A 57,353-nucleotide genomic window follows, 5' to 3' on the forward strand; every position below is an offset into this window, starting at 1 on the left:
GCCGGAGCGGCCGGAGCGGCCGGAGCGGCCGGAGCGGCCGGAGCGGCCGGAGCGGCCGGAGCGGCCGGAGCGGCCGGAGCGGCCGGAGCAGCCGGATGAGCTTTCACAACCCGAAGATGCCCTGGTCGGAGCTGGAGCAGGTGCTCTCCGGCCGGGCCAGCGGCAACCAGGCCGGCGGCGGGCGGCCGCGCGCCGAGCGGCACCTGCACGTGGTGGACCCGCTGGCCGTGGACGCCGACGGGGGAGACTCCCCGGCCTGGAGCCGCCGCCGCGAGCAGTACCAGCCACCGGAGCTGACCCGTCCCGACGGCGTGGTGCCCTACGCGGAGCTGCACGCGCACACCAACTTCAGCTTCCTCGACGGTGCCAGCCACCCCGAGGAACTGGCCGAGGAGGCGGCCCGCCTGGGGCTCACCGCGCTCGCCGTCACCGACCACGACGGCTTCTACGGGGTGGTCCGTTTCGCCGAGGCGGCCCGCACGCTGGGTCTGCCGACCATCTTCGGCGCGGAGCTGTCCCTCGGGCTGCCCGGCCCGCAGAACGGCGAACCCGACCCGCACGGCGCGCACCTGCTGGTGCTCGCGCACGGCCACGAGGGGTACGCCCGGCTGGCCACCACCATCGCCCGCGCCCAGCTACGCGGCGGGGAGAAGGGCCGCCCGGTCTACGGGGACCTGGAGGAGGTCGCCGCCGAGCTACGCGACCACGTGCTGGTGCTGACCGGCTGCCGCAAGGGGCACGTGCCGGGGGCGCTGCTCACCGAGGGGGTGGACGCGGCGGCCCGCGAGTTGGACCGGCTGACCGCACTCTTCGGCGCGGAGACGGTGGCGGTGGAGCTGACCGACCACGGGCATCCCGTCGACGCCGACCGCAACGACGCGCTCGCCGAGCTGGCGGCGGCGGCCGGGCTGCCGACGGTGGCCAGCAACAACGTGCACTACGCCAGCCCCGGCCGGCGTCGGCTGGCCACCACTGTCGCTGCCGTCCGGGCCCGGCGCAGCCTGGACGAGATCGACGGCTGGCTGCCCGCGGCGGCCACCGCCCACCTGCGCAGCGGCGCGGAGATGGCGGCCCGGTTCGCCGCGTACCCGGGTGCGGTGGCCCGCGCAGCGGAGTTCGGCGCCGAGTTGGCCTTCGACCTCCAGCTCGTCGCGCCGCAGCTGCCGGCGTACCCGGTGCCGCCGGGGCACACCGAGATGAGCTGGCTGCGCAAGCTGACCGCCGACGGGGCACGGGAGCGCTACGGGCCGCCGCAGGCGCACCCGACGGCGTACGCGCAGCTCGACCACGAACTCAACATGATCGAGGAGTTGGGGTTCCCCGGCTACTTCCTGGTGGTCTACGACATCGTCTCGTTCTGCCGCGAGCAGGACATCTACTGCCAGGGCCGGGGTTCGGCGGCCAACTCGGCGGTCTGCTACGCGCTGCGGATCACCAATGTGGACGCCGTGCGGCACCGGCTGCTCTTCGAACGCTTTCTCGCCCCGGAGCGGGACGGCCCACCGGACATCGACGTGGACATCGAGTCCGACCGCCGGGAGGAGGTGATCCAGCACGTCTACACCCGCTACGGCCGGGAGCACGCCGCCCAGGTCGCCAACGTCATCTCCTACCGGCCCCGCTCGGCGGTACGGGACGTGGCCAAGGCGTTCGGCTTCTCGCCGGGGCAGCAGGACGCCTGGAGCAAGCAGATCGACAGGTGGGGCTCGGTCGCCACCGTGGACGTCGAGGACATTCCCGAGCAGGTGGTGGAGTACGCCAACGAGTTGCAGACGTTCCCCCGGCACCTGGGCATCCACTCCGGCGGCATGGTGATCTGCGACCGGCCGGTGATCGAGGTGTGTCCGGTGGAGTGGGGGCGGATGCCCGGGCGCAGCGTGCTGCAGTGGGACAAGGACGACTGCGCGGCGGTCGGTCTGGTCAAGTTCGACCTGCTCGGCCTCGGCATGCTGTCGGCGCTGCACTACGGCTACGACATGATCGGGTCCAGGCTGGACCTGGGTGACATGACGTTGGACGACCCGGAGGTCTACGACATGCTCTGCCGGGCCGACTCGGTCGGGGTGTTCCAGGTGGAGAGCCGCGCCCAGATGGCCACCCTGCCCCGGCTCAAGCCCCGCGAGTTCTACGACCTGGTGGTCGAGGTGGCGCTGATCCGGCCCGGCCCGATCCAGGGCGGCTCGGTGCACCCGTTCATCAGGCGCAAGAACGGTCAGGAGCCGGTGACGTTCGCGCACCCGTTGATGCGCAACGCGCTGGAGAAGACCCTGGGCGTGCCGCTGTTCCAGGAGCAGTTGATGCAGCTCGCCATCGACCTGGCCGGCTTCGACGCGGCCGAGGCCGACCAGTTGCGCCGGGCGATGGGCGCGAAACGGTCGGTCGAGCGGATGACCCGCATCGCGGACCGGCTCTACGCCGGGATGGCCGAGCGGGGCATCACCGGCGAGCTGGCCGACGACGTCTACCGCAAGCTCACCGCGTTCGCCAGCTACGGCTTCCCGGAGAGCCACGCGATGAGCTTCGCCTACCTGGTCTACGCCAGCTCCTGGCTCAAGCGCTACCACCCGGCGCCGTTCCTGGCCGCCCTGCTCAACGCCCAGCCGATGGGTTTCTACTCCCCGCAGACCCTCGTCGACGACGCCCGTCGGCACGGGGTGGAGGTCCGCCGCCCGGACATCAACGCCAGCGGCGCGCAGGCGGTGCTGGAGTCCACCCCGGAGACCCGGTGGGGCAGCGGGCCGGGGGAGCCGCCACACGCCTGGGGGCTGGGCGGTCCGGCCGTCCGGCTCGGCCTGTCCAGCGTGCGTACCCTCGGGTCCGACGTGGCCGAACGGATCGAGGCCGAGCGGGCGGTCGGCGGGGCGTACCGGGACATGCCCGATCTGGCCCGGCGGGTCGGTCTCACCGCCGCGCAGCTGGAGGCCCTGGCCACCGCGGACGCCTTCGCCTGTTTCGGGCTGACCCGGCGGGAGGCGCTGTGGGCCGCCGGCGCGGCGGCCCAGGACCGACCGGGCCGGCTGCCCGGCACGGTCAGCGGCGCGGCGGCGCCCACGCTGCCCGGGATGGAGGCGGTCGACCGGCTGGTCGCCGACGTGTGGGCCACCGGCTTGTCGCCGGAGAGCCATCCGGCCCGGTTCATCAGGGGGCAGCTCGACGTGCTCGGCGCGGTGCCGATCGCCCGGCTCGGTCGGGTGGAGCCCGGGCAGCGGATCCGGGTCGGCGGCATCGTCACCCACCGGCAACGCCCGGCGACCGCGGGCGGTGTGACCTTCCTCAACCTGGAGGACGAGACCGGAATGCTCAACGTCACCTGCTCGCCGGGGCTGTGGCAGCGCTACCGGCGGGTGGCCCGGACCAGCGCCGCGCTCGTGGTGCGGGGGCGGTTGCAGCGGCACGAGGGGGTGACCAACCTGGTCGCCGACCGGCTGGACGCGATCGAGCCGCCGGTCAGTCCCGCGTCCCGTGACTTCCGCTGACCAGTGATCCACATTACGGTTTCTGACGCCTCCGAGCGGGAGACTCGTGTCGAACGGGCAGAGCGGCCCGTGATCCATGAGGGGGAATGACAAGTGATGGGGAACCACACGTACACCGGCGGTGGAATCGCCAACGCCCGACGGACCCGGCTGGGCGCCGGCTGGATGCCGTCGCACCTCACCGGCCCCCGCGAGTACGAGGTGACCAACGGTCCGGTGGCCAACGAGCGCCGGTCCCGGGCCGAGGACGCTGTCGAGGGCACCGAGTCCTGACCACTAGGCTCGACCGGGTGGAGCAGACCCGAGGCCGGTTCGCCGGGCCGCCGCTGACCGCCCGTACCGCCGTGATCTGGTCGGTGCTCCGCGCCGAGCTGGACCGGCGCGGCGACACCGAGCTGACCGTGCTGGACGTGGGTGGCGGCACAGGCGGGTTCGCCGTCCCGCTGGCCCGCGCCGGGCACCGCGTCACGGTGGTCGACGCCAGCCCCGACGCGTTGGCCGCGCTCACCCGCCGGGCCGCCGAGGCCGGGGTGGCCGACCGGATCGACGCCGTGCAGGGCGACGGCGACGCCCTCGCCGGTCTGGTCGAGCCGGCCGGCGTCGACCTGGTGCTCTGCCACGCCGTCCTGGAGGTCGTCGACGATCCGACGCCGGTGGTGACCGCGCTGGCCACCGCGCTGCGTCCCGGCGGCGCGGCAAGTGTGCTGGTGGCCGGCCGGGCCGCCGCCGTGCTGGGCCGGGCCATGAACGGTCACCTCGACGTCGCGACCGCCCTGGCCGCCGACCCGGCCGGCACCGCCGGGCCGCGCGACACCCTGCGCCGGCGCTACGACGCCCCGGGCGCCGCCGCGCTGCTCACCGCCGCCGGGCTGGTGGTCGAGGAGATCCACGGGGTACGCGTGCTGGCCGACCTGCTGCCGGCTGCGGTAGCCGACGGGCAGTCCGCCGCGCTGGTCGAGTTGGAACGCGAACTCGCCGCCCGGCCGCCGTACCGGGACCTGGCCGCCCAGCTGCACCTGTTCGCCCGCCGGCCGGCATGACCGCACCGCTGACGGTCCTCGGGCCGGGCCACGGCGCGGGTCGTCTCGCCGACGTGCTGCCCAGCGCGCTCGCCGTGCTGGGCGTGCCCGGCTCGGCGGATCCGCTCGGGCTGGTCCCCGCGCTGGCCGGGGTCCGTCGGGTCGCCGTGCTGCTGGTCGACGGGCTCGGCTGGTACCAGGTGCCGACCGCCGCCCCGTACGCGCCGACACTCGCCGGACTCGCCGCGACGGCGGGCCGTCCGCTGATCGCCGGCTTCCCGTCCACCACCCCGACCAGCCTGGTGTCGCTGGGCACCGGCGTCTCGCCGGGCGCGCACGGGGTGCTCGGCTTCACCGTCCGGGTGCCCGGCACGGACCGGGTGCTCACCCACACCGACTGGGCCGGGGATCCGCCGCCGCTGAGCTGGCAGCCGGTGCCCACCCAGTTGGAGCGCGCCCGCGCCGCCGGCGTGACGACGACAGTGGTGAGCCGACCGGAGTTCGGCGGTAGCGGGTTGACCCTGGCCGCCAACCGGGGCGGTGACTTCCGGGGTGCCGCCGGCGGGGACGAGGTGGCCGGCACCATGCTGGCGGCGCTGGCCGCCGGCGCCGGACCGACCCTGGTCTCCGGCTACCACGCCGACCTGGACCGGCACGGTCACCTCAGCGGCGTCGACTCGGCGCCCTGGCGGATCGCCGCGGGTGAGGTGGACGCCCTGGTCGCCCGGCTGGTCGACGGGCTGCCGTCGGACGCGGCGCTGCTGGTCACCGCCGACCACGGCCAGCTCGACATTCCCGCCGGACACCGCTTCGACCTGGACACCGATCCCCGGCTGCGCGACGGGATCCGGGTGGTCGCCGGGGAGGCCCGAGTCCGCTACCTGCACACCGCGCCGGGCGCGGTGCACGACGTGGTGGCCGCCTGGTCGGCGGTGCTCGGCGACGCCGCCCGGGTACGCACCCGCGACGAGGTGGTGGCCACCGGCTGGTTCGGGCCGGTGCCCGAGGAGCACCTCGGGCGGATCGGCGACGTGGTGGTGATCTGCAACGACACGTACGCGGTGATGGCCAGCCGCACCGAGCGGCCGATGGCGTCGAAGCTGGTGGCCTACCACGGGTCGGACACGGCCGCCGAGCTGACCGTGCCGTTGGTGGTCGTCCGGGGCTGAGGGCGTACGCCTGGTCGCTGGTGTTGTCGTACCCGAGGGTTAACCTGCCGGGATGGGCCGCAGCCAGTCGTTGCCCCGGGGTGGTGATCCACGCTTCGGGCCGGACGCCGACGACTCCGCAAGCCCGATCCTGCACGTCGACATGGACGCCTTCTTCGCCGCCGTGGAGGTGCGCCGCCGTCCCGAGCTGCGCGGCAAACCGGTGATCGTCGGCGGCATCGGGCCGCGTGGCGTGGTCAGCTCGGCCAGCTACGAGGCCCGCCGCTACGGCGTGCGCAGCGCGATGCCGACCAGTCAGGCCCGGGCGCGCTGCCCGCACGCCGTCTACCTGGCACCGGACTTCGCCGCCTACACGGCCGCGTCCCGGGCGGTGATGCAGATCTTCCGGGACATCACGCCGCTGGTCGAGCCGCTCTCGCTCGACGAGGCGTTCCTCGACGTGACCGGCGCCCGCCGACTGTTCGGTTCCCCGGCCACGATCGCCCGGCTGATCCGCCGCCGGGTCGTCGACGAGCAGGCACTGACCTGCTCGGTCGGGGTGGCGCCGAGCAAGTTCGTGGCCAAGCTCGGCTCCACCCGCGCCAAACCGGACGGCCTGCTGGTCGTGCCCCCGGGGCAGGTCCTCGACTTCCTGCACCCGCTGCCGGTGGACGCGCTCTGGGGGGTGGGGGAGCGGGCCGCGGAGACCCTGCGCCGGCTCGGCCTGGCCACCGTCGGCGACCTGGCCGAGGCCTCACCCGGGATGCTCCGCCGGGCGGTCGGCGCGGCGTCGGCCGCCCACCTGCACGAGCTGGCCTGGGGCCGGGACCCGCGCCGGGTCAGCCCCGAGCAGGTCGACAAGTCCATCGGCGCGGAGGTGACCTTCGACGTCGACGTGGCCGACCCGCTGGAGATCCGTCGCGCCCTGCTCGCCCTCAGCGCGAAGGTCGGCGTACGGCTGCGGGGCTCCGGGCAGGTGGGCCGCACCGTCACCCTCAAGATCCGGATGGCCGACTTCCGCACCGTCAACCGCTCCCGCACCCTCGGCGTGCCCACCGACACCGCGCGCGAGATGTTCGACACGGTGTGGGCGCTCTACACCACGCTGGACCCGGGCGAGCGGATCCGCCTCGTCGGTGTCCGGGTGGAGGGCCTCACTCCCGCGCAGGGCGCACCCCGGCAGCTCACCCTCGGCGCGCCCGAGCGCGGATGGCGCGAGGCGGAAGCTGCCGCGGACGCCGCCGCTGCCCGATTCGGGCGGTCCGTCATAGGTCCGGCCAGTCTGATGGGCGACCGTGCGCCCCGTCGAAACGAAAATCCACCCCACCCGTAGGTCGTCCCGCTTTCCGACGCGCGACCCCCCTCGTAGACTTGCGGGTAAGCAGCCGGTTGGCTGCCACGGTCTGTCGGCCCGAGTGGGCCCGACCAACGTGACCGGGGAGGAGTGCCGTGCCGCTCTCGGAGCACGAGCAGCGGCTGTTCGAGCAGATCGAGCGGTCGCTTGCCGAGGACCCCAAATTCGCCTCGGCCGTGCGCGCCAGCGATCCGCGCTTCCATGCGCGGCGTCGCCTGCTCGTCGCCGCCGGCGTCATGATCGCTGGTTTGGCTCTACTGGTCTATGGCGCGGTGATCAAGACTCCACCCCTGGCGGTGGCGGGCTTCGTCGTCATGCTGGCCTCGGCCGCGTTCGCGGTGCAGTCGCACCGTCGGGCGCAGTCACCCGACCTGCACGTGGTGGGCGGCACGACGAGTCGTCGTCGTCCCCGCGGCGGTGGCCGGTCCGGTCGCCGGCCGTCACTCCTGGACCGTATGGAGGACAGGTGGCGGCAGCGCCCGGAGGGGCACCGCTGAGCCCGTCCCGCCGCTGAGGCGGGTCGCACACCGCGACGAGCGGGTCGCCGGACAGGCTCCGGCGACCGCCGTCGCATCCGTGCGTCCGCGTCCGTACGCGGCATTCTCGCCCCGCCGGAACGCGCAGTGATCAGGTGAGCCGGCCGGGGCGGCGGTCGGATGCCGCCGCCCCGGGGCGGCGGTCGGATGCCGCCGCCCCGGGGCGGTCGTTGCTCAGCGGGCCGTTCGGTCGGCCAGCAGACGACGCGGGTTCCAGCGCAGCAGGCGGTACCGGGCTCGGCCGGTCAGCGCCACCATCCGGCTGGAGTTGTCCGCCAGGGCCGTGCGCCAGCGCAGCAGCACCGACGGCGGCAGCAGCGCGGCGAACACCCTCGTCCGGCGGTCCGCCCGGGCGGCGAGTGCCCCCCGGACGGCGCGCAGCGCCGGCAGCAGGCGTTCCCCGGTCAGCGGATCCCGGGCGTACCGGGCCCGCTCCTCGGCCCGGCCCAGCAACCGCGCCGCGCCGACCGCGTCGACGTCGTCGGCGAGGGTCTCCCGGACCAGCCGGTCCGCGGTGGCCCGGGGAGTCTCGGTCTGGTCCACCCGGACCTTGAAGTCCACCAACGTGTCGAGCAGCTCCGCCCACGCGGCGTGCGCGTCCGCGCGAGCCTGGTTGACGTCCGCCACGACCACCACCCGTGCCTCCGACGCGCTGGCGCCGTCGCCGGCTGCGGGGGAGGCCACCGTGGCGCCCACCGCCCGGCCGCTGCGCCGACGCCGCAGCGCCAGCCGGCGCAGCGCGGGCACCGCGAGCAGCGCCAACAGCGCCAACAGACCCGCCGTCCACCACGGCCAGACCGGAGGCTCCTCGGTCGGGGTCTGCCCGCCCACGGACAGGCCGGTGTCGGTGTCCCGGTCGGCGTTGTCCGGGCCGGCCGGACCGGCCGTCGCGTCTGGACCCTCGGGAGTGTCCGCGGTGCCGGCGCCCGGTGTGGTCGGCTCCGGCGCGTCCGTGTCCGGGGCCCACGAGGACCGGGTGGAGCCCGGCACCCCGTACGACGGGGTGGCGTCGAACGGCACCCAGCCGATGCCGTCGAAGTAGACCTCGGTCCAGGCGTGCAGGTTGAGGTTCGTCAGGGTGTACGTGTCGCCGTCGCGCTTACTGCCGTTGGTGAAGCCGAACGCCACCCGGGCCGGGATGCCGGCCGTACGCACCAGCCAGGCCATCGCCGCCGCGTACTGCTGGCAGTAGCCGACCTTGTTGGTCAGGAAGTTGACGATGTCCTGGCCGCTGCTGCCGCTCTGGGTGCTGAGCCGGTAGCTGAACCCGTTGTCCGCGGAGAAGTGCTGGTAGATCGCCAACACCCGGTCGTAGTCGGTGCGCTTGCCCTGGACCAGCCCCTTGACCAGCTCTTCCACCTCGGGCACCGAGCCGGGGGTGGCGGTCAGCTGCCGGCGTACCGGGTGGTCGGCGGGCAGCGGCTGCGCGGCCCGCAGCACGGCGGGCGTGTACGTGGAGCGGATGTAGTCGAACGAGTACTTGCGGCCCCGGGAACTCTCCCGGTTGGAGAAGACGACCTGCTGGTTGGGGTCGTACAGCCAGTTGCCGCTCAGGTCCTCGGTGCGGGTCGGCTCGGCGTACACCGGCATCAGGGACATGCTCAGGCTCTTGGTCACCTCGACGGTCGCCCGGTACGGGGTCTGCTGCACCCCTGGACCGGCCCGCTCGGTCGGATCCGGCAGGTCCCGGTTGACCGCTCGACCGCTCGGGGTGCGCGCCTGGAAGCCGTTCGGGCGCAGCTCGTCGGCGACCGCGTAGCGCAGGTAGAACGGGTTGGGCTCGGAGGTGGTCACCTTGACCAGGTCGGCCACTTCGGAATCGTTGAGCTGACCGGCCAGCGCGGCGAACAGGTCGATCCGTCCCGAGGCGCCACCGGAACCCGACCGGCCGTTGCCGGTGCCGTTCCCCGTCCCCTCGGTGAGGGTGTCCAGCAGGCCGCCGGTCATACCCGGCACGGCCAGCGGCAACGCGACAGCCAACGCCACACCGACCGCCGCGAGCCGTCGGCCGGCCGACGCCAACGGGGACGCCTCCCACACGTCGACGTCGCGCCCGTCACCGGTGAACCGGCGGCCGAACCGGCGTACCCGGCCGACGTTGTCGGTCACCAGCAGCCAGAGGTAACCGGCGGCGCCCACCACGAACGGCGTCGCGGGGACGCTGTCCACGTAGACGGCGACCGGCACCGAGTAGATGGCGAGCATCGGCAGCCCGGCCAGCGCGGGCCGGTGCAGCCCCACCGCCAGGACGTCGACGAGCACGGCCACCCCGCCGACGCCGAGCACCGTGATGAACAGCAGCGGGTCGGTGTCGGGGACCTCGACGCCGTACGAGCGCATGTCCTGCGCGGAGCCGTTGATCAGGTCGGCGAAGTGGCTGATGGTGCCCGTCGAGGGCAGGAAGGCGAGCAGCTCCGAGCCGCTGGGGAACAGCCAGGTCAGGGCGAGCAGCAGGGCGGCCAGCATGCCCAGCACCTGCCCCCACAGGGGCGCCCGGACGAGCCGGGTCAGCGCGGCGACCCCGGCCACCACGGCGACCGCGATCGCCGACTGGATCAGCCACGTCCAGCTCTGGAAGATGGCCGACAGCGGCGCCGCGGCGAGCAGCGTGGCGGCGGCCGCCACCACGCCGACGTTCCGAGTGGCGATCATGAGGGGAACCTTCCGTTCATCGCACGCCGCCGGCGACCGTCTCGGCCAGCGCGGCGCGCAGGGCGAAGCCCTGGGAGCCCCGGCCCGCCTGCGGCCACAACGCCGGCAGTCGGCTGCCGTGGTCGACGCCCACCACCCGCCAGCCGCTCTGCAACAGGGCGAGCGCGGCAGCGCCGTGCGTGCGCTCCGCCTCGGCCCGCGCCTTCTCCGGCAGGCTGAGCCAGGTCGAGCTGTCCAACAGGAATCCGACGCAGGTGGCGCCGTTGCCCCGCAACCCGGCCAGCAACTCGGCCTCGGCCACGCTCACCGCGCCGAACAGCCCGATGATCAGGCCGCCGTCGGCGCGCTGCCGGACCCGCTGCACCAGCTCCGTCACGTCGGCGCGCTGGTCCAGTCGCACCTCGGCCAGGTGGTCGAGCAGCACCCCGTCGCCGCCGGCCTCGGAGGCGTCCACGTCCACCCCGGAGCCGGTGACCAGGCGCAACTTGTAGCCGGCCTGCCGAAGGTGCACGGCGATGCTCGCCGCGGCGGACACGGCCCACTCGAAACTCGCCGTCGGCCCGTCACCGCGGTGGCCGTACGCCCGGGTGTCCAGGACGACAGTCGCGCGGCTCTCCCACGGCTGCTCCTCGCGGCGCACCATCAGCTCGCCCGTGCGCGCCGTGGACTTCCAGTGCACCCGGCGCAGGTCGTCGCCGCGCCGATACTCCCGGGTCGCCGCGTCGTCCTCGCCGTGCACCGCCACCGACCGGGCCCGGCTGTCGCCGCTGCCCGCGTACTCCCCGGGGAGCCGGACCGACGGCAGGGGCGTGACCTGCGGGATGACCGTCAGGTGGTCGGTGCTGGGGAAGGCCCGGCTGAGTTCGCAGAGACCGAACGGGTCGGTCATCCGGACCACCAGCGGGCCCACGTCGTAGCGGCCCCGCACGTCGGCCCGAACCGTGTACGCCACGGAGCTGGCCTGGTGCGCGCCGAGGCGCTCGAGCACCACCCGGGGTCGGCTGCCCAGCGCGTAGGGCAGCCGGTCCTCCAGGAGCAGGGTGCCGGTGGGCAGGCGGGACAGGTTCTGCAGGCGCAGCACCACCCGGGAGTTGGCCCCGACCGGAACCCGGTGCGGGTCCAGTGAGCGGTTGCAGGCCAGCTTGTAGCGGCTGCGCCCCACGTAGGCGGCCGCCAGCAGCGGCAGGACGGCCAGCAGCACGGCCACCCGGAGCAGGTCCTTCTCGCCCAGGATGCCGGCCGAGAGCGCCGCCGCGATGGCGGCGGCGAGGAAGGAGCGCCCCCGGGTTGTCAGTCCGCGCAGCCCGGCACGCACGTCATGGCCTCCGCGGCTCGTAGGGGGCGCGGCCGTTGCCGCTGGCGGGACGCGTGTCGTACGGGTTGCGCTGCCGGTCGTGTGGCAGCGGCAGCCGGTGCACCAGCTCGGAGACGATCGCGTCGGTGGTGCGCCGGGCGAGCTGCGCGTCGGCCGTCGGGATGATCCGGTGCGCCAGCACGGGCACCGCCAGGGCCTGCAGGTCGTCCGGGAGGACGTAGTCGCGCCCCTCCAGGGCGGCGACCGCCCGGGCGGTGCGCAGCAGTTGCAGCGTGGCCCGGGGGGAGGCGCCCAGGCGCAGGTCGGGCGCCTCGCGGGTGGCGGTGACCAGGTCGATGGCGTACTGCTTGACCGCGTCGGCGACGTGCACCTGACGGACGGTGGCGATGAGCTGCCGGACGATGTCCGCGTCGGAGACCGGGCGCAGCTCGTGCAGCGGGTCGGTGGCACCGTGCCCGTCGAGCATGGCCAGCTCGGCGTTGGAATCCGGGTAACCCATCGCGATCCGGGCGGTGAACCGGTCGCGCTGCGCCTCGGGCAGCGGGTACGTCCCCTCCATCTCGATCGGGTTCTGGGTGGCGATGACCATGAACGGGGTCTGGAGCTGGTAGGTCACGCCGTCGACGGTGACCTGGTGTTCCTCCATGCACTCCAGCAACGCCGACTGGGTCTTCGGCGAGGCCCGGTTGATCTCGTCGCCCACGACCAGGTTGGCGAAGACGGCGCCCGGACGGAACTCGAAGTCGTGGGTCTCCTGGTTGTAGACGCTGACACCGGTGACGTCGCTGGGCAGCAGGTCGGGGGTGAACTGGATCCGGCGCACCGTGCAGTCGATGGACCGCGCGAGGGCCTTGGCCAGCTTGGTCTTGCCGACACCCGGGACGTCTTCGATCAGGAGGTGACCCTCGGCGAGCAGCACGGCCAGGGCGAGCCGCACGGTGGCGGTCTTACCCTCGATGACCTGCTCGATGTTGGCCACGATGGCCTCGCTGGCGGCGCGGAACTCGTCGTGCGGCAACAGGCCGCCCACCTCGTCCCAGGTCTGTTGTGTCACGGGCCTCCTCCTCGTCGCCGTCACGGCAGCTCTGAATAGAGCACCTGGACCCGCCGTTGGGTTCGCGACGTCGAGCCTCGTTTGCCGCAGGATTCTCACTGGCCTCTCAGGCTAACCATGTTTGTCGTTATCGCCGACCCCCGCAGGTAGTCCGTCGGTTACGCACCGATATTCGCCGGGTCGGGGGACGGGGTACGGCGTCGGTCGGGGAAACCGCCGGCGGGGTACACTGCCGGACATGGCCGGAGTCTTCCTGCTTCTTACCGGGCCGTGCTGATGCGCTGACGCGTGACAGCACGGCGGCCCCTCCTGCGCGAGGGGCTTTTTTGTGCCCGTCGCCGGTCCGGCCCGGCGACGCCGAGACGAAGCGAAGCGAAGCGAGGAGAGACGATGAGTGAGGCAGCCGCACCGGCGGGCGACATTCCACCGTTCCGGTACACCGCGGCCCTGGCCGACGAGATCGAGAACCGTTGGCAGGACATCTGGGCGCGCGAGGGCACCTTCCACGCACCGAACCCGACCGGCCCGCTGGCCGACCCGAGCCACCCCCGCGCCGGCGCGGAGAAGCTGTACGTACTGGACATGTTCCCCTACCCGTCGGGCGCCGGCCTGCACGTCGGTCACCCGCTGGGCTACATCGGCACCGACTCGTACGCCCGCTACCAGCGGATGGCCGGGCGCAACGTGCTGCACGCGATGGGCTTCGACGCGTTCGGCCTGCCCGCCGAGCAGTACGCGGTGCAGACCGGCACCCACCCGCGCACCACCACCGTGGCGAACATCGAGCGGTACAAGGCGCAGCTGCGCCGGCTGGGGCTGGCCCACGACGAGCGGCGCTCGGTGGCGACCATCGACACCGACTTCTACCGCTGGACCCAGTGGATCTTCCTGCAGATCTTCAACTCGTGGTACGACCGCGACGCCGGGCGGGCCCGCCCGATCGCCGAGCTGATCGCCGAGTTCGAGGGCGGCAACCGGTCCACCCCGGACGGTCGCGCCTGGGCCGAGCTGAGCGTCGCCGAACGCCGCGAGGTCGTCGACGACCACCGCCTGGCGTACGTCTCGGAGGCGCCGGTGAACTGGTGCCCAGGGCTGGGCACCGTGCTGGCGAACGAGGAGGTCACCGCCGACGGCCGCTCCGACCGGGGCAACTTCCCGGTCTTCAAGCGCAACCTGAAGCAGTGGAAGATGCGGATCACCGCGTACGGCGACCGGCTGCTGGACGACCTGGACAGCCTGGACTGGCCCGAGCCGATCAAGCACATGCAGCGCAACTGGATCGGCCGCTCCACCGGTGCGCACATCGACTTCCCGACCGCCCAGGACCCGGTGCGGGTGTTCACCACCCGACCGGACACCATCTTCGGCGCCACGTACATGGTGCTGGCACCCGAGCACGAGCTGGTCGACAAGCTGGTGCCGGCGGCCTGGCCGGACGGGACCAGGGACGCCTGGACCGGGGGGCACGCCAGCCCCCGGGCGGCCGTCGAGGCGTACCGCAAGGCGGCGGCGGCCAAGACCGACGTCGAGCGGCAGTCCGACACCAAGGAGAAGACAGGCGTCTTCATCGGCGCGTACGCCACGAACCCGGTCACCGACGGGCAGATCCCGATCTTCATCGCGGACTACGTGCTGGCCGGCTACGGCACCGGCGCGATCATGGCGGTGCCGGCGCAGGACGAGCGGGACTGGGAGTTCGCCGAGGTCTTCGAACTGCCCATCGTGCGCACCGTGCAGCCGGCGGAGGGCTTCGACGGCAAGGCGTACACCGGTGACGGCCCGGCCATCAACAGCGCCGCGCCCGAGCGCGGCCTGGACCTGGACGGCCTGGGGGTCGCCGACGCCAAGGCGGCGATCATCACCTGGCTGGAGGCGAACGGGCACGGCGCCGGCGCGGTGACCTACCGGCTGCGCGACTGGCTGTTCTCCCGGCAGCGCTACTGGGGTGAGCCGTTCCCGATCGTCTACGACTCCACCGGCGCGGCCATCGCCCTGCCGGAGGAGATGCTGCCCGTCGAACTGCCCGAGGTGGACGACTTCTCCCCGAAGACGTTCGACCCGGACGACGCGGGCTCCAACCCGGAGACCCCGCTGTCGCGGCGGCGCGACTGGGTCGAGGTGGAACTGGACCTGGGTGACGGGCCGCAGCGCTACACCCGCGAGACGAACGTGATGCCGCAGTGGGCCGGCTCCTGCTGGTACGAGCTGCGGTACCTGGACCCGACCAACAGCGACCGGTTCGTGGACGAGGAGAACGAGCGGTACTGGATGGGTCCGCGCGGCGAGGGCGACTGCGGGGGCACCGACCTGTACGTCGGCGGTGCCGAGCACGCCGTGCTGCACCTGCTGTACGCGCGGTTCTGGCACAAGGTGCTGTACGACCTGGGGCACGTGTCGTCGTTCGAGCCGTTCCGCAAGCTGTTCAACCAGGGCATGATCCAGGCGTACGCGTACACCGACTCGCGGGGCAGCTACGTGCAGGCCGAGGATGTCGTCGAGCGCGACGGCGCCTACTACCTGGGCGACCTGACGGTCAACCGCGAGTACGGCAAGATGGGCAAGTCGCTGAAGAACGTGGTGACGCCCGACGACATGTGCGCCGCGTACGGTGCGGACACCTTCCGGGTGTACGAGATGTCGATGGGTCCGCTGGAGGTGTCCCGCCCCTGGGAGACCCGGGCGGTGGTCGGCTCGTACCGGTTCCTGCAGCGGGTGTGGCGGACCGTGGTCGACGAGCAGACCGGCTCGCTGCGGATCACCGACGACCCGGCCGACGAGACGACCCGCCGGCTGCTGCACAAGGTGATCGACGGGGTCCGTGGCGACATGGACAACATCCGGTTCAACACGGCGATCGCCAAGCTGATCCAGCTGACCAACGGGCTGACCGGGCTGTCGGCGACGCCCCGCGAGGTGGCCGAGCCGCTGGTGCTGATGGTGGCGCCGTTCGCCCCGCACATCGCCGAGGAGCTGTGGCGGCGGATGGGTCACGACACCTCGCTGACGTACGCGGACTTCCCGACCGCCGACCCGGCGCTGCTGGTGGCCGACACGGTGACCTACCCGGTGCAGGTCAACGGCAAGGTCCGGGGCCGCGTCGAGGTCCCCGCCGACGCCCCGGAGGAGACCGTCCGCGCGGCGGCCCTGGACGCGGTGGCCGCCACGCTGGCCGGCAGGGAACCCCGCAAGGTCATCGTGGTCCCGGGTCGCCTGGTCTCGGTCGTCGCGTAACCCCGCCCGTCCCCGCGTCGATCATGGAGTGGTGGTGGCCGGTTCGTCCATCGCCGAGGGATCTGCCCCCACCACCACTCCATGATCGACCGCAGGGGGTCAGGCCAGGGCTGCTCTCACGGCGCGGTGGTGGGTTCGCAGCCAGTCGTGCCACAGGCGTACTCCGTCGACCACCCCCGTGGCGCGGAGCCGGCACATGACCGGATCGCCGCGGTCGGCGCCGGCGTCGATGCCCCGCCAGGTGCCCTCGACCTGGTCCAGCATCACGTCGATCAGCGCACCCCGGTCCAGCGCTGGCGACGGCGTCTCGTAGGCGTCGCAGAGGACGCGACACCGCCGACCCAGCTCGGTCGGATCGGCGCCCTCGCCCAGCGAAGCCCAGTGCCAACCGGCGAACGCCACGTCAGCGATCCGAGGGCCGGGCGCGGCGAGGTCCCAGTCCACGAAGGCCACCGGCAGGGGGCCGCCGGGGAAGTCCCGGTAGACCGTGTTCTTCGGGGACAGGTCGCCGTGGCAGACCGTCTCGGCGTCGCCGGCCAGCGCGGTCCCCGCACACGCGTCGTGCAGCCGTCGGATCAGCTCCGCCAGCCGTACCAGCGCCGGGTCGGCGAAGAACTCCTCGCCCTCCCGCTCCCGCCACGGCACCCGCCCCGGCACGTGACTGAGCACCTGCCGGCCGAGGGCATCGACACCCAGGTGGCGAGGGGCGAGGTCCGCGCCCACCGCGGCCAGGTGAGCCAGGAGCGCGCCGACGAAGTCCAGGTTGGCAGGCGCGGTACGCCGTACCGTGTCACCGATCCGGACCACCTCGGCGACGAATCCGCCGCCGAGCCGTTCCTCGGCGGGGCCGGTCGACCCGGTCACACCGGAATCCTGCGGCGGCTTCGCTCGGCGCGCCACCACTGGTGGACCAGTACCAGGCTGGCGATCAGGCCGAGGCTGGCGGGGGCGGCGGCGTACCAGTTGACGTGGCCGGGCGAGCTGACGGCCGCGCCGATCGCGGCGTACCCGAAGGCGGTGGGCGCGGAGGCGATGACGCTGCCGGTCAGGAACGGCAGGACGCGCGCGCCGGTCGTGCCGTAGCCGTAACTGACCAGCCCGAAGCCGGCGATCGGCAGCAGCCGGACGGTGACCACGCCGAACACGCTCTGCCGCGCGAACCACCGGTCGAGGCGGGCCAGCCGACCACGGACCCGTTCGGCGACGAACTCCCGGCCGAGCAGCCGGCCGACGGTGAACCCGACCGCCGCCGCCACCAACGCGGCGCCCAGGGCGTACGCGGCGCCCTCCAGAGGGCCGAAGATCGCGCCGGCGGCGAGGGTGATGAACGTGCGGGGGACCAGCGCGACGAGCAGCAACGCGCCGCCGAGGACCGCGGCCACCGGGGCGAGGGCGCCCAACCGGTCGGCCAGCAGCGGGAGCTGCTCCGGATCGGGTCGGGGCACCAGGAGCAGCAGCAGCCCGCAGGCGCCGATCAGCAGGACGAGCAGGGCGAACCGGGCGGCCGACGGCTGCCGCAGCAGCCGCCGGACGGCGCGGATCATGCCCGGGCGGCGGCCACTGCGGCGCGGCGCTCGTTGCGGAGCCGGTCGGACCAGGTGTCGTCGAGCGGGGGAAGCTGGTGCGCTCCGGTGGCCCAGCGCAGCAGCAGGTCGGCCAGGGCCGGGTTGCGGGCCAACGCGGGACCGTGCGAGTAGGTGCCGAGCAGCTTGCCGCGCCAGGCGCCCTCGGTGGCGCCGTCGTTGCCCACCCCGGCGGTGACCCGGGCCAGCGGAGAGACCTCCGGGCCGAGGTGGGTACGGCCGCCGTGGTTCTCGAAACCGGTCAACGCGGGCAGACCCAGCCGGGGATCGATCTCGCCGGCCAGCTCGCCGACGGCCCGGCTCGGACCCCGGTCGGACTGGAGGTCGAGCAGCTCCAGGCCACGGCACTGCACGCCCTTGGCGAAGAAGGACATGCCGAGCAGCTGGTAGCCGGCGCAGACGCCGAACACCACCGAACCCTGTGCCACGGCGCGGTGCAGACCGCCGTCGGCGATCAGCCGCTGCGCGCCAAGCGCCTGCGGCCCGTCCTCGCCGCCGCCGACGAGGTAGATGTCGGCGGTCGCCGGTAGCCGCTCGTCGGAGCGGACCTCCAGCACCTCCACCGGCATGCCCCGCTGACGCGCCCGCCGGGCCAGGATCAGCGCGTTGCCCCGGTCACCGTAGGTGGAGAGCAGGTCGGGGTAGATCCAGACGATACGCAGGCTCTCAGTTGACACGGTCCAACTCCGCTCGGATGTCCTGGAACGCGGTGTAGTTCGCGATGACCTCCAGCCGCCCGGGCGGGACCGACCGGATCGCGTCGTCGAAGGTGCGGACGTGCTGGAACGGCACGTCGTTGACGTCGAGTCGGACCGCCAGGTCGTACGCCCGGTCGCCGGTGATCAGCACCTGCCGGCCGCGCAGCGGCGCGAAGTCGACGTCGAAGAGCCAGGAGGTGTCCAGCCCGTCGGGGTCGCGCGCGTTGATGGAGAGCAGGGTCGGCGCCTCGTCGGCCATGTCGAAGGCCTCCAGCCAGCTGGCCGGGTTCTTGGCCAGCAGCAGCCGGATGTTGCGTCCGTCCTTGTCCACCTGCGCGTACCGGCCCGCGACCGAGGTGACGATGCCGAGGCGGGACACCGCGTCGACCGGGCGTACGCCGAACTCGGCGGCCACGGCCAGCGCGGTCGCCGCGTTACCGAGGTTGACCTTGCCGGGCAGTTGCAGGGAGACCTTGTGCCAGGCGCCGGTGGGGTCGAGCACGCCCTCGTCCTCGACGACCCACTGCGGCTCCGGCCGGCGCAGCGGGCAGCCGGTGCACCACCACCGGCCGCCGGAGCGCTGGATGGTCGAGCCGCACTCGGGGCAGACCCACGAGTCGTCGTGCCAGCGCTGGCCGGCGCTGAACCAGGTCACGTGCGGCGGGTTGATGCCGCGGGCCGGGTCCGCCGGAGGGGTGGCGGCCCACACGACCATCGGGTCGTCGGCGTTGGCCACGACCCGTACGTCGGTGTGCCGGACCAGCGCCGCGCGCCAGAGCTGCGCCATCATGGCGACCTCCTTGGCGCGGTCGAGCTGGTCGCGGGACAGGTTCAGCAGGGCCACCACGTGCGGCTCGGTCGCCTCCAGCACCTGGGCCAGGTAGTGCTCGTCGACCTCCAGCACCGCGTACGGGGTGCTGCCGGCCTTGGCCAGCGCCGAGGTGTGCCCGGTGGGCATGTTGGCGCCGAACGAGTTGGTGGCGACCCGGCCGAGCACGCCGACCGCGGCGGCGGTCAGGCGTGTGGTGGTTGTCTTGCCGTTGGTGCCGGAGACGAGCGCGATCGCGCGCCCGGCCGACAGGTGGGCCAGCAGGTCCGGGTCGATCTTCAACCCGATCCACCCGCCGATCACCGAACCGTCGCCACGGCCGGCCGCCCGGGAGAGCGCCGCGGCGGTCCGTGACACGGAGCTGGCCACCTTGGCCCGTAGGGGCATTTTCGCGTCCGTCACGCGAGCGAGGTTACCGGACCGTCCGCCTCACCAGATCGCCGCCGACGGGGAACCGTTCGGCCGTGGCATCCGCGCGGGCGGCCGGGCCGGCGTCCGCCGGACGGAGTCGATCTATGTCGGAATGCGGACCACGCCGGAGGGGCGCTGCGGCCCTCCACTCCGCTCCACCCCGTGTGACGTGCTGTTTTGCCGGCGGATCGGACGCGCCACGCGGGCGAATCTGGTTGCGGGTGGAGGGAAGTGGAGTAGAGTGGGGACCAATGGTGAGGCCGGGAGGGCTCACCGGCCCGGGGGGTCAGCGGCGCCGCGAACGCCGCTCAGGGGCGAGGGGGTAGGGCCGATGTTCCTCGGCACCCACACTCCACGCCTGGACGAAAAGGGCCGGTTGATCCTTCCGGCCAAGTTCCGGGATGAGCTGGCGGGGGGTGTCGTGGTCACCAAAGGGCAGGATCGCTGTCTCTACGTCTTCCCGACACCCGAGTTCCAGCGGATCGCGGACCAGTTGCGCGCGCAGCCGATGACGCACAAGGCGGCCCGGGCCTACAGCCGGGTCTTCTTCGCCAGCGCGCACGACGAGGTGCCGGACAAGCAGGGTCGGGTGACGATTCCGGCTCACCTGCGGGAGTATGCCGCGCTCGACCGCGACCTCGTCGTGATCGGCGCGAGTACGCGGGTGGAGATCTGGGACAAGGCCGCCTGGGAGACCTACCTCGCCGAGAGCGAAGACGACTTCGCCGACATCGAGGAGGGGGTGCTGCCCGGCGGTCTGTAGGGCGGAACGGCGCCCGACGTACTGCGAGATCTCCAGCCGCTTTCGAGTTCCTGGCATCCCTTCCCCGGTGCCAGGCGCACGATCCAGTCATCGGGCGACGGTCCGGTGTCAGGCGGGAGCGGATGGGGATCTGGCGGTACGACGGCAGCGCCGACCGACGGCAGGCGCGTGAGAAGAACGGACGTTTCAACCAGTGGGGGTCAACATGGGGGAGTTGCGCGGCACGCACGTGCCGGTGCTGCTCGAGCGGTGTCTCGAGCTGCTGGCCCCCGCGCTGGGTCGAGGCGGCCGGACGGTGCACGTCGACGCGACGCTCGGTCTGGCCGGGCACGCGGAGGCGGTGCTCCAGGCGCACCCGGAGACGGTCCTCATCGGGCTCGACCGGGACACCGAGGCACTGGCACACGCGCGGGTCCGGCTGGCCCGGTTCGCCGACCGCATCCACCTGGAGCACGCCGTCTACGACGAGCTGCCCGAGGTGCTGGAGCGGCTGGGTTATCCGGGCATCGACGGGATCCTGTTCGACCTGGGGGTGTCGTCGCTGCAACTGGACGCGCCCGACCGCGGGTTCGCCTACGCCCAGGACGCGCCACTGGACATGCGGATGGACCAGACCCGGGGGGTGACCGCCGAGGAGGTGGTCAACACGTACGCCCACCCGGACCTGGCCCGGGTGCTGCGGGTGTACGGCGAGGAGAAGTTCGCCGGCCGGATCGCCTCGGCGATCATCCGGGAGCGGGAACGCGCCCGGATCACCTCGTCCGCGCTGCTGGCGGAGCTGGTCCGGGACTCCATCCCGGCGCCAGCCCGACGAACGGGCGGACACCCGGCAAAGAGAACGTTTCAGGCTTTACGGATCGAGGTAAACAGAGAGCTGGCAGCGCTGGAGACAGCGCTGCCGTCCGCGCTCGACGCACTGACCGTGGGCGGTCGCATGGTGGTCCTGTCCTACCACTCGCTGGAGGACCGGCTCACCAAGGCGGCGCTCGCGGACCGGGTCCGCAGTAAGGGCCCGATCGACCTCCCGGTTGAGCTGCCCGGGTCCGGTCCGACGTTCCGGCTGCTCAGCCGGGGCGCCGAGCTACCCGGGGAGGCGGAGATCGCCGCGAACCCGCGCGCCGCCTCGGTGCGGCTGCGGGCCGCGGAACGACTCGACCCGAACGCGACAGAGCAGGGGCGGACCGACCGCGAACGGTCCCGCCGACGGGTGAAGGGAATGCACCAACCGGGCACGGGGTCCGCCTGATCCGTGGGGGATCAGGGGCGCCGCGACCGTAGAGGGACGGATGTTGAGGGGGAGGGACATGAACATTGACAAGCGCGACCGCCGGGACGTCACCGGCGGCGGGCAGCGCACACCGCGGTCGGGGGGCCGGACCGCGGCGGAGCGGGCTCCGCGCGTGGGGAACGGTACGCCACGCATCGATCGAGTGAATCGGCAGGGGGAGGCTCGCGCCCGGGGGGCGCGCGAGTTCCCGACCCAGGGCAGCGCCGCGCTGCGTCCGGTCGAGAAGACCGGCGTCACGCCGACCGCCCGTCCGCCCCGGCTGCGGGTGGCGCCGCCGGCGCCGGTGTCGGTGCCGCGGGCGCCGTTCGCGGCCCTGATCGTGGTGCTGGTGGTCGGTGGGGTGCTGGGCATCCTGGCGGTCAACACCAAGATCAATGAGAACGCGTTCCGGTTGGAGAAGCTGCAGCAGCAGCAGGCCCGACTGGACCTGGAGAAGCAGCAGCTCGACAAGCAGATCGCCGAGGCCGAGGCTCCGGGGAACCTCACCGCCGAGGCGCGTCGACTGGGTCTGGTGGACGCCGGGGAGCCGGGGTACGTCCGGCTGCCGGACGGCAAGCTGCCGCTGGGCGTGCCGAAGCCGGCGACCGGCCAGCCGTCGGTGACCAGCCAGGGCGCGGGAGGCTGACCGTGCCACCGAGGTCGGACGAGCCGCGCCGGAACCCCACGGGGTCCCGGCGCGGTTCTTCGCGTGACACCGGGCCCGCCGACGGTGAGTCGCGTGCCGACGAGCCGGGCATCGGCGGCATCTCCGGCGCTCGGGCGTACACCCCTCGGGGTCGGACGGTCCGCGAGGAGCGCGGCGTGCCGGTGCGCGGCGCCGAGCAGCGGCGTACCCCCCGCAGCACCCGCTCGGGCGACCCGTTCCGGCCGGCGTTGCAGGTGCTCGACGGTGGCCGGGCCGCCGCCGCACGGGCCGCCCGGCGGGACGCGCCGGCGGCCGGTCGCGGCGGGGTCGTGCGGACCGTCGCGCCGCGCAACCCACGAGGTCCGGCGGGCGACGAGCCGCCGCCGCGGCGCCGCACCACCCCGCGCGCGCCCCGGCGCGCCGACCGGCCGGCGGCCCGCCGGCCGTCGCGCAAGCCGCCGCGTCCGCCGAAGCTCGCCGACCCGCGACTGCGGCTGCGGCTGGGCACCGCGCTCACCCTGGCGCTGTTCGCCGTCATCGGCGTGCGGCTGGTGTTCCTCCAGGCCGTCGACACCCCGGCGTACGCCGGCGGTGGCGTCGCCGATCGGACCCGCACGGTCGAGCTGCCCGCCCCGCGCGGCGCGATCTACGACCGGACGGGCGCCGAACTGGCCCACAGCGTCGAGGCGCGGTACGTGTTCGCCGACCCGACCGAGATCGAGGACGCCGGCGCCACCGCGAAGGCGCTGTCCCCGCTGCTCGGCATCCCGGCGTCGAAGCTCGCCGAGCTGATGCGGCCCCGCAAGCTGGAGAACGGCAAACTGTCCCGCTTCGAGTACCTGGCCCGGGGGGTGGAGATCCCGGCCGCCAAGCGGGTGCAGGCGCTGGAGCTGCCCGGCATCGGGGTGCACCGGGACGAGCGCCGGGAGGTGCCCGGCGGCGACCTGGCGGCCAACCTGATCGGTTTCACCAGCCAGGACATGGACGGGCTGGAGGGGCTGGAGGCCCGCTACGACGAGCTGCTCGCCGGGCAGGACGGCCGGCGGGTGTACGAGGCCGGCCTCGGCGACCTCGCCGCGCCGATCCCGGGCGGGTACAGCAAGACCACCCCGGCCAAGCCGGGCAGCTCGTTGAGGCTCACCGTCGACCGTGACCTGCAGTTCAAGACGCAGCAGATCCTCAGCACGGCGATGGCCCAGCAGCGCGGCGCCACCGCCGCGGCGGTGATCATCGACGTGCCGACCGGGGAGGTCCTGTCCCAGGCCAGCGACCCCACGTACAACGCGGCGAAGCCGCTGCCGAGCGACCCGGTCGCCCGGGAGGACGCCGCGACGAGCTTCGTGGTCGACCCCGGCTCGGTGCACAAGGCGATCACCTACGGCGCGGCGCTGCAGGAGGGCGTGATCACGCCGGACACCACGTTCCCCGTCGCCAACGCCATCAAGAAGGGCGACACCTGGTTCCCCGACACCCATCCGGCCAACGGCAGGCGGATGAGCATCCCGGGGATGCTCGCGTACTCGTCGAACGTCGGCGCCATCACCGTCGCCGACCGGCTCGGCCCGGACCGGCTGATCGACTACCAGAAGCGGTTCGGGCTCGGCCAGCCCACCGGGGAAGGTCTGCCCGGGGAGGCCAGCGGCCGGCTGCTGCCGGCCGAGGAGTGGAGCGATTCGTCGCGCGGGTCGGTGCCGATCGGGCACAGCGTCGACGCCACACCGTTGCAGATGGCCGCCGCGTACGCCGCCATCGCCAACGACGGCACGTACGTGCAGCCGCACCTGGTCAAGGAGGTGATCGGCCCGGACGGCAAGCGCACCCCCGCACCGGCGCCGGTGACCCGCTCGGTGCTCAGCCCGCAGAACGCGGCGGCCCTGCGCACCATGCTGGAGGCCGTCACCACCGTCGACGGCGCCACCGGGGTCACCGCCGCCGTACCCGGCTACCGGATCGCCGGCAAGACCGGCACCGGTTGGCGGTTGGTGGACGGCAAGAAGCAGCCGGGCGAGGTGTCCTCCTTCATCGGCATGGCCCCGGCGGAGAAGCCCCGGTACGTCATCGCGGTGTTCGTGTACGCGCCCGGCGGCGGGGGAGCCGCGATCACCGGCCCGGCGTTCCGCGACATGATGCAGTTCACGCTGCGTCACTACCGCGTACCGCCCTCGAACGGTGCTTCGAAGCCGAAGTTCGTGGTCTATCCGCGCTGAGCAGCGACGGCGGGACATCATCGGTGAGTGCCGACGAACCACCGGGGCGGCTGTGCGGCCGGAACCGGACGACCGGGTAGGGTCTGACGCCGTGCCCGGCAATCCACGTCCACGTACCGTGACCGGAGTACGGCTCGGTGATCTCGCCGTCCGGCTCGCCGTCGACCTGCCGGCGGACACCGCCGACGTGCTCGTCACCGGGGCGACCCACGCCAGCCAGGAGGTCCGCCCCGGCGACCTGTACGCGGCGCTGCCCGGCGCCCGCCGGCACGGCGCGGAGTTCGCCGCCGGGGCCGCCGAGGCGGGCGCGGTCGCGCTGCTGACCGACGCGGCCGGCGCGGAGCTGGCCGCCGGGACGGGCCTGCCCACCCTTGTGGTGCCCGACCCGCGCGCGGTCCTCGGTGAGCTGGCCTCGGCCGTCTACGGCGACCCGACCGCCGGCCTGACGGTGATCGGGGTGACCGGCACGGCCGGCAAGACGTCCACCGCGTACCTGGTCGAGTCGGGGCTGCGGGCCGCAGGGCACACCACCGGCCTGATCGGCACCGTGGAGACCCGCCTCGGCGACCTGGTGATCGACAGTGTCCGGACCACCCCGGAGGCCACCGACCTGCACGCCATGCTGGCGACCGCCCGCGAGCGGGGGGTGACCGCCGTGGTCATGGAGGTCTCCAGTCACGCCCTGGCGATGGGCCGGGTGGGTGGTGTCCGGTTCGACGTGGGCGGCTACACCAACTTCGGCTCCGACCACCTGGACTTCCACGCCGACAGCGCCGACTACTTCGCCGCGAAGGCGCAGCTCTTCGACGGCCGGTGTGCGGTGGAGGTGCTCAACCACGACGATCCGGCCCTCAAGCCGCTGTACAAGCCGGCGACTGTCACCTACTCGGCGGCCGGGGACGCGGCCGCGACGTGGTGGGCCGACGGTGTCGGCGGCGAGGGGTACGCGCAGCGGTTCACCGCGCACGGCCCGGACGGCGTGGTCGTGCCCGCCGGGGTGGCGTTGCCGGGTCGGCACAACGTGGCGAACGCGCTGCTGGCCATCGCCATGCTCGTCGCCGTCGGTGTGGACCCGGCGACCGCGGCCGACGGCGTGGCCGCCTGCGGTGGGGTGCCCGGCCGGTTGCAGCTCGTCGACGTCGCCGCGCCGGTACGCGGGGTGGTCGACTACGCGCACAAGTCGGACGCCATCGTGGCCGCGCTCGCCGCGCTGCGGGAGTTCAGCGCCGGCCGGTTGATCTGCGTGATCGGCGCCGGCGGGGACCGGGACCGGGGCAAACGGCCGGTGATGGGCGCCGCCGCCGCGCAGGGGGCCGACGTGGTGCTGGTGACCGACGACAACCCGCGTACCGAGGACCCGGCGGAGATCCGCGCCGAGGTGCTCGCCGGGGCGTACCGGGCCGGCGCGGCCGCCCGGATCATCGAGGTGGCCGGTCGCCGGGCGGCGATCGACGAGGCGGTCCGGCTCGCCGAGCCGGGCGACGTCATCGCGCTGCTCGGCAAAGGCCACGAACGTGGCCAGGAGGTGGCGGGCGAGGTGTACCCCTTCGACGACAGCACGGAGCTGGCCGACGCGCTGCGGGCCCGGTTCGGGGATCTGGCGGGCCAGCGGTGATCGCGCTGAGCCTGGCCGAGGTGGCCGCGGCGGTCGACGGGCGGCTCGTCGCCGCCGACCCGGCGGCCACCGTCACCGGCACCGTCGAGTTCGACTCGCGCAAGGTGGGCCCCGGGTCGCTCTTCGTGGCGTTCCCCGGTGAGAAGGTCGACGGGCACGACTACGCGGCGACGGCGGTCCAGGCCGGCGCGGTGGCCGTGCTCGGCAGCCGAGAGGTGCCAGGCGTGCCGATGGTGCTCGTCGACGACGCGCTGGCCGCCATGGGTCGGCTCGCCCGCGCGGCCGTGGACCGGCTGCCCGAGCTGACCGTGGTCGGCGTGACCGGCTCGTCCGGCAAGACCACCACCAAGGACCTGATCGGTCAGCTCACCGCCCGACTCGGCACGACCGTGGCGCCGCCCGGCTCGTTCAACAACGAGCTGGGCCACCCGTACACGGCGCTGCGGGCCGGACCGGACACCCGCTACCTGGTGATGGAGAAGGGCGCCCGGGGGATCGGGCACGTGCGCTACCTGTGCGAGCTGGTGCCGCCCCGGATCTCCGTGGTGCTCAACGTCGGCACGTCGCACATCGGCGAGTTCGGGTCGCAGGAGGCCATCGCCCAGGCCAAGGGCGAGCTGGTCGAGGCGCTGCCACCGGACGGGCTGGCCGTGCTCAACGCCGACGACCCGCGGGTGGACGCGATGGCGAGCCGTACGCGCGCCCGGGTGGTCCGCTACGGCGAGGCGCCCGACGCGGACGTACGGGCCGAGGACGTCACGCTCGACGAGCGGGGGCGCGCGTCGTACACCCTCGTCGTGCCGGAGGGCCGCGCCCCGGTGCGGCTCGGGGTGACGGGCCGGCACCAGGTCGGCAACACCCTCGCGGCGGCGGCGGTGGCGCGCGAGCTGGGCATGCCGCTGGCCGAGCTGGCCCCGGCCCTCGGCGAGTTGAAGCTGGTCTCCACGCGACGGATGGACGTCTTCGACCGTCCCGACGGGGTGACCGTGATCGACGACTCGTACAACGCCAACCCGGCCTCGATGGCGGTGGCGCTGCGGGCGCTGGTCAGCATCGGTCGGGGCCGGCGTACCGTCGCGGTGCTCGGTTACATGGCCGAGCTGGGCCCGTTCGAGTCCGAGGGCCACGCGCAGACCGGCCGCCTCGCGGCCGAGTTGGGCGTGGACCGGGTGCTCGTGGTGGGCGAGCCGGCGGCGCCGATCCACGAGGGCGCCACATCAGTAGGTGACTGGGGAGGAGAGTCGGTGCTGCTCACCGATCAGGCGGCGGCCGTCGAGGTGCTGCGGGGCGAACTACGACCGGGGGATGTCGTCCTGGTCAAGGGCTCCCGCTACCGGACCTGGGAGGTGGCCGACGCCCTGCGCGCCGACACCGCCGGGGAGGCGAGTCGATGAGGGCCATCATCGTCGCCATCGGGGTGGCCTTCGTCGTCTCGCTGTTCTGCACCCCGATCGCGATCAAGGTGTTCACCCGGCTCAAGGCAGGCCAGCCGATCCGGTCCGACGGCCCCGCCATGCACCAGGGCAAGAAGGGCACGCCCACGATGGGCGGCGTGGTCTTCATCCTGGCAACGGTGATCGCGTACGTGGCCGGCCACCTGGCGCTGACCACGCTGCCGGACGCGCAGATCGCGCAGGTGGAGCCGACCATCACCGCGCTGGTGCTGCTGGGGCTGATGGTCTTCTCCGGCGCGGTTGGCTTCCTCGACGACTTCCTCAAGGTGCGCAAGCGCAACAGCGCCGGTCTGAACAAGCGCGGCAAGCTGCTCGGCCAGATCCTGGTGGGCGCGGTCTTCGGCGTGGTCGCGCTGTACTTCCCGAGCACGATGACCGACGCGACGGGCGCGAAGACCAACACCGAGACGGTCGGCAGCACCACGTTGAGCTTCATCCGGGACATCGACGCCCTGGAGGTCAGCAAGATCGGCGCGGTGATCATCTTCATCTTCGTGGTGATGGCCGCGACGAACGGCGTCAACCTCACCGACGGTCTGGACGGTCTGGCCACCGGCGCGTCGGTGATGGTGCTCGCCGCGTACGCGTTGATCGCGTTCTGGCAGTACCGGCACTGGTGCGCCGACCCGAGCTACACCCAGGACTACTGCTACGCGGTGCGCGACCCGTTGGAGATCGCGTTGATCGCCGGGGCCGCGGCCGGGGCCTGCGTGGGCTTCCTGTGGTGGAACACCTCGCCGGCGCGGATCTTCATGGGTGACACCGGGGCGCTGGGCCTCGGCGGTCTGATCGCCGGCATGGCGATGTCGACCCGCACCATCCTGCTGCTGCCGATCATCGGCGGACTCTTCGTGATCATCACGATGTCCGTGGTGATCCAGATCATCTCCTTCCGTACCACCGGCAAGCGCGTGTTCCGGATGTCGCCGCTCCAGCACCACTTCGAACTGGCCGGCTGGAGCGAGGTCAACATCGTGGTCCGCTTCTGGATCATCGCCGGCATCGGCGTGGCCATCGCCCTGGGCCTGTTCTACAGCGAGTTCCTCGCCAACATGACCTGACCCCCCCACCCCGAACCCCGCGCGATCTTGCGGTTTCGGACCCCGGAGTGCCCTGTTCTGTGGCTTCTGTCCGGGCAGGAAGTGCAAGATCGTGCGGGGAGGGGGCCGACACGCCCGGTGGGGCGTTGTCGGGCTCTCGGGCGCGTCCAGCGGTGATGATGTCCGGGTGGGGGAGGAACTCGGTACTGAGGACAGGACGGGCGGGCGACCGCGACGGGCACCGGGCGGGGCACGGACCGCTGAGGCCGGCGCACCGCCGGACGACGCGCGCGGCCCGGAACCGGGGGCCGCGCGGCGTGCCCCGGCACCGGACACGCCGGGCGGGGAGCCGCTGCGCGGGTTCGACGCGGCCGGCGGGTTGGCGGCGCTACGGGGCCTGCTGGACCGTCCGCTGGCCTCCTACTACCTGCTGCTGTCCAGCGCCGGTCTGCTGCTGCTCATCGGGTTGACCATGGTCTTCTCGGCGACCAGCGTGAAGGACTACGCCGTGGACGGCAACGCGTCCGCCTCGCTGACCAAGCAGGCCATCTTCGCGGTGATCGGCATCGGGGCGTTCTGGATCTGCCAGCGGCTGCCCGCCAGCACCTACCGGTCCCTGGGCCGGCCGCTGCTGTTCACCGCGGTGGCGCTGCTGCTGGTGCTCAACCTGCTGGTGGCATACGGCCGGCTCACCCGCCAGCGGTCGGTCGGGTTCGGACCGATCGAGGCGCGGCTGAACTGGCTCTTCATCGGCGGGACGCAGGTGCAGCCGTCCGAGCTGGCCAAGTTCGCGCTGGTGCTGTGGGGCGCGCACGTGATCGCCCGCAAGGGCGCCGCGCTGGGCTGGTGGCGGGAGCTGGCCACGCCGCTCTTCCCGGTGATGGGCCTGCTCTTCGTCCTGGTCGGCTACAACGACACCGGCACCATGCTCTGCCTGTTGGCCCTGGTGGTCGGCCTGCTCTGGGCCGCCGGCGTACGGGCGCGGGTGTTCGGCGCGCTGATCGTGGTCGGCCTGCTCGGCGTCGGCCTGCTCATCGCGGTCGCCTCGCTCGGTGCCGGCTCCGGCGAGCGCGGCGCGGAAAACTACCGGCTGGCGCGGCTCACGTCGTTCATCAACCCGCCCGACCCGCAGGAGTGCAAGCTCGACGGCTGCCTCCAGCTCTACCAGGGTCGGCTCGCCATCGAACACGGCGGCTGGTTCGGCGTCGGGCTGGGCAAGGGCAGCCTCAAGTGGGACTGGCTGCCCGAGGCGCACAACGACTTCATCTTCGCGATCATCGCCGAGGAGCTGGGCGTGATCGGCTGCGCCGTGGTGCTCGCCCTCTTCGCCGTCCTCGCGTACACCGGGCTGCGGATCGCCCGGCGGGTCGACGACCCGTTCCGGCGGCTCGCCGCCGCCGCGGTCACCACCTGGCTGGTCAGCCAGGCCGTGATCAACATTGGTGGGGTGGTCGGGCTGCTGCCGATCACCGGCCTGCCGCTGCCGTTCATCTCCGACGGCGGAAGTGCCCTGGTCGTGACGCTGGCCGCGATCGGCATGCTGGCATCCTTCGCCCGCGCCGAACCCGATGCGGCCAGAGCACTGCATGCCCGTCCGCCGGCCCGGTGGGTCCGACTACTCTGGGCCCCGTTACCGCCGCTTCCCGGCCGGCGTCGCCGCCCGGCGTCGCCGCCCGCGGCCCGAGGGCCCGTGCCCCGGTCGCGGGAGCGGCGGAAGGACGACCAGGCCGCACCGCGCGGCGTCCGGCAGGACCGGGCTCGCGGGGGTACGGCGAGCGAGAGGAGACGCTGATGGGTCCGCTGCGTTCGGTGGTGCTCGCGGGAGGTGGCACCGGGGGGCACATCTACCCGCTGCTCGCCTTCGCCGACTGCCTGCGCCGACACGACCCCGGCGTCCGGATCACCTGCCTCGGCACACCCAAGGGCATGGAGAACGAGCTGATCCCGCCGCAGGGCTACGACCTGCGGCAGATCCCGGCGTACCAGCTGCCCCGGTCGGTCAACATGAACCTGGTGCGTACCCCGGGGCGGATGTGGACCGCGGCCCGCGCCGCGGGCAAGGTGATCGACGAGGTGCGCGCCGAAGCGGTGGTCGGCTTCGGCGGGTACGTCTCGGTGCCGGCCTACCTGGCCGCGTGGCGTCGGGAACTGCCCATGGTGATCCACGAGGTGAACGTGCCGCCGGGCGTGGCCAACCGCCTCGGCATGAAGTTCACCAAGAACATCGCCGTCGGCTTCCCGCACCAGCCGAGCCAGGCCGAGGCGCTGCGCGACGCCACGGTCGTCGGCGTGCCGCTGCGTCGCAGCATCGCCACGCTCGACCGGTACGCGCTGCGCAACGCCGCCCGCGCCCACTTCGGGCTTCGCCCCGACCTGCCGGTGCTCTTCGTCGCCGGCGGCTCGTCGGGTGCCCGCTCGATCAACCTGGCGGTCTCCGGTGCGGCCAAGGAACTGGCCCGCAACGGCGTGCAGGTGCTGCACGTGATGGGTGCCCGCAACGAGCCGGTGCCGATCCCCACCGACCTGCCGGTGCCGTACGTGACGCTGCCCTACCTGTCCGACATGGAGCTGGGCTACGCCGCCGCCGACCTGATGCTGGCCCGGGGCGGGGCGATGACCGTCGCCGAGGTGTCCGCGATCGGGCTGCCCACGATCTTCGTGCCGTACCCGCACAGCAACCAGGAGCAGAAGCGCAACGCGCTGCCCGTGGTCGAGGCCGGCGGTGGGGTGCTCGTCGACGACGCCGAACTCACGCCGGACTGGTTGGAGCGCACCGTCATCCCGCTGATCCGTGACCCGCAGCGGCTGTACGCGATGGGCGCGGCGGCGGCCGCGTACGGGCGGCGCGACGGTGACGAGGCGCTGCGGTCCTTCGTGCTCGCGGCGGTGGCCCGATGACCGCGCAGTTCACCCCGGCCGGCACGCTGACCGCCGAGGACCTGGGCGCCGTCCACCTGATCGGCGTGGGCGGGGTGGGCATGCTCGGCGTGGCCCGACTGCTGCTCACCCGGGGCATCCGGGTCTCCGGCAGCGACCTGCGCGAGTGGCCCTCGCTCGCGGGTCTGCGGGCGCTCGGCGGCACCATCTACCTCAGCCACGAGGCGACGAACCTCGACGGTGTGGACACAGTGGTCTACTCGTCGGCCATCCCGCAGGACCACCTGGAACTGGTCGAGGCGCGTCGGCGTGGCCTGCGGGTGCTGCACCGCTCGGAGGCGCTCGCGGCGGCGATGACCGGCCGCCGGGCGATCGCTGTCGCCGGCACCCACGGCAAGACCACCACCACCTCGATGGTGACGATGGTGCTCCAGCAGGCCGGTGTGGACCCGTCCTTCGTGATCGGCGGGGAGATCTCCGAGGTCGGCTCGGGCGCCCACCACGGCACCGGCGAGTACTTCGTGGTCGAGGCGGACGAGAGCGACCGCTCGTTCCTCATCTACCGCCCGTTCGTCTCGATCATCACGAACGTCGAGGCGGACCACCTGAACACCTACGGCGACTACGCGACGCTGGAGGCCGCGTTCGTCGAGTTCGCCCGCCTCACCGACCCGGAGGGGTTCATCATCACCTGCGCCGACGACCCGGGTGGTCGCCGGCTGGCCGAGACGCTGCGCGCCGAGGGCCGGCGGGTCCACACGTACGGCGAGGCGGCCGACGCCGACCTGCGGCTGAGCGAGATCTCCTCCTCGTCGCGTGGGGTGCGCTACCTGGCCACGATCGACGGTCGGTCGCTCGGCGAGTTCCGGCTGCCGGTGCCGGGGCGGCACATGGGCCTCAACAGCGCGTCCGCCGTGCTCGCCACGTACCTGCTGGATCTGCCGCTGGAGGCGGCGGAGGCCGCGCTGGCGGTGTTCCCGGGCGTGCGGCGGCGCTTCGAACGCAAGGGTGTCGCGGACGGCGTGCTGGTCTACGACGAGTACGCGTACCACCCGACCTCGATGACCCTGGCGTTGCAGACGCTGCGCGAGGTGGCCGGGGACGGGCGACTCATCGTCGTCTTCCAGCCCTACCGGCTGTACCGGACCCGCGACTCGCAGGCCGAGATCGCCGAGGCGCTGGCCATCGCCGACGAGGTGGTGCTGCTCGAGGTCTTCGGGCCGGGTGAGCTGCGCCAGCCCGGCGAGGGTTCGGCGGCGTTGATCGAGGCGGTGGCGCTGCCCGCCGAGCGGAAGATCTTCGTGGACTCGTGGGAGGCGGCGCCGGTCGAGGTGGTCCGTCGAGCCCGCCCCGGGGACGTCGTGGTGACCATGGGCGCTCCGCCGATCTCGCTGATGGGCGACGAGCTGCTGGCCGGTCTGCTGGCGCGTACCGCCGGCGCCGGCTCGACCGCGACGGTCGACCCGGTGGCGACCACCCCGGCCGTCGGCGAGCCGGTGGCCGGTGGCGCCACGGCCGGCGGCGACGGTGCGGCCCTGGGGGGCACCGCCGCTCCGGACGGCGCGGCGCCCACGGCCGGATGAGCCCCGGCCCGGCCCGAGGACGGACCAGCGCTGCCGAGGGCGGCGCGCCCCGCCGTGGACCGGTACGCCGGTGGCAGCTCGTCCGGGCGAGCAGTGACGCGGTGCCGCCGTCGACCCGCCGGTTCATGGCCCGTGCCCGACAGCGCCGGATGCGTGCCGCCCTGCCGTGGGCGGTGGCCGCCGGGGTGCTGGCGGTGGCCGGCCTGGTCGCGTGGACGGTGCTGGGCACCGGGTTGTTCGGCGTGCGTGAGGTGCGGGTGGAGGGTGCCGGTCTGGTCACCCCGGTGCAGGTGCGCGACGCGGTGGGTGTCGCCGACGGGGTGCCGCTGGCCCGGGTGGATCTGGCCGCCGCGGCCCGTCGGGTCGGTGAGCTGGCGCCGGTGGAGCGGGCGACGGTGTCCCGGGACTGGCCGGGGGCGTTGGTGGTCCGGGTGACCGAACGGACGCCGGTGGCGGCGGTGCCCCAGGGTGAGGCGTTCACGCTGATCGACCGCAGCGGGGTGGCGTTCCGGACGGTGGCCCGACGGCCCGCCGGGCTGCCGCTGGTCACGGTGGCGCGGCCGGCCGGCGACGACCCGGACACCCGCGCCGCGCTGGAGGTGCTCGTCGCGTTGACCCCGCAGCTGCGCGCCGAGCTGGTGGACGTGAACGTGGAGGGGCTGGCCCGGATCAGCCTGCGACTGCGCGGGGACCGGACGGTCGTCTGGGGTGACGCGAGCCGGGGTACGGACAAGGCCCGGGTGGCCACGGCGCTGCTCGGTGAGGAGACCGACCGGATCGACGTGAGTGCGCCGGACGTGGTGACCTTCCGCTGACCGGGGAGGGTGCGCCGGACGTGACGAGTCGCGCTCCGGCCGGCGACACGCCGGTCGGGTCCTTGGCTCATCGCGCGGCGGCGCTTACGTTGCCCCGAAGAGGTTCAGTGGTTGACATAACTGTAAGCCTCTAGTAGAGGGTGAGGGTTCACCTCTGATCCTCGCTGGTGACAGCTGTCGTCGGCCGCTGGTCTGGCCACGCCGTACCGGTCGGCCGAAGCCAATCTCGAACGGAAAGGACCGGAGATGACACCTCCGCACAACTACCTGGCGGTCATCAAGGTCGTCGGCATCGGGGGCGGCGGCGTCAACGCCGTCAACCGGATGATCGAGGTTGGGCTCAAGGGCGTCGAGTTCATCGCGATCAACACCGATGCCCAGGCGCTGCTGATGAGTGACGCCGACGTCAAGCTCGACGTCGGTCGTGAGTTGACCCGTGGACTGGGCGCGGGCGCCAACCCGGACGTCGGCAAGAACGCCGCCGAGGATCACCGCGACGAGATCGAGGAGGTGCTCAAGGGCGCCGACATGGTCTTCGTGACCTGCGGTGAGGGTGGCGGCACCGGGACCGGCGGCGCGCCCGTGGTGGCGAACATCGCCCGCAAGCTCGGCGCGCTGACCATCGGCGTGGTGACCCGGCCGTTCTCCTTCGAGGGCAAGCGCCGGCAGGTGCAGGCCGAGTCGGGGATAGACGAACTGCGCAACCAGTGCGACACCCTGATCGTCATCCCGAACGACCGGCTGCTGGCGCTGGGCGACCGCAACATCAGCATGATGGACGCGTTCCGCACGGCCGACCAGGTGCTGCTCTCCGGTGTGCAGGGCATCACCGACCTGATCACGACCCCGGGTCTGATCAACCTGGACTTCGCCGACGTCAAGAGCGTGATGAGCGGCGCCGGCAGCGCGTTGATGGGCATCGGCAGCGCCCGCGGCGAGAACCGCGCGGTGGAGGCCGCCGAGGCCGCCATCTCCAGCCCGCTGCTGGAGCAGAGCATGGACGGCGCGCGCGGTGTGCTGCTCTCCATCGCCGGCGGTTCCGACCTGGGTCTGTTCGAGATCAACGACGCGGCGCAGCTGGTCACCGACGCGGCCCACCCGGACGCCAACATCATCTTCGGTGCGGTGATCGACGACGCGCTCGGTGACGAGGTGCGGGTGACGGTCATCGCGGCCGGCTTCGACGGGGGTACTCCCGCGTACAAGGCGGCCGAGCCGGCGCGCAAGACGAACACGAACCAGCCGGCGCCGCAGAGCGCCCCGGTCGCGCCGCCGACCACCATGCCGGCGCCGACCCAGTCGCCGCGGCGGGTGCTCTTCGACGACGTGGACGTGCCCGACTTCCTCAAGAACGGGTCCTGAGCCGCGCCGATGACCGACAGTTCAGCCACGGTACGACCGGACCGGCGCGCCGAAATCGCGGCCGGCCTGGACCAGGTCCGGGCACGGATCGCCGGTGCCTGCGCCGACGCCGGCCGGGACGTCGCCGAGGTCACGATGATCGCGGTGACCAAGACCTACCCGGCCGGCGACGTGCTGGCGCTGGCCGGGCTCGGGGTGACCGACGTGGGGGAGAACCGCGACCAGGAGGCCGCCGGCAAGGCCGCCGAGGTGGCCGCGGCCGGGGTGACACCCCGGTGGCACTTCATCGGCCAGCTGCAGCGCAACAAGGCCCGCTCGGTGGTCCGCTACGCCGACGTGGTGCATTCCGTGGACAGCGTCCGGCTGGCCCGGGCGCTGGGCACCGCAGCCGCGGACCGGGAGCGGCCGCTGGAGGCTCTGGTGCAGGTCAGCATCGACGGCGATCCGGCCCGGGGTGGGGCGCTGCCCGGTTCGGCCGATCCGGGCAGCGGGCTGGAGCCGGTGGCCGAGGCGGTGGCCGCCGCGCCGTCGTTGCGGCTCGCCGGTCTGATGGCGGTGGCGCCGCTGGGCTGGGCTCCGGAGCGGGCCTTCGAGCGGCTGGCCGAGGTGGCGGAGGCGTTCCGGACCCTCCATCCGGGAGCGAGCGCCCTGTCCGCGGGAATGAGCGGAGACCTGGAAATCGCGATCCGGTACGGCGCGACACATGTCCGCGTCGGTAGCGCGTTGCTCGGAATGCGCCCCACGCTGCGGTAGCCTGACCGCAAGACATGCAAATTACATCAGTGTTGTTTCAGGAGCGGCGTCTCCTTGTCGGGGGGTCGTGGCATGCGACGCGAATCGCGTGCCAGGGGATTGCCGTTCCGGTCCGATGGGCATGGTTGTCCACTCGCGACGGGCGACATGGCACGGGGGCGCGTGCCGCACGGCGGACGGAAGGGCGCGGGATGGGTGCACTGCGCAAGGCGGGGGTCTGGCTCGGTCTGGTCGAGGAAGACGACGAGCGGGCCTACGACGACGGTGGCTACGACAAGGGTGGCTACCGTGACTCGCGGTACCGGCAGAGCCGGTACGCCGAGGAGTTCGCCGACGAGGACGACGACGACACCGAGGAGCCGCCGGCTCCCCGGCCGCGGGTCAGTGAGCGGGGTCGGCTCTCCGAGCGGTCGAACGGGCGTGTCAGCGAGTCCGACCGTGGCGACGGTGAGCGTCCGGAGCGGGTCGAGCGGTCCAGCGTGCGGTCGATCACCCGGTCGTCGAGCGGCGAGACGTCCGGCGCGCTGACCTACCACACCCGGGACAATCTGGCCCTCGCGCCGCAGGCCGCGCCGCGTGAGCGGGTGGCGCCGGAGGAGGAGCAGCGCTACCAGATCACCACGCTGCACCCGACCACCTACCGTGAGGCGCGCACCATCGGTGAGCACTTCCGCGACGGCGTCCCGGTGATCATCAACCTCACCGAGATGGACGAGGCCGACGCCCGCCGTCTGGTGGACTTCGCCGCCGGTCTGGCGTTCGGGCTGCGCGGTACGATCGAGCGCGTGACCAATCGGGTGTTCCTGCTCTCACCGGCCAATGTCCAGGTCACCGCTGAGGACAAGGCCAAGATCGCTGAGGGCGGTTTTTTCAGTCTGAGTTGATCCCGCCCGACCCGAGGGACGTCGCTGACCGTGTTGTCGATCTTGCTGCAAGTGTTGTATCTGATCCTTTATGTCTTCCTGCTGCTTCTTCTGTCCCGGTTCGTGTTGAGCGCCGTCCTGCAGTACGGCCGCCGGTGGCAGCCGGGGCGCGGAGCGGCAGCCGGATTGGAATCCGTGTGGAGCGTCACTGATCCCCCTCTCAACGCGTTGAGGCGTGTGATCCCTCCGCTGCGAATTGGTACCGTGAGCATCGACCTGGCCTCCCTTGTGCTCCTGGTTATCCTGTTCGTGCTGATGGAGTTCGTGTTAGGGCCGTCGATCAGGGCATCTGCCTGATGACCGACGCGCTTTCGCGGCCGCAACTGACCCGAGGAGTTTCGATGCCGCTGACCCCGGCCGACGTCCACAACGTCGCCTTCAAAAAGCCGCCGATCGGCAAACGGGGGTACGACGAGGAGGAGGTCGACGCCTTCCTGGACGAGGTCGAGCGCGAGCTCGCCCGTCTCATCGAGGAGAACAACGAGCTGCGCGCCCAGGTGGAGCGCGGCGGCCGTGGCGGTGCCCCCGCCGGCCCCGGCGGCGACGCCCGACTGGCGGCGGAGCTCAATGACGTCAAGGCCCAACTGGACCGGGTGCAGCGCGACAAGTCGGCGGCCGAGCAGGCCGCCCGCGCGATGCAGGCCGAGCTGGAGCAGGTCCGCGCGACCGGCGGCCCGGCCGGCGGCGTCACCGGTGACGGCGAGCAGCAGGCGCTGCGGGTTCTCATGATGGCCCAGCGCACCGCCGACGACCACGTGTCCGACGCCCGGCGCGAGGCCGACCAGCTGCTCTCCGAGGCGCGCAGCAAGGCCGAGGAGGTGACCCGCGAGGCTCGCGCGAAGGCCGACGCCCTGGAGCGGGACGCCCGCCAGCGGCACCAGGAGGCCATGGGCGGCCTGGACGCCAAGCGCACGGCCCTGCAGAAGCACATCGAGGAGCTCAAGCAGTTCGAGCGCGAGTACCGCACCCGGCTCAAGGCGTACCTGGAGAGCCAGCTGCGGGACCTCGACGGTCGCGGCCAGGGCCTCGAGGCGGAGATGACCCGCTCCGAGGCGGGCCGGGTCGCCGGTGGCAACGGGCTGGCCGCCGCGGGGCTCGCCGGATCGTACGGCGGCGGGCGCTCCGGCGCCCTCGAAGCCGGACGCTGAGCACCGGCCGGCGATCGCTGTCCGCCAATGGTGACGGTCGCCGGCCCCGTTCGGACGGTACGAAGCGGCGGGGGTGAGCCGTGATAGTCGCGAGTCTCCTGCTCATCCTCGTCGCGGTGGTGCTGCTGGTTCTCGGCCTGGCCGGGGGCTCCAGCATCATGTTGATCATCTCCATCGCGGCCAGTCTGCTGGCCGCCGTGGCGTTGGTGGTGGGCGCCCGCCAGGCAGCCGCCAACCGCGCCACGGCGGCTCCGGGCCGGACCGACCGGCGCACCGCCGGCGCACCCCGTACGGCCGGTCAGGCCACGTCGGGCAGCGCGTACGGGCCGCCGCTGGTCGAGCCGGACGTACCGGTGCAGCACACGCCGTCGACTGGCGGTTCCGGCGGCACCGGGTGGCGGCAACCACCCGAGCCGCCGGTCGACCCCGCGTTCGACGCGTCGGTCGACCGGGACGGCCCGTTCGTGGCCCCGGTCGACGACGTGTCGTCGTCGCGGCCGGTGAGTCCGGCGTCGTCGGACGAGGCGTCTCGTGCCCACGCGTTGGCCGGCGAACCGCCCGCCCAGCCGGTCACCCCCGCCGAGGCGGCCCGGGTGGCCCGGCTGCCCGATCCGGTGCAGGTGGTCGACGGTCGGCCCCGCTTCCACCTCGCCCATTGTCCGCACCTGGTCGGCCGGGCGGCGGAGACCCTGCCGGTCGCCGAGGCGGTCGAGCTGGGCTTCACCCCGTGCGCGCGCTGCGCGCCGGCCACCGTCCTGCTCGCCGACGTCCGACCGATCTGAAACGGCCTCCGGTGCCCGCCCAGGACACGCTGACCGTGGCGGTGCGGGTGAAGCCCGGCGCGTCCCGCGACCGGGTCGGTGGCCGGTTCGACGGACCGCACGGCCCGGCCCTGGTGATCGCCGTGCACGCGCCGGCGGTCGACGGACGCGCCACCGAGGCGGCCCGTCGGGCCCTCGCCGGCGCGCTCGGCGTACGACCGGCGGCGGTGTCGTTGCGGGCCGGCGCGGCCAGCCGGGACAAGCTCTTCCTCGTCGACCGGCCCGGCCCGGAGCTGTCCGGTCTGCTCGGCCGGCTGCGCGACGGATCCGTCGAGTGAGGAACGTCCGGGCCGGGCAGCGGTGACACCGGGGCTGGACATCGCGCTGCTGCTCGGCGCGGGAGTGTTGCTGGTCGCGGTCGGGGCGGTTCGGCTCTCCACCCGCCTCGGAGTGCCCAGCCTGCTCGTCTACCTGGCGTTGGGTGTGACGATCGGCGAGGCCGGGCTGGGCATCCGCTTCGACGACGTCGAGTTGACCCGGACCCTCGGGTTCTGCGCGCTGATCGTGATCATCGCCGAGGGCGGCCTGACCGCCCGGTGGAGCACGCTGCGTCCGGTGCTCGGGCTGGCCTCGGCGCTCTCCACGGTCGGCGTGGTGGTCAGCATCCTGGTCGTCGGTGTCGCCGTACACCTGCTGTTGGGTCTGGACTGGCGGCTGGCGTTGCTCTACGGCGCGGTGCTCTCGTCCACCGACGCGGCGGCGGTCTTCGCGACGCTGCGCCGGCTGCGCCTGCCGCCGCGGCTGGTGGCCACGCTGGAGGCCGAGTCGGGCATGAACGACGCCCCGGTGGTGCTGCTGGTGGTGCTGCTGTCCCATTCGGGCTGGGCGCATCCGTGGTGGTACGAGGCCGGGCTGGTCGTCTACGAGCTGGGCGTCGGCGCGGCGGTGGGCGTGGGCGTCGGCGTGGCCGGGACGTGGGCGCTGCGCCGGGCGGCGCTGCCCGCGGCCGGGCTCTATCCGATCGCGGCGGTCGGGATCACCGTGTTGGCGTACGCGGCCGGCGCGGTGCTGCACGCGTCGGGGTTCCTCGCCGTCTACGTGGCCGGGGTGGTGCTGGGCAATGCCCGCCTGTCGCACCGGCGGGCCATCCTCGGTTTCGCCGACGGGTTGGCGTGGCTCGCGCAGATCGGCCTGTTCGTGCTGCTCGGGTTGCTGGTCTCGCCGGGCCGGCTGGACGCGGCGGTGCTGCCGGCGGTGGTCGCGGGGCTGGCGCTGGTGCTGCTGGCGCGACCGTTGTCGGTGGCGGCGTCGGCGGCGCCGTTCCGGGTGGGTCTGCGCGAGCAGGCGTTCCTGTCCTGGGCCGGGCTGCGCGGTGCGGTGCCGATCGTGCTGGCGACCATCCCGCTCTCCGAGCGGGTGCCGGGCGCGGAACGGCTCTTCGACGCGGTCTTCGTGCTGGTGGTCATCTTCACGCTGGTGCAGACCGGGACGCTGGGGTCGCTGGCCCGCCGGTTGAGGATCACGGCGCCGGCCGAGGCCACCGAGATCCACGTGGAGACCGCCCCGCTGGAGCGGATGCGGGCCGACCTGCTCCAGCTCGAGGTGCCGCAGGGGTCCCGCCTGGCGGGGGTGCACGTCGACGAGTTGCGGCTGCCGGTGGGGGCGTCGGTGACGCTTGTGCTGCGTGACGGGGTGGGTTTCGTGCCCGGCCGGGACACCCGGCTCAAGACCGGCGACAGCCTGTTGATCGTCGCCACCGCGGGGGTGCGTGACGCCGCCGAACGGCGGTTGCGGGCGGTCAGCCGACGGGGTCGGCTGGCCCGATGGTTTGGGGAGTACGGGGACGAGTCGGACGCTTGATCTGCTAGCGTTCCCTTTGCCCCAGTTAGGCAGGGCTCGGGGCACTTACACGGTGCGACGGTGCGGCACGTTGTCGGACGCCTGTACGTTCCGTATTCTTGCCAACCTCCGGAGTGCGCGGCCAACGGTGCCGTGCGCCCCTTTTCGTACATAGGGGACGTCGTGGTGGGCGCCCCCTGACCAGGAACCGTGGACCACGCGGTTCCGCGGCCGAGGGAGCGACCCATGGCGAAGCCAGCCGACACGAGGACCGCCGGCCGCAAGCCGGTGGCCAAGGTCACCCGCAGCGCGGCGGAGACCGAGAAGATCCGCGCGGCGCTGGCGGCGCGGCGGGACGAGCTTCGGGCCGAGTACGATCAGACGCTGAGCGAGATCACCGAGCTGCAGCGCGACCGGCTGACCGACTCGGCCGGGGACGACCAGGCCGACACCGGCACCAAGACGTTCGAGCGTGAGCAGGAGATCTCACTCGCCAACAGCATCCTGGAACGGATCACACAGGTCGAGCGCGCCCTCGAGCGCCTGGACGAGGGTGGTTACGGCTGGTGCGAGCGGTGCGGCAACCCGATCCCGGTCGAGCGCCTCGCCGCCTTCCCGTCGGCCACCCTGTGTGTGACGTGCAAGCAGCTGGAGGAGCGGCGCTGAGGCCGTTCCCCGGCGGCGATGGGACGGTGAGCGATCACCGCCGAAACTGTCGATGGGGAGCGAATGACCGCAGCACCGTCCGCCGAGCCCGGCCGCAGTGAGCCGGGTGGCGGCAAGCCCCGGCCCCGGGCCGTCGCGATCCTCACCGGGGTCGCCCTGGTGGCCCTGCTGGCCGACCTGGTCACCAAGCACCTCGCGCTGGCCGCGCTGACCGATCGGGAGCCGGTCCGGCTGCTCGGCGGCCTGGTCTACCTGAGCCTCACCCGCAACAGCGGCGCGGCGTGGAGCATCGGCTCGGACCACACCTGGATCTTCCCGCTGATCACCATCGGTGTGGTCGGCTGGATCGTGTGGATGGCGCTGCGCCTGCGCTCGCTGCCCTGGGCGATCTCCCTGGGCCTGGTGCTCGGCGGCGCGCTCGGCAACCTCGTCGACCGGATCTTCCGGGCGCCCTCCCCGTTCCACGGCCACGTGGTCGACATGATCAGCCTGTTCGACCCGTACGGCCAGGTGTGGCCGGTGTTCAACCTGGCCGACAGCTCGCTGGTCTGCGGCGTGCTGCTGGCCGTACTCCTGGAGTTGACCGGCCGTCAGCGCGACGGCCGGCGGGCCGGTCGGGACGGCGAGCCGACCGACGCCGACTCCGCCGAGTCCACCGCCGACCAGCGGGAGCGGGCATGACCTCCGCGTTCGCCGCCGGCGGCGACCACCGTTCCCTTCCCGTGCCCGACGGCCTCGACGGGATGCGCCTGGACCAGGCCGTGTCCCGCCTGTTCGGGCTCTCCCGCACCGCCGCCGCGGCCCTCGTCGACGCCGGGGACGCGCTCGTCGACGGGGCAGTCCGCGCCAACTCCCACAAGGTCAAGGCCGGCTCGTGGCTGGAGGTCACGCTGCCCGCCCCGGTCGCCCCGCCGACCGTGGTGCCGCAGGCGGTGCCCGGCCTGCGGGTCGTGTACGCCGACGACGACATCGTGGTGGTGGACAAGCCCGTCGGCGTGGCCGCGCACCCCAGCCCCGGCTGGACCGGGCCGACAGTCATCGGCGCCCTCGCCGCCATCGGGCACCGCATCTCCACCAGCGGCGCCGCCGAGCGGCAGGGCGTCGTGCACCGCCTCGACGTGGGCACCACCGGGATCATGGTGGTGGCCAAGAGCGAGCAGGCGTACACGGCGTTGAAGCGGGCCTTCAAGTACCGCGAGGTGGACAAGGGCTACCACGCCGTGGTGCAGGGGCACCTCGACCCGCTGCGCGGCACCGTCGACGCGCCGATCGACAGGCACCCCACCCACGACTACCGGTGGGCGGTGGTCTCCGGCGGCAAGCCGAGTATCACCCACTACGACACCCTGGAGGCGTTCCCGGCGGCGAGCCTGGTCGACGTGCGGCTGGAGACCGGCCGGACCCACCAGATCCGGGTGCACTTCTCCACGCTGCGGCACCCCTGCGTGGGTGACCTCACGTACGGTGCCGATCCCACCCTCTCGGCCCGTCTCGGACTGGCCCGACAGTGGCTGCACGCTCGCGAACTGAGCTTTTCGCACCCCCGTTCGGGGGACGAGGTCCGGTTCGTCAGCGACTACCCTGACGACCTGGAACGCGCGCTTCAGATCCTGCGTGACTAGAGCGGCGACCGCCCGACACCGATCCGACGAGGGGATCCGCCCGTGCGCGCCGGCGACCTGCTGCGGCAGCTGGACCAACGGCTGCTGCCGCTGCTGACCCGGGGTGTCGCCCGGCTGGGTGACCGCTCGGGGCGCTCCGGTGTGCTCACCTGGGCGGCGCTGGTCTCCCTGGCGGCGGTTCTGGGCACCGCCGTGTGGGCCGCCGACGACACACCGGTCGGCGACCGGACGGTGGGCGAGGTGACCCGGGTCGGGGTGGCCGACGGCGACTCCGTCCCCGGCTACCTGCGCTCGGCGGCGGCGGACCTGGCCGCGCTGTCCAGCACGACCCCGGCCACCGGTGACGGGACGTACGCGCTCGTCACACTCGACGCGTACCTGCCGCCGCAGCGACTGGCGGACGTGCTCGGCGACGTGCCGGTCTCGACGGTCTTCGGGCGGGTGCCGCTGCCGGGGCGGCAGACCGAGATCGTCCGGATCCCCGCGCTGCGGGTGCCGGACGACGTCGTCGCCGGGATGGTGGAGGTGGCCTCCCGCAAGGCCACCGAGGCCGCCGACTACCGGGCCCGGGCCGCCGCGCTGACCGGCGACGGAGTCGACGAGCGGGAACTGCGCGCGCGGTACGCCGACGGCGCGCAGGTGGCGGACGCCGAGGCGGCGGCGTACCGCGACGGTTGTGGCTGCGTGTACGCCGCGGTCGTCCGGGCGGCCCCCGAGGTGCTGCGGGGTGTGGCGGCACGGCCGGCGGTACGGGCCGTCGACCCCGCTCCCGAGGTGTACCGGCTGGACCGCGCGGTCTTCACACCCCCGCTCCCCGAACAGCGCGACGTGGTCCGCCCGCCTGTCGACACCGGGCCGAGCCCGACGTCGAGCCCGGGCCGGCCCACGGAGGCGGCGCGACCCGCACCCGAGCCGCTGTCGTCGATGGGCGAATCGTCGGAACCCGCACCGGTCGTCACGATTCCGTCACCCATGGCGTCGCCGGTCGTGACGACCGAGCCGCCCCCGCCGAGCGTCACCACCTCCCCGGACGCCACCGGCGTCGGGCCGCCGGCCGCCAGCCCGTCATGATCTGTGCCGGGCGGTGTGCGTCCTGAGGTGTGGCCCGAATAGTGTTTCCTTCGTAGCCTGTCAGACGGAGATCGATGGTGCTGGGAGGGCGGGCCGTGGAGGGCAGTGAGACCGGCTGGGGCCGGCCGGCCGAACCAGCGCCGCGGTGGCGGGCGTTGCTGGACCGCGCCCGGCTGGGCGGCCGGGCCGCCGAGCAGGCCGAACCCGACCGGCGGGCCGAGGAGCCACCACCGGATCCACTGCCGCGACGTGCGGCCCCCAACGGCTACGCCGGGCGCGCGCCGGCCATCGGGCATCCGGCCGAGCTGTCGTACGGCGCGGAGCCCGCCTACCGGGCCGAGGCGACCTACCGGGTCGACCCCGCGTACCGGGCCGAGCCGGCCTACCGGGCGGAGCCGGACTACCGCGGGGAACCCACCTACCGGTCCGAGCCCGCCTACCGCTCGGAGCCGGACTACCGGGCCGAGCCGGATTATCGGATCGAGCCGGACTACCGGGCTGAGCCGGACTATCGGGTCGAGCCGGACTATCGGGCCGAGCCCAGCTACCGGTCCGAGCCGGACTACCGCTCGGAACCCACCTACCTGGCCGAGCCCACGTACCGGCCGGAGCCGGACTACCGGCCCGAGCCGACGTACCGGGCCGAACCCGAGCCGCCGGCGCCGCGGCCCGAGCCCGTCGAGTCGCGCTACGCGCTGCTGGACAACGGCTACCGCCAGGGTGGCCCGCCGGTCGAGTCGCGCTACGCGCTGCTGGAGACCGGCTACCAACCGGAGACGGGCTACCCCGTCGCGACGTCCCCGCCCGTCCCGCCGGCCGCGCCGGTGATCCCGCCACCCGCCCCGCCGGTCGTCCCGCCACCGCCACCGCCGGTCGTCCCGCCACCGGCCCCGGCGGTCGGCTCGGCGGTCGCCGAGCGCGGCTACCCGGCCCGCATCGAGTGGCGTCCGCAGGGCGTCGACCAGGAGGTGGAACGGGCCACCGGCGTGCTCCGCCGGGACCTGGGCACACCCCGGGTGTTCGCGTTCGCCAACCCCAAGGGCGGGGTGCACAAGACCACCGCCACCGTCCTGGCCGCCGCCACGGTCGGCAGCGTCCGCGGCCGAGGTGTGCTGGCCTGGGACGACAACGAGCTGCGCGGCACCCTCGGGCTGCGCGCCGGCAGCGCCCGGCACGCCCGGACCATCCGCCACCTGATCGGCGAGCTGGCCCAGATCGAGATCCTGGAGGGCGCGACCCTCCTGGACCGGCTGGACGACTTCCTCCGGCACGCCTCCGACGGCTCGTACGACGTGCTGGCCGGCGAGGAGAGCCCCCGCTTCGCCCAGCGCCTCGACCAGTTCACCGTCCGGCGGGTGCTGGAGCTGCTGCGCCGGACCCACGACGTGGTCTGCGTGGACACCGGCAACAACGTGGAGAGCCCCAACTGGCGCACCGTCATGCAGGCCGCCGACCAACTGGTGGTGACCACCGTGCCCCGCGAGGACGCCGCGTTCAGCGCCGACTGGATGCTCGACCTGCTGCACGAGGAGGGCATGAGCGAGCTGGCCGACAACGCAGTCACCCTCATCTCCTGCCCCACGCCGGGGCGGTCCGCCCTCCAGGACGACCTGGAGCGGCACTTCGCCACCCGGACGCGCGGGGTGGCCGTGGTGCCGTACGACGCGGCGCTGGAGACCGGATCGTCGATCGAATACCACCAGCTCCAGCCGGAGACCCGGCAGGCGTGGCTGCGCGCGGCGGCGATGATGGTGGAGCCGTTCGCCCGGTGAGCTGCTCTGCCGCCACCGGCGCCCCGGCCCACCCTCGGGCCTGAGAGGATCATCGGGTGAGCCCGGACAACCCCGACCCCGAGCGGCCCGTCAACGAGCCCGATCGACCCGCGCCGCCCCGGCCGTCGGAGGCGACACCGCCGACCGCCGAGCCGCCGGCCGGGATCCCGCACGGCGGATTCCATCCGGGCGAGGTCGGTGCCTCGACGGCGTACCAGAGTTCGCCGGAGCTGAGCGCCGACGAGCCGCGACGTCCGCTGCGTGCCGTGGCCACGGTGCTGGGCTTCGTGCTCGCGTTCGCCGTGCTGGGCGCGCCCCTCGGATGGCTCTGGGCCGCGCTCGCGCCGGACACGCCGGTGCTCAAGACCGCCGAGGGGGCGATCTACGCCGAGCCGCAGCCGGAGCAGCCGATCGCCGCGGACGGATGGTTCAGCCTGCTCGGTCTCGCCTTCGGGGTGCTCGCGGCCCTCGTCGTCTGGTACGTGCTGCGGCGTAGACGCGGCCCGGTCGGCCTGCTCGCCGTGGTGCTCGGCGCGTTGGCCGCCGCGCCGGTGGCCTGGCAGGTGGGCCGGCGGGTCGGCCTGGGTACCTTCGACCGGCTGCTGGCTACCGCCCCCGACGGTCAGGCGTTCACCAAACCCGCCGACCTGCGCGCCGGCGGTGTCGACTGGCTGCTCGGGGTGCTGCCGGTGCCGCACGGCAACCTGCTGCTGCCGGCGTTCGGCGCCGCCATCACGTACACCCTGCTGGCCGGCTGGTCGCGGTGGCCGTCGCTGCGGCCGGAGCCCGACCTCGCGGCGGTCAGTTGGGCGTTGGCGGGGACGCCAGCTCCGACAACGGCACCGGAACCGCCCGCACCTGGCGCAGCAGAGCCGCCTCGCGGTTGAGCAGCCGCAGCTCGGCGCGGAGCCGGGCCGCGGTGTCGTCGATCGCCAGGAGCCGCTGCCGGTCGTCGACGGTCAGCGCCGCCGTCGCCGCCACTAGGTGCGACAGCACCGTCGGGTCCTCCGGGAGCTGCTCGGAGATCTCCTCCGGGTCGGAGCGGACCAGGCCCAGGTACTGCCGGAACACCGCGATGACCCGGGCGGCCAGCACGTCGGCGACCTCGTCCGGGCCGGCCGGCTCGGGCAGCCACTCGACCTCGGCGGTCAGGTAGGGCGCGGTGCTCTCGTCGACCTGCGCGATGCGGAACCGGCGTCGGCCGACCGTGACGATGTCGAAGCCGCCGTCGGTGAGCTCGGTCACCTGGCGCAGCTCGGCGGTGCAGCCCACCTCGTGCAGGGTGACCTCGCCGACGCCGGGCGTGGGCCGACCGTCCGGTCCGGTGGGCGCGACCTCCCAGCCGGCCTGGATGGCCACCACGCCGAACTCGCGCGGCGCGCCCTCGGGCAGGTCGACCAGGTGCCGCACCAGCGCCCGGTACCGCTCCTCGAAGATGTGCAGGGGCAGCACCAACCCGGGAAAGAGCACCGTTGCGAGCGGGAACACAGGCAGCCGTGCGGTCACGTGGTCGAGCCTAACGAATCCGGTCCGGCGGGGCGTGGCCCGGCTCACCGTCCCGGCGGGCGGGCGGCTCGGGTGAGCTGCGGGCGGGCCGCCTAGACTCGCAAGGGTGCTGAATCGGATCGACCTGCGCGACGGTCTCGGAGACCCGCGCCGTCTGCTGCCCCGTGCCCAGCTCGACGTGTCGGTGGCCGTCGAGCGGATCCGCCCGCTGGTGGAGGCGGTCCGGGACCATGGGTACCCGGCGATCCGGGAGGCGAGTGAGCGGTTCGACGGCATCTCGCCGCAGGTGCTGCGGGTGCCCGCCGAGGCGATCACCGAGGCCGAGGGTGTGCTCGACCCGGCCGTACGCGCCGCGCTGCTGGAGTCGATCAGCCGCGCCCGCAGGGTGCACGACGACCAGCGGCGCACCGACCACGTCACCCAGGTGGTGCCCGGCGGCACGGTCACCGAGCGGTGGCTGCCGGTCGACCGGGTCGGTCTCTACGTCCCCGGCGGGCTCGCCATGTACCCGTCGACCGTCGTGATGAACGTGGTGCCGGCCCAGGCGGCCGGGGTGCGGTCGCTCGTGGTGGTCAGCCCGCCGCAGAAGGACAACGGTGGCCTGCCCGACCCCCGGGTGCTCGCCGCGTGCGCGCTGCTCGGCGTCGACGAGGTGTACGCCGTCGGCGGCGCCCAGGCCGTGGCGATGCTGGCGTACGGCTCGGCGGTCGACCCGGCGGGTGAGTTGCGGTGCGACCCGGTCGACCTGGTCACCGGCCCCGGCAACATCTGGGTGACCGCCGCGAAGCGGCTGCTGCGCGGCGTGGTCGGCATCGACGCCGAGGCGGGCCCGACCGAGATCGCCATCCTGGCCGACGACACCGCCGACCCGGCGCACGTCGCCGCCGACCTGATCAGCCAGGCCGAGCACGATCCGCTGGCCGCGAGCGTGCTGGTCACCCCGTCGCTGGCGCTCGTCGAGGCGGTCGAGCGGGAGCTGGCCCGGCAGGTGCCGGCGACCAAGCACGCCGAGCGGGTGAGCACCGCGCTGACCGGTGAGCAGAGCGGCGTGGTCCTCGTCGACGACCTGGAGGCAGGGCTGCGGGTGGTCGACGCGTACGCGGCCGAGCACCTGGAGATCCAGACCGTCGACGCCCGGGAGTGGGCGCTGCGCGTACGCAACGCCGGGGCGATCTTCGTGGGCGCCTGGTCGCCGGTGTCGCTCGGCGACTACTGCGCGGGCTCCAACCACGTGCTGCCCACCGGCGGGTGCGCCCGGCACTCGTCGGGGCTGTCCGTGCAGTCCTTCCTGCGCGGGGTGCACCTGATCGAGTACACCGAGGCCGCGCTGCGTGACGTGGCCCCGCACGTGGTCACCCTGGCGAACGTGGAGGACCTGCCGGCGCACGGCCAGGCCGTCCAGGCCCGCTTCCCGGGAGGGACGGCGTGACGAGCCTGGAGGATCTGCCGATCCGCGACGACCTGCGCGGGCTGACGCCGTACGGGGCGCCGCAGCTGGACGTGCCGGTGCGGCTCAACACCAACGAGAACTCCTACCCGCTGCCGGAGCCGGTGGTCGAGGGGATCGGCAAGGCGCTCGCCGCCGAGCTGCGCGACCTGAACCGCTACCCGGACCGGGACGCGGTGGCGCTGCGCGCCGACCTGGCCGGCTATCTGGGGCACGGGCTCACCGTCGGGCAGGTGTGGGCGGCCAACGGCTCCAACGAGATCCAGCAGCAGCTGCTCCAGGCGTTCGGCGGCCCGGGGCGCAGCGCGTTGGGCTTCGTTCCCGCGTACTCGATGCACCCGCTGCTGGCGCTCGGCACCGGCACCCGGTGGGTGCCGGCGCGGCGCGGCGTCGACTTCGGGTTGACCGCCGACGAGGCGGTCGCGCAGGTCCGCGAGCACCAACCCGACGTGGTGTTCCTCTGCTCGCCGAACAACCCCACCGGCACGGCACTGGACCCGACGGTGGTCGCTGCGGTTCTCGACGTGGCGCCCGGCATGGTGGTCGTCGACGAGGCGTACGCCGAGTTCGCCCGGCCCGGCACGGTCAGCGCCCTCGCGGTGCTGCCCGGGCACCCGCGGCTGGTGGTCACCCGCACGATGAGCAAGGCGTTCGGGTTCGCCGGCGGCCGGCTGGGTTACCTGGCCGCCGACGCGGCGGTGGTGCAGGCGGTGCAGCTGGTCCGCCTGCCGTACCATCTGTCCGCGCTGACCCAGGCCGCCGCCCGCGCGGCGCTCGCCCACCGCGACGCCCTGCTGGGTACGGTGGCCGCGATCATGGGGGAGCGGGACCGGATCGTCGCGACGCTGCGCGCCCGGGGCCTGCGGGTCGCCGACAGCGACGCCAACTTCGTGCTCTTCGAGGTGGGCGGCGACCAGAGCGCCGTTTGGAAAGCCCTGCTGGCACAGGGAGTGCTGGTCCGTGACGTCGGCGTGCCCGGCTGGTTGCGGGTGACCGCCGGCACCGCCGCCGAGACCGACGCCTTCCTTTCTGCAATGGAGACCTCGCTATGAGCCGGACCGCCCGGGTGGAGCGGATCACCAAGGAGACCAAGGTCCTCGTCGAGATCGACCTCGACGGTACGGGCGCCGCCGAGATCAGCACCGGCGTGGGCTTCTACGACCACATGCTGCACCAGATCGCCCGGCACGGCGGCTTCGACCTGACCGTGCGCACCGTCGGTGACCTGGAGATCGACGCGCACCACACGATGGAGGACACCGCGCTGGCCCTGGGCGCCGCGTTCGACCAGGCGCTCGGCGACAAGGCGGGCATCCGGCGGTACGGCTCGGCGACCGTCCCGATGGACGAGGTGCTGGTGCGGGCCGCGGTCGACCTGTCCGGCCGGCCGTACGTGGTGCACGACGAGCCGCTGCTGGTGCCGTACATCGGGCCGGTGTACGCGACGAGCATGACCCGGCACATCTGGGAGTCGTTCGGTCAGGCGGCCCGGGTCACGTTGCACGTCGACGTGCTGCGGGCGGCCCGCCCGGGCGGTCACCCGGACGCGCACCACGTGGTGGAGGCGCAGTTCAAGGCGGTCTCCCGTGCGTTGCGCGAGGCCACCGCGATCGACCCGCGGGCGGCGGGTGCGATCCCCAGCACGAAGGGCGCGCTCTGATGAGCGCGAGGAGTGCAGCGCAGCGGAGCCCCGCAGTCGCGAATGGAAGGGGACTCTGATGGGCGCGGCGTTGCCGACGTTGCTGCTGATCCTGGCCGGGGTGCTGGTGGGTGGCACCTGGTCGCTGCACCGGCAGGGCGCGCCGAGGGGCGCGGTGGTGGTGACCGGGCTGCTGGCCGTGCTGGCCACGGCGGCCGGGGTGCTGCGGCTGATTCCGGGGTCGGGCTCGTGAGCGCCGACGTGGTGGTGCTCGACTACGGCTCGGGCAATCTGCGTTCGGCGGAGCGGGCGTTGGCCGCCGCCGGGGCGCGGGTGCGGGTGACCGACGACCTGGCCGCCGCTGCCGCCGCCGACGGGCTGGTGGTGCCGGGGGTCGGCGCGTACGCGGCGTGCATGGCGGGGATCGAGGCGCTCGGGGCGGGTCCGGTGATCGCCGAGCGGGTGGCCGCCGGCCGTCCGGTGCTGGGCATCTGTGTGGGTATGCAGGTGCTGTTCGAGCACGGTGACGAGCACGGTGTGGTGACCAAGGGGCTCGGGCTGTTGCCGGGCGGGGTGACCCGGTTGGCCGCGACCCGGTTGCCGCACATGGGGTGGAACACCGTGCGGGCGCCCCGGGAGTCGATGCTCTTCGCCGGGTTGGGGCCGCAGAGCCGGTTCTACTTCGTGCACTCGTACGCGATGGGCGACCCGGCGGCGTTGTCCGCTGCCGGGGCGTTGGTGACCACGGCCCACCATGACACGGATTTCGTGGCGGCGGTGGAGCGCGGTGCGCTGTCGGCCGCTCAGTTCCATCCGGAGAAGTCCGCCGACACCGGTGCCGCGTTGCTGCGCAACTGGCTCGGCACGCTGTCCACCGGTGACTGAGGGTCGTCGCCCGCGGCCCGTCCGGTGGGGTGCGCGGTGAGTCGGGAGCGGGCTCGCCGCCGGGCGGAGCGTGAGGCGGAGCAGGCGCGTGAGCGGGCGGCGCGGCAGCGCCGGGTGGCTCGCCGGCAGCGCCGCCGGGCGGTGGTCCGCCGGTTGACGCCGCAGCTGCGTCGGGGCCGGTCGGGTCGGTTGGCCCGGCACAGCCGGGGTGAGCGGGCCGCGATCGTGCTGCTCACCGCGGCGGCGCTGATCCTGATCTGGACGTTCGTCGACGATCTGGCGCTGCGTGTCGCGCTGATCGTGTTGTTGCTGCTCGTACTGCCGGCGATCGTCGTGATCGCTCTGGACCGCCGTACCTGATCGAGGAGAAGACGTTGAGTCTCACCCTGTTACCCGCCGTGGATGTCGCCGACGGCCGTGCCGTCCGGCTCGTGCAGGGCGCCGTCGGTAGCGAGAGCATCTACGGCGACCCGTTGGACGCCGCGTTGGCCTGGCAGCAGGACGGCGCGGAGTGGATCCACCTGGTCGACCTGGATGCGGCGTTCGGCCGGGGCACCAACGCGCACCTGCTCGCCGAGGTGGTGCGGCAGTTGGACGTGAAGGTGGAGTTGTCCGGCGGTATCCGTGACGACGAGTCGCTGCGGGCGGCGCTGGGCACCGGGGCGACCCGGGTGAACATCGGTACCGCCGCCCTGGAGGACCCGGTGTGGTGTGACCGGGTGGTGGGGGAGTACGGCGACCGGGTGGCCATCGGGCTTGACGTGCGCGGTCGTACCCTGTCGGCGCGCGGGTGGACCCGCGACGGCGGTGACCTGTTCGAGGTGCTGGAGCGGCTGGACAAGGCGGGCGCGAGCCGGTACGTGGTCACGGACATCACCAAGGACGGCACGATGCGCGGTCCGAACCTGGATCTGTTGCGGGAGGTGTGCGCCCGGACCGACCGGCCGGTGATCGCCTCCGGTGGCGTGTCCACGTTGGACGACCTGCGGGCGCTGGCGGCGCTGGAGTCGATCGGTGTGGAGGGTGTGATCGCCGGCAAGTCGCTGTACGCGGGCGCCTTCACGGTGGCCGAGGCGCTGCGGACGCTGGCCGAGGCGTGACGGTCACCCGGCTCGGCTCGGGCGGTCCGTGGGAGCAGCGGTACGGCTACTCGCGGGTCGTCCGGGCCGGCGAACGGGCGTGGACGGCGGGCTGCACGTCCACCGTGGACGGTCGTGTGACGCACGTGGGTGATCCGGCGGCGCAGACCGCGCAGGCGCTGCGGATCGGGTTGGCGGCGCTGGCCGAGGTGGGTGCGGAGCCGGGGGATGTGGTCCGGACCCGGATGTACGTGACGGACCGGCTGCACGCCGACGAGGTGGGTCTGGCGCACAACGCGGTCTTCGGGGCGGTGCGGCCGGCGGCGACGTTGGTGGTGGTGGCCGCCCTGCTGGATCCGGAGCATCTGGTCGAGGTCGAGTTGGAGGCGTACCTCGGCGACCGCTGAGGTACGTCCCTTCGGGGTGCGGGCCGGCACACGGCCCGATAAGTTGTGCACAACTTAATCGTGGGCTACGGTTCATGGGTGACCGATGATCTGGTGCTGCGCCGGCAGGTGTGCTTCGCGCTCTACGCCGCGTCGCGCGCCCTGACCGACGTGTACCGGCCGATCCTCGACGAGTTCGGTCTGACCTACCCGCAGTACCTGGTGCTGCTGGTGCTCTGGGAGCGCCCCGACGACGCCCCCACGGTCTCCGAGCTCGGCGCCGAGCTGCGCCTCGACTCCGGCACGCTCTCCCCGCTGCTCAAGCGGATGGAGGGGGCGGGCCTGGTGGTGCGGCAGCGCTCGACGCGCGACGAGCGCCGCGTCGAGGTGGGCCTCACCGAGCAGGGCCGGGCACTCCGGCAGCGGATGGACGACGTACCGCTGCGGATCGCCCGGGCCACCGGGCTCGGCATCGCCGAGCTGGTCACGCTGCGCGACACCCTCACCCGGGTCACCGACACCATCCACCGACAGAAGGAGCAGTGACTCTCATGCAGGTTCTCTACACCGCGTCCGCGACCGCCACCGGCGACGGCCGTGACGGCCACGTCGAGACCTCCGACGGCACCGTCGCGCTCGACCTGGCCGTGCCGAAGGAGATGGGTGGCGCCGGTGGCGCCGCCAACCCCGAGCAGCTCTTCGCCGCCGGCTACGCGGCCTGCTTCCACAGCGCGCTGCGGGTGGTGGCCCGCAAGGCCAAGGCCGACGTGAACGACTCCGTCGTCGCCGCCGAGGTGGGCATCGGCCCGAACGGCAGCGGCGGTTTCGGGCTCACCGTGCAGCTCGTCGTCGACCTGCCCGCCGTCTCCCGCGAGACCGCCGAGCAGATCGTCGAGCAGGCCCACCAGGTGTGCCCGTACTCCAACGCCACCCGCGGCAACATCGACGTCACGCTCACCGTCCGCGAGACCCTGGCCGCGTGACGTCGCGGACCCAGGCCACTCCCCCCGGACGGAAGGACGACCACCCCCGTGACCAGCAACCGTGAGATCCACCTGGCCAGCCGTCCCGCCGGTTGGCCCACCGAGGAGAACTTCCGGCTCGTCGAGACCGACGTGCCCACGCCCGGTCCGGGCCAGATCGTGGTCCGCAACCAGTTCATGTCCGTCGACCCGTACATGCGGGGACGGATGAACGACGTCAAGTCGTACGTGGCGCCGTTCGCGCTGGACACGGCCCTGGACGGCGCCGCGGTCGGCGAGGTGGTGGCCAGCGAGGCGGCGAACGTCCAGGTCGGCGACACCATGCTGCACGGGCTGGGCTGGCGGGAGTACGCGCTGCTCGACGCCACCGCCGCCCGCCCGGTCGACGCCAGCCTGGCCCCGGTCAGCGCGTACCTCAGCGTGCTGGGCATGCCCGGCCTGACCGCGTACGCCGGTCTGCTCGAGGTGGCGGCGATGAAGCCCGGCGAGACGGTCTTCGTCTCCGCCGCGGCCGGCTCGGTGGGCAGCCTGGTCGGTCAGATCGCCAAGCTCAAGGGTGCCGGCCGGGTGGTCGGCAGCGCGGGCTCGCCGGCCAAGGTCGAGCGGCTGCGGGCGCTCGGCTTCGACGCCGCCTTCGACTACCACGACGGACCCGTCCGCGACTCCCTGCGGGCGGCCGCACCGGACGGCGTCGACGTCTACTTCGACAACGTCGGCGGCGACCACCTGGAGGCGGCGATCTCGGCGATGAACCTGCACGGCCGGGTCGCCATCTGCGGCATGATCGCGCAGTACAACGCCACCGAGCCGCCGGCCGCGCCGCGCAACCTCGCGCTGGTCATCGGCAAGCGGCTCACCCTGCGCGGCTTCCTGGTCAACGACCACAACGACGTCCGCGCTGCCTTCGTGCGCGACGTCGCCGGTTGGCTGCGCGACGGCACGCTGTCGTACGACGAGACGATCGTGGACGGCATCGAGAACGCCCCGTCGGCGTTCCTCGGGCTGCTGCGCGGTGAGAACCTGGGCAAGATGCTCGTCCGGGTGTGACACGGACCTCGTTCACGGCGGCCGACCCGATCGGGTCGGCCGCCGCCACGCGTACCGAGGATAGGCTCACCGCATGACGGTGGCGGTGCGGGTGATTCCCTGTCTCGACGTGGACGCCGGGCGGGTGGTCAAGGGTGTCAACTTCCTCGACCTGCGCGACGCCGGTGATCCGGTGGAGCTGGCCGCGGCGTACGACCGGGCCGGCGCCGACGAGTTGACCTTCCTCGACGTCACAGCCTCCTCCAGCGACCGGGGCACCATGCTCGACGTGGTACGCCGCACCGCCGAGTCGGTGTTCATCCCGCTGACCGTCGGCGGTGGGGTCCGGCAGGTCGCCGACGTGGACACCCTCCTGCGCGCAGGCGCGGACAAGGTGGGCGTGAACACCGCGGCCATCGCCCGACCGGAGCTGATCGCCGAGATCGCCGACCGGTTCGGGCGGCAGGTGCTGGTGCTCTCGCTGGACGTGCGGCGGGCCGCGACCGACAGCGGGTTCGAGGTCACCACGCACGGCGGCCGGCGTGGCACCGGCATCGACGCGGTGGACTGGGCGCGACGGGGCGCCGAGCTCGGCGCGGGGGAGATCCTGCTCAACTCGATGGACGCCGACGGCACCAAGGCCGGCTTCGACCTGGAACTGATCGCCGCCGTACGGGCGGTGGTGGACGTGCCGGTGGTGGCCAGCGGCGGCGCGGGCGAGGTGGCCCACTTCCCGCCGGCGGTCGGCGCTGGCGCGGACGCGGTGCTCGCCGCCAGCGTCTTCCACTTCGGGGAGCTGACCGTGGCCGAGGTCAAGGACGCGCTGCGCCGCGGTGGTCACCCGGTGCGCTGAGCCCGCTCAGTGCCCGCCGGAGTGCCCCTCGGGCGACCGGCGGGGCGTGGGGATCGAGCGGACCGCGTACTCCTGGACGGCCGCCGCGTGATCGGCCTCATCGAGGATCCAGTCGGCGCTGCCCGGCGCGTGCCGGCGGCTCAGGACGCCCTGCACGGTGTCCACCATCGTGGCGACACCGGCGCGCGGGCGGTTGCGCCAGAGCTGCTCACCCTCGGTGGTGATCCGGAACCAGCCGTCGGCCACGCTGATCAGACCGGCGCCGACCAGACGCTGGACTGCGGCCTCCACCTCGTGCCGCTGCGGGATCGCGTGGTTGAGATGGTCGGCGGTGGAGAGCACGTCGGTGAGGCGGACACCCTCCGGCCTGCGGCTGGTCGCCGAGCGGCGGTGCCGACCGGCGCCGCTCGCGATGACCAGCGACACGAAGATCCAGGCGTCCGTCCAGCGCCAACCGTTCTCCCCCATGCAGAGATGATGACGGCGCGCGTCGCGGAAGGGAACACCCACCCGCCATCCGGCCCGCGTGACCACCTCGGCGTGCCGGCCCGGGGACGGTCGGTGAGCGCTCAGCCGACGGGAACGGCGGTCGGCGCGGCCGGGGCACTCTCCGTCACGGGTACGGCGAACAGCGGGATGAGCAGGTGCGCCAGCGGGCCGATGGCCAGCGCGTACGCGACGGTGCCCACGCCGACCGTGCCGCCGAGCAGCAGGCCCAGGACCAGGACGACGACCTCGATGACGGTGCGCACCAGCCGGACCGACAAGCCGGGTCGGCGGGCCACGAAGCCGGTCATCAGGCCGTCGCGGGGGCCGGGGCCGAGTTGGGCGCCGAGGTAGAGACCGGTGGCGGCGCCGTTGGCGACGATCCCGGTGACCAGCAGCGCGATGCGCACGCCGAGCGGGCCGCCGGCCGGGAGCAGCGCCAGCGTGGCGTCCGCCACCAGGCCGATGACGACGACGTTGCTGACCGTGCCGAGACCGGGGCGTTGCCGCAGCGGGATCCAGAGCAGCAGCACGAGCGCGCCGACGGCGATGGTGACGGTGCCGAAGGAGAGCCCGGTGCGTTCGGACAGGCCCTGGTGGAAGACGTCCCACGGGTCGAGGCCCAGATCGGAGCGGACCATCAGGGCCATGCTGACGCCGTACAGGAGCAGCCCGCCGTAGAGCTGACCCAGCCGTCGCGCGGGCCGGTGCCGCAGATTGCCAATCAGTGCCATGCATGCCACCCTAGGTGCCAATCCTCCCTGGGGAAGAAGCCAATATCCGAGGAGTGGCCATGACCGGTCAGGTACGCGGGAGCCAATTGGCCCGTCTGCTCGGGCAGTGGCATGCGCTGCCGGGCCGCAGGCGCAGCCCCGACTACGCCGCGCTCGCCGGCGCGGTGCGGGGACTGCTCGCCGACGGCCGGTTGCCGCTGGGCGTGCGCCTGCCGGCCGAACGGGAACTGGCCGAGGCCCTGCGGATCAGCCGGACCACGGTCACCGCCGCGTACCGGCAGCTGCGCGAGACCGGGCACCTGGCCAGCCGCCGCGGCGCCGGCAGCTGGACCATGCTGCCCGGCAACCACCGGGTGGCCAGCACCGGACTGTGGACCCCGCTGGACGACCGGGACATGATCGACCTCGGCGTCGCCGCGCTGTCCGCGCCCCCGCAGCTGCTCACGGCGGCCCGGGCCGCCACCGAGGACCTGCCGCGGTACCTGGGCGGCGCCGGCTACCACCCGACCGGCATCATCGAGCTGCGCGAGGCGGTGGCCGACGCGTACACGGCACGGGGGTTGCCGACCTCGGCCGACCAGATCATGGTGACCAGCGGCACCCAGCACGCGCTCGACCTGGTGCTGCGCCTCGCACTGGCCCCCGGCGGCAGCGTGCTTGTCGAGTCACCCACCTACCCCAACGCGCTGGCCGCGCTGGCCGGCCGTCGGGCCCGGATCACCACCCACGGTCTGGCCGCCGACACCGGTGGCTGGGAGGCCGACCTGCTGCTGGGCAGCCTCCGGCAGACCCGACCCAGGCTGGCCTACCTGATCCCGGAGTTCCAGAACCCGACCGGG

The 57,353-nt window shown here is 73.3% G+C and carries 54 protein-coding genes and 1 pseudogene (1 of these 55 running past the window's edge); 45 read left to right on the plus strand and 10 right to left on the minus strand.

The features are described from left to right. Positions 1-95 precede the first annotated feature (95 nt). The 6 genes from ABZS77_RS17350 (at position 96) to ABZS77_RS17375 (ending at position 7,494) form a co-directional block, all read left to right on the plus strand. Positions 96-3,476, plus strand: coding sequence for an error-prone DNA polymerase (locus tag ABZS77_RS17350; RefSeq protein ID WP_354823626.1), 3,381 nt, complete (start codon positions 96-98; stop codon positions 3,474-3,476). Positions 3,477-3,572: 96 nt separating this feature from the next. Beyond that, on the plus strand, positions 3,573-3,749 hold the full coding sequence (locus tag ABZS77_RS17355; protein WP_354823878.1) for a hypothetical protein: 177 nt from the start codon (positions 3,573-3,575) through the stop codon (positions 3,747-3,749). Further along, entirely contained in the window at positions 3,746-4,516 is a 771-nt protein-coding gene (locus ABZS77_RS17360) for a methyltransferase domain-containing protein (protein WP_354823880.1), read from the plus strand. The genes ABZS77_RS17355 and ABZS77_RS17360 overlap by 4 nt, the downstream gene beginning before the upstream one ends. Then, positions 4,513-5,664 (plus strand): nucleotide pyrophosphatase/phosphodiesterase family protein, encoded by a 1,152-nt coding sequence (locus tag ABZS77_RS17365; protein ID WP_354823628.1) that lies wholly within the window; start codon positions 4,513-4,515, stop codon positions 5,662-5,664. Before ABZS77_RS17360 ends, ABZS77_RS17365 begins: the two co-directional genes overlap by 4 nt. Positions 5,665-5,716: 52 nt before the next feature. Next, positions 5,717-6,976: a DNA polymerase IV gene (locus ABZS77_RS17370; protein ID WP_354823630.1), complete on the plus strand. Its 1,260-nt coding sequence runs from the start codon at positions 5,717-5,719 to the stop codon at positions 6,974-6,976. A gap of 116 nt (positions 6,977-7,092) precedes the next feature. After that, entirely contained in the window at positions 7,093-7,494 is a 402-nt protein-coding gene (locus ABZS77_RS17375) for a DUF3040 domain-containing protein (RefSeq protein ID WP_354823632.1), read from the plus strand. Between the two features lie 213 nt (positions 7,495-7,707). On the opposite strand, the gene ABZS77_RS17380 is transcribed toward ABZS77_RS17375, so the two are convergent. The 3 genes from ABZS77_RS17380 to ABZS77_RS17390 are packed head-to-tail and all read right to left on the minus strand — an operon-like array spanning position 7,708 to position 12,554. Further along, entirely contained in the window at positions 7,708-10,185 is a 2,478-nt protein-coding gene (locus ABZS77_RS17380; RefSeq protein ID WP_354823634.1) for a DUF3488 and transglutaminase-like domain-containing protein, read from the minus strand. 16 nt (positions 10,186-10,201) lie between these two features. Next, positions 10,202-11,500, minus strand: a complete 1,299-nt coding sequence (locus ABZS77_RS17385) for a DUF58 domain-containing protein (RefSeq protein ID WP_354823636.1) — start codon at positions 11,498-11,500, stop codon at positions 10,202-10,204. Position 11,501: 1 nt separating this feature from the next. Continuing rightward, entirely contained in the window at positions 11,502-12,554 is a 1,053-nt protein-coding gene (locus ABZS77_RS17390) for a MoxR family ATPase (RefSeq protein WP_354823638.1), read from the minus strand. A 390-nt stretch (positions 12,555-12,944) separates the two neighbouring features. Here ABZS77_RS17390 and leuS point away from each other — a divergent pair, with 390 nt between their 5' ends. Next, positions 12,945-15,785: a leucine--tRNA ligase gene (gene leuS / locus ABZS77_RS17395; RefSeq protein WP_354823640.1), complete on the plus strand. Its 2,841-nt coding sequence runs from the start codon at positions 12,945-12,947 to the stop codon at positions 15,783-15,785. Between the two features lie 99 nt (positions 15,786-15,884). Here leuS and ABZS77_RS17400 read toward each other — a convergent pair whose 3' ends face one another. Genes ABZS77_RS17400 through ABZS77_RS17415 form a run of 4 tightly spaced genes read right to left on the minus strand, consistent with a single transcriptional unit; the run spans position 15,885 to position 19,282 of the window. Further along, a complete protein-coding gene (locus ABZS77_RS17400; RefSeq protein WP_354823642.1) occupies positions 15,885-16,649 on the minus strand; it encodes an aminoglycoside phosphotransferase family protein in 765 nt (254 codons plus the stop codon). Continuing rightward, the gene (locus tag ABZS77_RS17405; RefSeq protein ID WP_354823644.1) at positions 16,646-17,329 is read right to left on the minus strand and encodes a VTT domain-containing protein; all 684 of its coding nucleotides are present in this window, start codon (positions 17,327-17,329) and stop codon (positions 16,646-16,648) included. The genes ABZS77_RS17400 and ABZS77_RS17405 overlap by 4 nt, the downstream gene beginning before the upstream one ends. Beyond that, positions 17,326-18,045, minus strand: coding sequence for a glutamine amidotransferase (locus ABZS77_RS17410; protein ID WP_139587167.1), 720 nt, complete (start codon positions 18,043-18,045; stop codon positions 17,326-17,328). The genes ABZS77_RS17405 and ABZS77_RS17410 overlap by 4 nt, the downstream gene beginning before the upstream one ends. Next, positions 18,035-19,282, minus strand: coding sequence for a MurT ligase domain-containing protein (locus ABZS77_RS17415; RefSeq protein ID WP_354823882.1), 1,248 nt, complete (start codon positions 19,280-19,282; stop codon positions 18,035-18,037). The genes ABZS77_RS17410 and ABZS77_RS17415 overlap by 11 nt, the downstream gene beginning before the upstream one ends. A gap of 355 nt (positions 19,283-19,637) precedes the next feature. On the opposite strand from ABZS77_RS17415, the gene mraZ reads away from it, so the two are divergent. From mraZ to ABZS77_RS17540, 25 genes and pseudogenes are all read left to right on the plus strand, one after another. Then, a complete protein-coding gene (gene mraZ, locus ABZS77_RS17420) occupies positions 19,638-20,069 on the plus strand; it encodes a division/cell wall cluster transcriptional repressor MraZ (RefSeq protein ID WP_354823646.1) in 432 nt (143 codons plus the stop codon). Between the two features lie 205 nt (positions 20,070-20,274). Further along, a pseudogene (gene rsmH / locus ABZS77_RS17425) lies at positions 20,275-21,384 on the plus strand (16S rRNA (cytosine(1402)-N(4))-methyltransferase RsmH). Next, on the plus strand, positions 21,374-21,982 hold the full coding sequence (locus ABZS77_RS17430; RefSeq protein ID WP_354823648.1) for a hypothetical protein: 609 nt from the start codon (positions 21,374-21,376) through the stop codon (positions 21,980-21,982). Before rsmH ends, ABZS77_RS17430 begins: the two are co-directional and overlap by 11 nt. A 2-nt stretch (positions 21,983-21,984) precedes the next feature. After that, complete coding sequence (locus tag ABZS77_RS17435; RefSeq protein WP_354823650.1) at positions 21,985-24,189, plus strand: penicillin-binding protein 2; 2,205 nt, start codon at positions 21,985-21,987, stop codon at positions 24,187-24,189. 52 nt (positions 24,190-24,241) lie between these two features. Then, positions 24,242-25,804: a UDP-N-acetylmuramoyl-L-alanyl-D-glutamate--2,6-diaminopimelate ligase gene (locus tag ABZS77_RS17440; protein WP_354823652.1), complete on the plus strand. Its 1,563-nt coding sequence runs from the start codon at positions 24,242-24,244 to the stop codon at positions 25,802-25,804. Then, positions 25,801-27,198 (plus strand): UDP-N-acetylmuramoyl-tripeptide--D-alanyl-D-alanine ligase, encoded by a 1,398-nt coding sequence (murF, locus tag ABZS77_RS17445; protein WP_354823654.1) that lies wholly within the window; start codon positions 25,801-25,803, stop codon positions 27,196-27,198. Before ABZS77_RS17440 ends, murF begins: the two co-directional genes overlap by 4 nt. After that, positions 27,195-28,319 carry a phospho-N-acetylmuramoyl-pentapeptide-transferase gene (gene mraY / locus ABZS77_RS17450; protein WP_354823656.1) on the plus strand — a complete coding sequence of 375 codons (1,125 nt, stop codon included), beginning with the start codon at positions 27,195-27,197 and terminating at the stop codon, positions 28,317-28,319. Before murF ends, mraY begins: the two co-directional genes overlap by 4 nt. Before the next feature lie 358 nt (positions 28,320-28,677). Continuing rightward, positions 28,678-30,090: a putative peptidoglycan glycosyltransferase FtsW gene (locus ABZS77_RS17455; RefSeq protein WP_354823884.1), complete on the plus strand. Its 1,413-nt coding sequence runs from the start codon at positions 28,678-28,680 to the stop codon at positions 30,088-30,090. After that, positions 30,090-31,196: an undecaprenyldiphospho-muramoylpentapeptide beta-N-acetylglucosaminyltransferase gene (murG, locus tag ABZS77_RS17460; RefSeq protein ID WP_354823658.1), complete on the plus strand. Its 1,107-nt coding sequence runs from the start codon at positions 30,090-30,092 to the stop codon at positions 31,194-31,196. The genes ABZS77_RS17455 and murG overlap by 1 nt, the downstream gene beginning before the upstream one ends. After that, positions 31,193-32,758, plus strand: a complete 1,566-nt coding sequence (murC, locus tag ABZS77_RS17465; protein ID WP_354823660.1) for a UDP-N-acetylmuramate--L-alanine ligase — start codon at positions 31,193-31,195, stop codon at positions 32,756-32,758. Before murG ends, murC begins: the two co-directional genes overlap by 4 nt. Then, positions 32,755-33,573: an FtsQ-type POTRA domain-containing protein gene (locus ABZS77_RS17470; protein WP_354823662.1), complete on the plus strand. Its 819-nt coding sequence runs from the start codon at positions 32,755-32,757 to the stop codon at positions 33,571-33,573. The genes murC and ABZS77_RS17470 overlap by 4 nt, the downstream gene beginning before the upstream one ends. 246 nt (positions 33,574-33,819) lie before the next feature. Further along, entirely contained in the window at positions 33,820-34,935 is a 1,116-nt protein-coding gene (ftsZ, locus tag ABZS77_RS17475) for a cell division protein FtsZ (RefSeq protein WP_354823664.1), read from the plus strand. Positions 34,936-34,944: 9 nt separating this feature from the next. Beyond that, a complete protein-coding gene (locus ABZS77_RS17480) occupies positions 34,945-35,688 on the plus strand; it encodes a YggS family pyridoxal phosphate-dependent enzyme (RefSeq protein WP_354823666.1) in 744 nt (247 codons plus the stop codon). A gap of 191 nt (positions 35,689-35,879) precedes the next feature. Then, positions 35,880-36,572: a cell division protein SepF gene (gene sepF, locus ABZS77_RS17485; protein WP_354823668.1), complete on the plus strand. Its 693-nt coding sequence runs from the start codon at positions 35,880-35,882 to the stop codon at positions 36,570-36,572. Positions 36,573-36,602: 30 nt separating this feature from the next. Further along, positions 36,603-36,908, plus strand: a complete 306-nt coding sequence (locus tag ABZS77_RS17490; RefSeq protein ID WP_030488971.1) for a YggT family protein — start codon at positions 36,603-36,605, stop codon at positions 36,906-36,908. A 44-nt stretch (positions 36,909-36,952) separates the two neighbouring features. After that, positions 36,953-37,759: a DivIVA domain-containing protein gene (locus tag ABZS77_RS17495; RefSeq protein WP_007463015.1), complete on the plus strand. Its 807-nt coding sequence runs from the start codon at positions 36,953-36,955 to the stop codon at positions 37,757-37,759. Between the two features lie 80 nt (positions 37,760-37,839). Next, positions 37,840-38,541 carry a hypothetical protein gene (locus tag ABZS77_RS17500; RefSeq protein WP_354823670.1) on the plus strand — a complete coding sequence of 234 codons (702 nt, stop codon included), beginning with the start codon at positions 37,840-37,842 and terminating at the stop codon, positions 38,539-38,541. A gap of 11 nt (positions 38,542-38,552) precedes the next feature. Continuing rightward, on the plus strand, positions 38,553-38,858 hold the full coding sequence (locus ABZS77_RS17505) for a DUF167 domain-containing protein (protein ID WP_354823672.1): 306 nt from the start codon (positions 38,553-38,555) through the stop codon (positions 38,856-38,858). 22 nt (positions 38,859-38,880) lie between these two features. Next, positions 38,881-40,380, plus strand: a complete 1,500-nt coding sequence (locus ABZS77_RS17510) for a potassium/proton antiporter (RefSeq protein ID WP_354823674.1) — start codon at positions 38,881-38,883, stop codon at positions 40,378-40,380. A gap of 225 nt (positions 40,381-40,605) precedes the next feature. Further along, positions 40,606-41,025, plus strand: a complete 420-nt coding sequence (locus tag ABZS77_RS17515; RefSeq protein ID WP_151492260.1) for a TraR/DksA C4-type zinc finger protein — start codon at positions 40,606-40,608, stop codon at positions 41,023-41,025. 63 nt (positions 41,026-41,088) lie between these two features. Continuing rightward, complete coding sequence (gene lspA, locus ABZS77_RS17520; RefSeq protein WP_354823676.1) at positions 41,089-41,706, plus strand: signal peptidase II; 618 nt, start codon at positions 41,089-41,091, stop codon at positions 41,704-41,706. Continuing rightward, complete coding sequence (locus tag ABZS77_RS17525) at positions 41,703-42,647, plus strand: RluA family pseudouridine synthase (RefSeq protein WP_354823678.1); 945 nt, start codon at positions 41,703-41,705, stop codon at positions 42,645-42,647. Before lspA ends, ABZS77_RS17525 begins: the two co-directional genes overlap by 4 nt. Positions 42,648-42,689: 42 nt before the next feature. After that, on the plus strand, positions 42,690-43,718 hold the full coding sequence (locus tag ABZS77_RS17530) for a hypothetical protein (RefSeq protein ID WP_354823680.1): 1,029 nt from the start codon (positions 42,690-42,692) through the stop codon (positions 43,716-43,718). A 74-nt stretch (positions 43,719-43,792) separates the two neighbouring features. After that, entirely contained in the window at positions 43,793-45,490 is a 1,698-nt protein-coding gene (locus tag ABZS77_RS17535; RefSeq protein ID WP_354823681.1) for an ATPase, read from the plus strand. Between the two features lie 56 nt (positions 45,491-45,546). After that, entirely contained in the window at positions 45,547-46,377 is an 831-nt protein-coding gene (locus ABZS77_RS17540) for a DUF2567 domain-containing protein (protein WP_354823683.1), read from the plus strand. Here the strand turns inward: ABZS77_RS17540 and ABZS77_RS17545 are convergent. After that, the gene (locus tag ABZS77_RS17545; protein WP_354823685.1) at positions 46,292-46,996 is read right to left on the minus strand and encodes an LON peptidase substrate-binding domain-containing protein; all 705 of its coding nucleotides are present in this window, start codon (positions 46,994-46,996) and stop codon (positions 46,292-46,294) included. The genes ABZS77_RS17540 and ABZS77_RS17545 overlap by 86 nt on opposite strands. A 106-nt stretch (positions 46,997-47,102) precedes the next feature. Between ABZS77_RS17545 and hisD the strand changes: the two genes are divergently transcribed. The 12 genes from hisD (at position 47,103) to hisF (ending at position 55,294) form a co-directional block, all read left to right on the plus strand. Continuing rightward, positions 47,103-48,425: a histidinol dehydrogenase gene (hisD, locus tag ABZS77_RS17550; RefSeq protein ID WP_354823687.1), complete on the plus strand. Its 1,323-nt coding sequence runs from the start codon at positions 47,103-47,105 to the stop codon at positions 48,423-48,425. Then, a complete protein-coding gene (locus ABZS77_RS17555; RefSeq protein ID WP_354823689.1) occupies positions 48,422-49,495 on the plus strand; it encodes a histidinol-phosphate transaminase in 1,074 nt (357 codons plus the stop codon). Before hisD ends, ABZS77_RS17555 begins: the two co-directional genes overlap by 4 nt. Beyond that, a complete protein-coding gene (gene hisB, locus ABZS77_RS17560) occupies positions 49,492-50,103 on the plus strand; it encodes an imidazoleglycerol-phosphate dehydratase HisB (protein ID WP_354823691.1) in 612 nt (203 codons plus the stop codon). The genes ABZS77_RS17555 and hisB overlap by 4 nt, the downstream gene beginning before the upstream one ends. A 58-nt stretch (positions 50,104-50,161) precedes the next feature. Beyond that, a complete protein-coding gene (locus ABZS77_RS17565; protein ID WP_167517465.1) occupies positions 50,162-50,335 on the plus strand; it encodes a hypothetical protein in 174 nt (57 codons plus the stop codon). Further along, positions 50,332-50,967 (plus strand): imidazole glycerol phosphate synthase subunit HisH, encoded by a 636-nt coding sequence (gene hisH / locus ABZS77_RS17570; protein WP_354823693.1) that lies wholly within the window; start codon positions 50,332-50,334, stop codon positions 50,965-50,967. Before ABZS77_RS17565 ends, hisH begins: the two co-directional genes overlap by 4 nt. 36 nt (positions 50,968-51,003) lie before the next feature. Next, complete coding sequence (locus tag ABZS77_RS17575; RefSeq protein WP_354823695.1) at positions 51,004-51,327, plus strand: hypothetical protein; 324 nt, start codon at positions 51,004-51,006, stop codon at positions 51,325-51,327. 14 nt (positions 51,328-51,341) lie between these two features. Then, complete coding sequence (gene priA, locus ABZS77_RS17580) at positions 51,342-52,067, plus strand: bifunctional 1-(5-phosphoribosyl)-5-((5-phosphoribosylamino)methylideneamino)imidazole-4-carboxamide isomerase/phosphoribosylanthranilate isomerase PriA (protein ID WP_354823697.1); 726 nt, start codon at positions 51,342-51,344, stop codon at positions 52,065-52,067. Next, the gene (locus ABZS77_RS17585) at positions 52,064-52,453 is read left to right on the plus strand and encodes a RidA family protein (protein WP_354823699.1); all 390 of its coding nucleotides are present in this window, start codon (positions 52,064-52,066) and stop codon (positions 52,451-52,453) included. The genes priA and ABZS77_RS17585 overlap by 4 nt, the downstream gene beginning before the upstream one ends. A 78-nt stretch (positions 52,454-52,531) precedes the next feature. Further along, complete coding sequence (locus tag ABZS77_RS17590) at positions 52,532-52,978, plus strand: MarR family transcriptional regulator (RefSeq protein WP_354823701.1); 447 nt, start codon at positions 52,532-52,534, stop codon at positions 52,976-52,978. Between the two features lie 5 nt (positions 52,979-52,983). Further along, positions 52,984-53,415, plus strand: coding sequence for an organic hydroperoxide resistance protein (locus tag ABZS77_RS17595; protein WP_354823703.1), 432 nt, complete (start codon positions 52,984-52,986; stop codon positions 53,413-53,415). A 48-nt stretch (positions 53,416-53,463) separates the two neighbouring features. Then, positions 53,464-54,462, plus strand: coding sequence for an NADP-dependent oxidoreductase (locus ABZS77_RS17600; RefSeq protein WP_354823705.1), 999 nt, complete (start codon positions 53,464-53,466; stop codon positions 54,460-54,462). 73 nt (positions 54,463-54,535) lie between these two features. Next, positions 54,536-55,294 (plus strand): imidazole glycerol phosphate synthase subunit HisF, encoded by a 759-nt coding sequence (gene hisF / locus ABZS77_RS17605; protein ID WP_354823707.1) that lies wholly within the window; start codon positions 54,536-54,538, stop codon positions 55,292-55,294. Positions 55,295-55,300: 6 nt separating this feature from the next. On the opposite strand, the gene ABZS77_RS17610 is transcribed toward hisF, so the two are convergent. Together ABZS77_RS17610 and ABZS77_RS17615 are read right to left on the minus strand one after the other, a co-directional pair. After that, positions 55,301-55,762, minus strand: coding sequence for a hypothetical protein (locus ABZS77_RS17610; protein ID WP_354823709.1), 462 nt, complete (start codon positions 55,760-55,762; stop codon positions 55,301-55,303). A 101-nt stretch (positions 55,763-55,863) separates the two neighbouring features. Then, positions 55,864-56,514, minus strand: a complete 651-nt coding sequence (locus ABZS77_RS17615) for a hypothetical protein (RefSeq protein WP_354823711.1) — start codon at positions 56,512-56,514, stop codon at positions 55,864-55,866. 59 nt (positions 56,515-56,573) lie between these two features. Here ABZS77_RS17615 and ABZS77_RS17620 point away from each other — a divergent pair, with 59 nt between their 5' ends. Next, positions 56,574-57,353, plus strand: the 5' portion of a protein-coding gene (locus ABZS77_RS17620; RefSeq protein WP_354823713.1) for a PLP-dependent aminotransferase family protein. 678 nt of this gene lie beyond the right edge of the window; 780 of the gene's 1,458 nt are visible here — the first part of the coding sequence; it begins with the start codon at positions 56,574-56,576; its stop codon lies off the right edge, out of view.

The sequence above is a fragment of the Micromonospora sp. NPDC005298 genome (assembly GCF_040607375.1).
In the GTDB taxonomy this organism is placed as follows: Bacteria; Actinomycetota; Actinomycetes; order Mycobacteriales; family Micromonosporaceae; genus Micromonospora.

Bases quoted from the DNA above. Each gene is read 5' to 3' on its own strand.
- ABZS77_RS17350 (WP_354823626.1), top strand. From the start codon at position 96: ATGAGCTTTCACAACCCGAAGATGCCCTGGTCGGAGCTGGAGCAGGTG.
- ABZS77_RS17355 (WP_354823878.1), top strand. From the start codon at position 3,573: ATGGGGAACCACACGTACACCGGCGGTGGAATCGCCAACGCCCGACGG.
- ABZS77_RS17365 (WP_354823628.1), top strand. From the start codon at position 4,513: ATGACCGCACCGCTGACGGTCCTCGGGCCGGGCCACGGCGCGGGTCGT.
- ABZS77_RS17370 (WP_354823630.1), top strand. From the start codon at position 5,717: ATGGGCCGCAGCCAGTCGTTGCCCCGGGGTGGTGATCCACGCTTCGGG.
- ABZS77_RS17380 (WP_354823634.1), bottom strand. From the start codon at position 10,185: ATGATCGCCACTCGGAACGTCGGCGTGGTGGCGGCCGCCGCCACGCTG.
- leuS (WP_354823640.1), top strand. From the start codon at position 12,945: ATGAGTGAGGCAGCCGCACCGGCGGGCGACATTCCACCGTTCCGGTAC.
- ABZS77_RS17405 (WP_354823644.1), bottom strand. From the start codon at position 17,329: ATGATCCGCGCCGTCCGGCGGCTGCTGCGGCAGCCGTCGGCCGCCCGG.
- ABZS77_RS17415 (WP_354823882.1), bottom strand. From the start codon at position 19,282: ATGCCCCTACGGGCCAAGGTGGCCAGCTCCGTGTCACGGACCGCCGCG.
- mraZ (WP_354823646.1), top strand. From the start codon at position 19,638: ATGTTCCTCGGCACCCACACTCCACGCCTGGACGAAAAGGGCCGGTTG.
- ABZS77_RS17430 (WP_354823648.1), top strand. From the start codon at position 21,374: ATGAACATTGACAAGCGCGACCGCCGGGACGTCACCGGCGGCGGGCAG.
- mraY (WP_354823656.1), top strand. From the start codon at position 27,195: ATGAGGGCCATCATCGTCGCCATCGGGGTGGCCTTCGTCGTCTCGCTG.
- murG (WP_354823658.1), top strand. From the start codon at position 30,090: ATGGGTCCGCTGCGTTCGGTGGTGCTCGCGGGAGGTGGCACCGGGGGG.
- murC (WP_354823660.1), top strand. From the start codon at position 31,193: ATGACCGCGCAGTTCACCCCGGCCGGCACGCTGACCGCCGAGGACCTG.
- ABZS77_RS17470 (WP_354823662.1), top strand. From the start codon at position 32,755: ATGAGCCCCGGCCCGGCCCGAGGACGGACCAGCGCTGCCGAGGGCGGC.
- ftsZ (WP_354823664.1), top strand. From the start codon at position 33,820: ATGACACCTCCGCACAACTACCTGGCGGTCATCAAGGTCGTCGGCATC.
- ABZS77_RS17480 (WP_354823666.1), top strand. From the start codon at position 34,945: ATGACCGACAGTTCAGCCACGGTACGACCGGACCGGCGCGCCGAAATC.
- sepF (WP_354823668.1), top strand. From the start codon at position 35,880: ATGGGTGCACTGCGCAAGGCGGGGGTCTGGCTCGGTCTGGTCGAGGAA.
- ABZS77_RS17495 (WP_007463015.1), top strand. From the start codon at position 36,953: ATGCCGCTGACCCCGGCCGACGTCCACAACGTCGCCTTCAAAAAGCCG.
- ABZS77_RS17515 (WP_151492260.1), top strand. From the start codon at position 40,606: ATGGCGAAGCCAGCCGACACGAGGACCGCCGGCCGCAAGCCGGTGGCC.
- lspA (WP_354823676.1), top strand. From the start codon at position 41,089: ATGACCGCAGCACCGTCCGCCGAGCCCGGCCGCAGTGAGCCGGGTGGC.
- ABZS77_RS17525 (WP_354823678.1), top strand. From the start codon at position 41,703: ATGACCTCCGCGTTCGCCGCCGGCGGCGACCACCGTTCCCTTCCCGTG.
- ABZS77_RS17535 (WP_354823681.1), top strand. From the start codon at position 43,793: ATGGTGCTGGGAGGGCGGGCCGTGGAGGGCAGTGAGACCGGCTGGGGC.
- hisB (WP_354823691.1), top strand. From the start codon at position 49,492: ATGAGCCGGACCGCCCGGGTGGAGCGGATCACCAAGGAGACCAAGGTC.
- ABZS77_RS17565 (WP_167517465.1), top strand. From the start codon at position 50,162: ATGGGCGCGGCGTTGCCGACGTTGCTGCTGATCCTGGCCGGGGTGCTG.
- ABZS77_RS17595 (WP_354823703.1), top strand. From the start codon at position 52,984: ATGCAGGTTCTCTACACCGCGTCCGCGACCGCCACCGGCGACGGCCGT.
- hisF (WP_354823707.1), top strand. From the start codon at position 54,536: ATGACGGTGGCGGTGCGGGTGATTCCCTGTCTCGACGTGGACGCCGGG.
- ABZS77_RS17610 (WP_354823709.1), bottom strand. From the start codon at position 55,762: ATGGGGGAGAACGGTTGGCGCTGGACGGACGCCTGGATCTTCGTGTCG.
- ABZS77_RS17615 (WP_354823711.1), bottom strand. From the start codon at position 56,514: ATGGCACTGATTGGCAATCTGCGGCACCGGCCCGCGCGACGGCTGGGT.